Origin of the sequence: Rhodococcus sp. NPDC060084, from assembly GCF_042730335.1 — a bacterium.
In the GTDB taxonomy this organism is placed as follows: Bacteria; Actinomycetota; Actinomycetes; order Mycobacteriales; family Mycobacteriaceae; genus Rhodococcus.
Window position 1 is genome coordinate 56,608 of the sequence record NZ_JBHWWX010000001.1, and the last position, 57,671, is coordinate 114,278.

Below are 57,671 nucleotides of genomic sequence, written 5' to 3' on the forward strand. Positions count from 1 at the left end.
GAGGTCCTGCGGCCGGGACGCACGATCGAACTGGTCGAGGCCGCACTGAGCCACGGAGGCCGCACCGTCGTGCGGGCACGCGCATGGCTCATGCAGCCGCGGCCCACCGCCGAACTCGCAGGTTCGACGCTGTCGCGCATCGCACCGCCCGAGGACACCGAACCGTGGGATCCCACCACCGTGTGGCCGGGCGGTTTCATCGAGTCGGTCGAGGTTCGCCGGACGAGCGCCGGGCCCGGGCGTGCGTCCTTCTGGGTTCGCACACCGATCACGCTCGTCGACGACGACAAGGTGAGCACCCTCGCCGCTGCCGCAGGACTGTTCGACATCGCGAACGGCATGGCGGTGCGGGCGGATCCGCAGAAGGTCGCGTTCCCCAACCTCGACCTCACCGTCCACCTGTTCGCCGAACCCCGCGGCGACTGGGTCGGTTTCGATACCTCGGTCTCGTTCGGAGCCGACGGGATCGGTCTGACGAGCACCGTGCTGCACGACACGTCCGGCCCGATCGGCACGATGTCGCAGATCCTCACCGTGCGCCCCGGCACACCGGAAGGCCCGTAACGCAGTCGTTACCCGGGGTAATCGAACGGTTGATCCGAGAGCACTACCGTCTGCGCCCGGAGCACGTATACAAGGGTGGATACACCCGAGCAGACACGGGGAGACCGGATGGCAGACGGACGCGAGCGGTTGCTCGACTCGCTCGATGTTGCGCTGGGCGCCGTCGATGCCCGGTACGCGGCGGCCTACCCGGGACTCGGACCCGCTCGGCAACCCGTCCACACCGTGTACGTGCCCGTCGACCGGTACGACGCCGGCACGGTGCTCTCCTGGGGCGCGCAGGCGCGGGACACGTTCTCCCGGTACATCTCCGGAGCAGACGATCTCGCGGAACTGATCGGCGTCGAACCCGCTCTCGCCCGCGCCGTCCTGCCCCTGGTCGAAGCGAAACTCGCCACGGAACCGATCGAAGACCTGCGAATCGATTTCGAGGACGGTTTCCCCCAATCCGGCATCGCACCCGGCGCACGCGACGCCGACGAAGACGCCCATCTCGTGCGCGCCGCCGAAGCGCTCCGGAGCACGCCGGACCCGACACCCTTCTCCGGCATCCGCGTGAAATGCCTCGAACCTGCCGTCCGGGCACGCGCGGTACGCACCCTGGACATGTTCATCGGAGAACTTGCCGACGACGGTTGTCTCCCTGACGGATTCGTCGTCACGTTGCCGAAGGTGTCGGCACCGGAACAGGTCGCGGCGATGGTCACTGTGTGCGAATTTCTCGAGACCACGCACGGGCTCACCTCGCCGCTGCGCTTCGAGATCCAGATCGAGACGCCACAGGCTGTCTGCGGACCCGACGGCACCGCGCAGGTGGCGGCGATGATCCACGCCGCGCAGGGGCGATGCTCCGGGCTGCACTACGGCACCTACGACTATTCGGCGGCCTGCGGCATCGCCGCCGAATACCAGGCGATGGATCACCCGGTTGCGGACCACGCCAAGGCGACCATGCAGGTCGCCGCGGCCGGCACCGGCGTGCACCTGTCGGACGGCTCGACCAACCGCCTCCCCGTCGGCACCGCCGACGAGGTGCGCGCCGCGTGGGCGCTGCACGCCCGGCTCGTCGATCGGTCGCTGCGCCGCGGCTTCTACCAGGGCTGGGACCTCCATCCCGCACAATTGCCCACCCGCTATGCCGCGACCTTCGCGTTCTACCGCCGCTCGTTCCCGTCCGCAGCGGAACGGATCGCGGCCTACTCGGCCCGCACCGACAGCGGTTTCCTCGACGAACCCGCCACCGCGAGGGCACTCGCGTCGTTCCTGCATCGTGGCCTCGGCTGCGGCGCCCTCACCGACGCCGAAGTGCACGAGCACGCCGGAATCACGCCGGATCGGCTACGAGCACTGGCCGGCTTCGGCGCTCAGGAAGGACGATTCGAATGAGCACCGTCATCCGGGCCCGCCGCGCCGTGGTCGGCGATCGTGAGCGTGCGTGCGCCGTGGTCATCCGGGACGGGCGGATCGCCGCCGTCGAGGACTATGCGGCACCGGTGCCCGGGGCACGCGAGGTGATCCTCGCCGACGACGAAGCGCTGCTTCCCGGCCTCGTCGACACCCACGTGCACGTCAACGACCCGGGCCGCGCCGAGTGGGAAGGATTCGCGAGCGCAACCCGCGCCGCCGCCGCCGGTGGGGTCACCACGTTGATCGACATGCCGCTCAATTCCATTCCGTCGACCGTGGACGTGGCTGCGCTCGCCGTCAAGCAGAAAGTCGCCGCCGGCCAGGTGACCGTGGATGTCGGGTTCTGGGGCGGCGCGATCCCCGGCAATCTCGCGGATCTCGAACCCCTCTGGGACGCCGGTGTATACGGATTCAAATGCTTCCTCGCGTATTCCGGACTCGACGAATATCCCCCGCTGGACCGGGACCAGATGATCGCAGCGATGCGCGTCATCGCCGGATTCGACGGCCTGCTCATCGTCCACGCGGAGGACGGCCCCACGCTCGACGCCCAGCCTGCCCCGTCGGGTCGCCGCTACACCGATTTCTTGCACTCGCGTCCGCCCGTCGCCGAGGCGCGGGCGATCGCGCAGGTGATCGACGGTGCCGCCGAAACAGGGTGTCGCGTCCACATTCTGCACCTCTCGGACGCCGGGAGCCTGCCGCTCGTCGCCGCAGCGAAGGACGCGGGAGTTCGCATCACCGTGGAGACGTGCCCGCACTACCTGGCGTTGTTCAGTGAGGAAATCCTCGACGGCTCGACACATTTCAAATGCTGTCCGCCGATCCGGGAGGCCACCAACCGCGAAGGCCTGTGGCGAGGCTTGGCGGACGGCACGATCGACTGCGTCGTGTCCGATCATTCACCGTGCACCCCCGAACTGAAGAAACTGGGGATCGGCGACTTCGGGGAAGCGTGGGGCGGAATCTCCTCGTTGCAACTGGGACTGCCGATCGTGTGGTCGGAAGGACGGCGGCGCGGACACTCCCTCGTGGACGTGACGCGGTGGATGGCCCGCAACACCGCCGCCCTGGCCGGACTACCCGACCGCGGCGACATCGCCGTCGGCAACACGGCCGACCTGTGCGTCCTCGCCCCCGACGACGCATTCGTGGTCTTCCCCGACAAACTCCACCACCGCAACGCCGTCACCCCCTATGCCGAAATGGCGCTGGCGGGTGTCGTGCGGCAGACATGGCTGGCCGGCGAACCCCTCACGGTCACCGGTGATCGCCGCCACGACCCTGCTCCTCGCGCTCGACTGCTGTCCCGGAAGGACATTCGATGACATCGCCCGATTTCCGGCAACTTCCCGACCTCGCCTCCCGCGAACTGACCGGCTCGGTGATGTACGCCAACGACGAGTTGTTCGCCCAGCGTGAGAATCTCATCGCGCCGGGCCCGGCGCTGCACGATCTGTCCGCCTTCGGGCACAAGGGAAAGGTGTACGACGGCTGGGAAACCCGCAGGCGGCGCGAACCCGGACACGATGTCGCCATCGTGCGTCTCGGTGTCCCGGGCGTGATCCGAGGCGTGGTGATCGACACGGCGTGGTTCACCGGCAACTTTCCACCGTTCGCGTCGGTCGACGCCGTATGCCTCGAGGGATATCCCGGTGTCGCCGACCTCCTCGATGCGCCCTGGGAACCCGTCGTCGACAAGGTGGCCCTGCTCGGTGACACCGCGAATGCCTTTGCCGTGGACAGCGAGCGACGCTGGACCCACGTGCGTCTCAACATCTTTCCCGACGGTGGCGTCGCCCGCTTCCGGGTCCACGGGGAAGTTCGCCCGGACCCGATGTTCCTCACCGGCACGATCGATCTCGCAGCACTCGAGAACGGCGGCGACATCGCGGACTGCTCGAACCGCTTCTACTCGTCGCCGCGCAACATCATCGCTCCCGGCAGGGCTGTGAACATGGGCGGTGGCTGGGAGAACGCACGACGGCGCGACGACGGGAACGACTACGTCGTGGTGCGCCTGGCCGGCACCGCACTGATCGACCACGTGGAGATCGACACGTCGTACTACGTCGGGAACGCGCCCGGGTGGGCACGACTGTCGGGCCTCCCGGACGGCTCGGACCCTGCCGACGCATCGGCGTTCGTCGAATTGCTCCCGAAGACTGCGCTGCTGCCCGATTGCCGGCACCGGTTCCGTGTGGATTCGAGCATGCCGCTCTCGTTCGTACGCTTGGACGTATATCCGGACGGAGGGATCTCACGGCTACGCGTGCACGGTCGCCTCGTGGACCAGGGCCTCACCCCGTGACTCCGAGTCACCGTCGCGGCACGCCCAGGTGTCCTAGGCTCAGCCCATGGCAGGTGCGGTGACGGAGGTACGGTCCCCCGAGGACCTGGTGACGGCGCTCGAATCGACCGGTTACCTCGCCGACGACGGCCTCGCGACCACGGCATTTCTGGCGATGCGGATGGGCCGGCCACTCTTCTGCGAGGGCGAACCCGGCACCGGGAAGACCTCCCTCGCGACGGCGCTGGCCGAGGCGCTCGACCTGCCGCTCGTCCGGTTGCAGTGCCACGAAGGCATCGACGCGTCGCAGGCACTCTACGACTGGGACTTTCCCCGGCAGTTGCTGCACCTGCGCACTCTCGAGGCCGCGAGCGGGGGCGCTCTGGACGCCGACACCGCAGAACGGTCCCTCTACACCGAGCGTTACCTGCTGACCCGGCCACTGCTGGCAGCCCTCACCGGCGCACCCTGTGTGCTGCTCGTCGACGAAATCGACCGTGCAGACGACGAATTCGAGGCGCTGCTGCTACAGGTGCTCGACGAGAACGCCGTGACGATTCCCGAACTCGGAGAGATCCGCGCGGCCGTGCCGCCGCTGACGGTGCTCACCTCCAACCGCACCCGGGAAGTGCACGACGCACTCAAACGCCGGTGCCTGTACCACTGGGTCGAACACCCGGACCTCGACCGCGAGATCGCCATCCTGCGTCGTCGCCTGCCTGATATCGACGCTTCCCTCGCCGCGCAGGTCGCGCACGCGGTCCACGCGCTGCGCGACTACGACCTGCTCAAACCGCCCGGGGTGGCGGAATCCCTCGACTGGGCCCGCGCGCTGCGTGAACTCGACCGCGAGGTGCTCGACGCCGCGACGGCAGCCGCGACACTCGGCGCCGTCCTGAAATACCGGGAAGACGTCGAGCGCGTCACGCGGGCCGGTCTCGAGCGGGTTCTCGCCGGATGACGACCGCGGCGCACGGCACGCTGGTGGGCTTCGCCGGGTTCACCCGCGCGCTCGCCGAGTCCGGCATGCCCGTGACTCCGGACGCCACCGACACGTATGTCCGGGCGCTCGGTGAACTCGACATCGGCGATCCGGCGCAGGTCTACTGGGCGGGACGGGCGACGTTGTGCCGCGACCCCGACGATCTACCCCGCTACGACGCGGCCTTCCGCAGCTGGTTCGGAGGCGCAGTGCCGAGCGTGTCGCGGACCCGGGGGCAGCGCACCCGTACCGCGCGGATCGCCGCGCTGACCCGGACGCAGGGAACAGTGGACGGCACGGGCGAAGATGCTCCCCAGTTGCAGGTCGCGGCCACCGACACCGAAGTGCTGCGGAATCGCGACATCGCGGACCTCACACCCGCCGAACGCGCTCACCTGACGGAGATGCTGACACTATTGCGGCCCCGTCCTCCTGTGCGGGCCGCCGCGCGGAGGCGTCCCTCCCGGGCCGGGCAGATGGACGCGCGACGCACCCTGCGGGCCATGCTCGCCGCGGGTGGCGAGGCGGTACGGCCCATGCGACACCGCAGGGCGACGCGGCCGCGCCGGGTGGTGCTGCTGATCGACGTGTCGGGCTCCATGGCTCCGTACGCCGACGCGCTGCTGCGGTTCGCGCACGTCGTCACCCGTTCCCACCCCGGCGGAACCGAGGTGTTCTCGCTCGGCACACGCATGACCCGGCTGTCGCGGGCACTGCGCGCCCGCGACCCCCAGCATGCCCTCGCCGCTGCCGCGCGCACCGTGCCCGACTGGGCCGGAGGCACTCGGCTCGGCGACACACTGCGCGCGTTCCTCGACCGCTGGGGACGCCGTGGGCTGGCGCGCGGCGCGGTCGTGGTCATCTTCTCGGACGGCTGGGAGCGCGGCGACCCTGTACTGCTCGGAGAGCAGATGGCACAACTGCGCAGGCTCGCGCACGCGGTCCTGTGGGTCAATCCGCACGCCGGCCACGCCGGGTACGAACCGATCCAATCGGGTATCTCGGTGGCATTGCCACATATCGATCGTCTGCTCGCGGGACACAGCCTCGCGACATTGGAAACATTGCTCGAGGAGGTCCATCGTGCGTGAGGTTCTCGACGAACTCGACCGCCGCTACCGGGCGGGCGAGGCCGTCGCGGTAGGCACCGTCGTGTCGACGTTCCGGTCCGCGCCGCGCCCGCCGGGAGCGTCGATGCTGGTCGCAGGAGACGGCACGGTGGCGGGCAGCGTGTCGGGCGGGTGCGTCGAGGGCGCGGTGTACGAACTGGCTCAGGACGTGATCGGTGACGGAACGCCGGTGCTCGAGCGGTACGGGGTATCCGACGACGACGCGTTCAGCGTGGGGTTGACGTGCGGTGGAATAATCGACGTCTTCGTCGAACGGATCGACAGCGCCGGATTTCCCTCCTTCGCCGACGTCGTCGCGTCGGTACGCGGCGGCGAACCGGTGGCGATCGCAACGGTCACCGAACATCCCGATCCGGCGGTCCTCGGGCGACGCCTGGTGGTGTGGCCGGACCGGGACGCCGGGACGCTGCCGTCCTCCCGGATGCACGATGCCGTCACCGACGACGCACGTGGCCTGCTCGACGTCGGACGATCCGGGACACTGCACTACGGCACCGACGGTGAGCGTCGCGGCGAGGGAATGTCGGTGTTCGTCAACGTCTTCCAGCCGCCACCCCGGTTGATCGTGTTCGGCGCAATCGATTTCGCCGCAGCGATGGCAGATCTGGGAACTTTCCTCGGGTACCGGGTCACGGTGTGCGACGCGCGCGGCGTCTTCGCAACCGAAGCGCGGTTCCCCGGTGCGGACGAAGTGATCGTGGACTGGCCGCACCGTTATCTCGCCGCCGAGGCCGACGCCGGACGGATCGACAAGCGCACCGTGATCACAGTTCTCACCCACGACCCCAAGTTCGATGTGCCTCTCCTGGAGGTCGCGCTCCGGCTCGACGTGGCGTACGTCGGCGCGATGGGGTCGCGCCGGACGCACGACGACCGGATGACCCGGTTGCGTGAAGCGGGGATGACGGACGACGACCTCGCGCGCCTGTCCTCACCGATCGGGCTGGATCTCGGGGCCCGGACCCCGCAGGAAACGGCGGTGTCGATCGCTGCCGAGATCATCGCCCTGCGGTGGGGTGGCGGCGGGCAGCGACTCGGGGAGACCGACGGACCGATCCACACCCACGACGAACCGGTCCGATCCGTAGATGGCGCCGCTCAGGGGCTCTGAACTTCCCCGGTGGTCTGCACGGGCAAGGGATGCTGCGCGGGCTTGCCGCTGCCTGCGAGGAGCGATCGGAAATCGTGTCCTATTGTTCGCTCACAAGAGCCGCCGAAGATATTTCCGGGGTACGGATATAGCGGATTGCCGCTGCGAAAGTGGCCAGTGCCAGCAACGTCAGGATGAGATAGAACGCCGTGAGGCCGATCATGTCCACCATCGACAGCACAAGCCCGACCGCGATACCGAGAACGCTCGACGCAAGACCGAACACGCCACCTATCGATCCGTACACCTGAGTGGGCGAGTACACGACGACGGCAAGGACGTAGTGCGAGAGTCCGACTCCGGTCGCGATTCCGAAAATCGCCACCCCGATCACGAATGCATACAGGTTGTCGATGTTCAGGATCGCTATTCCGGCAAGACCCAGCGTGCCGTACACCAGCACGATCCTGGCTTCCGGAAAGTCCGCCATTCGGCTGACGTATTGATTCCCCACATAGACCGTGACGTTGGAGACAGCCAAGATCAGCAGGGGCGCGGCAGCGTACGACTCGAACCGGAGCACGATGAGGGCGCCGATGAGCGTCGTGGGCAGCGCCGAAGCCAGGCACCTGAGAAGCAGCAACCGCCGCAACCGTCGAGCCCCGGATAGCCGTCACGCCCGCCGCCAGAGCCGCCATGGCAGTCCCGTCGGCGCGCGACACGGTACGTGGCCGTCCCCGGTCGATCCACAGGAGAGCCACAACAGGGGCAAAGGACGTGACGACGTAGAAGACGAGGAACAGGGTCACACCGTTCACCGAAATGATGCCGAACGCCGCTAACGGGCCGATTACACCCGTCATGTAGAAGAGCGTGTTCAGGGTGCCTCGGGCACGACGGCGGAAGTCCGGGAAGAGTTCGTTCAGGCCCACTTTCCATGCCGAGAGATAGCTGATGCTCGCGGTTGCGTTCACGACCAGGAGGATTCCCAGCAGAGCGAGCGGAAGCCGGCCGACGGCCAGCGAGGCGACAACAGCGAGAATCGAGGCGGACTGAGCAGCCAGGCCGATATAGAAGAACATGCGCCAACCGCGCATGTCGATCGCCGCACCGACGAAGGGCGCCAGGAGACCCGACACCGCGGTTGCCACCACCGAGAGCGCAACTGCGGCCGGGCCGTAGACCTGGACCAGCAGGAGCGGAGCGACTCCGACGAAAGCGGTCTCACCGATATTGTTGATCACGTTTCCTGCCGCAAACCGGCGGAATCGGGCGTCGGAGAGTGGGGGGACTTCGGCTGCGGTGGGTCGAGTCTCGTTATCGGACTGCATTGCGCCGTTCAGGTATTCGGTACGAGGAACCAACCACCACGGCCGGCGGCGCTGTCGGCCAGATCATAGACTTGGCACCGCGTTTTCGCCCACGGCCATGTGGCGCATCACCACCACCGGGATAATGTGCGCCGAAATCCACCGTGCCCGCGCATCACGAATCGGTCTACTTCGTCTCGTCGTCATCGGCACCTCGGTAGGATCCACACGATGCCGCCCGACGACCGAAATCGAGGGCCCCGGATGAATATTCGGCCGCGTGTCCGTCATCTTGCCGTGATCGTCACCGTGGGATTCGTCGGATTGGTCGTCGCCCCCGCGCCCGCGGTGGGCGACGGCATCCCTGGTGCGGCCGAGGGGCCGGCGCGTCCGGTCGGTGCCGGCAGCGCCCGCACCTACGTCACCCTCGACGCGGAGGGCACGCCTGCCACGGTCGGGGTGCGACTCGACGCGGCCGCACTCGACGGACTGCCGGACGGTGTATTGCCCGTCACCGAGGCGTACGTGCTCGACCTGCCCGCGGAGGCGAACGCGACGCCGTTCGACCACGTCACGGTCGACTGGAATTCTCGCGGTCACAACCCCGAACACGGTTTCGACGTACCGCATTTCGACGTGCATTTCTATCTGCTGGACAGGACCACGGTGGAGTCGATCCACCCGCTTGCCCCCGGCTATTTCCAGGCCGCCCCCCGTCTGCCGGACCCCCGGTATCTGCCCCCGGGGTACGCACCGGACGGGAATCCGCTGACAGCGACTGTCCCCGGCATGGGACTGCACTGGCTGGACACCACCGAGACGGAGCACCACTTCACCGAGTCGGTGCTCTACGGTTCGTGGGACGGCAAGCAGGCGTTCATCGAACCGATGATGACCCGGGAGTGGCTCGCGTCTCGGCCCACGATCGAGGAACCACTGCCTCAGCCCGCCGCGTACCAGCGTGCGGGCCTCTACCCGACCACCTATGCCGTGCGGTGGGACGAAGCGACGCAGACGTACACGGTCGAACTCGGCGGGCTCACGATGCGCGAGGCGTCGTAGGGCCCGGCCACCCGGTCGCACGAGCACTTGTGATGTTCGAGCCTGGTGCCGGTCAGAAGTACTGAGCACCGCCGTCCACGCCGAGATGCTGTCCGGTGACGAACGTCGATTCGGCGGAGGCGAGGAACGCCACCATATCCGCGACCTCCTCGGGTTCCGCCATGTATTTCTCGAGGAACGGGGTGGTCATCGACGCGAGCTTGGGGTTGGTCGCCGCGGTTTCGGCGATCCGTTCGCGCATGCTGCCGGAGCCCATCGGCGTGTTCACCGCACCCGGATGAACACTGTTGACACGGATGTTGTGCCGGCCCAGCTCGGCTGCGAAGGCGCGGGCCATCCCGGTCACCGCGTGCTTGCTGGTCGTGTAATGCACCATGAACGGCTGCATCTTCACGCCGGCCAGTGAACTGATGAGAATGATCGAGCCACCGCCACGCTCGATGAGGTGCGGTGCAGTCGCCGTGACGGTGTTCCACGTACCGGTGACGTTGATGTCGAGGGTATCGCGGAAACTGTTGGGGCTGATCTCGTCCCACGTCTCCGGAATGCAGATTCCGGCATTGGCGACGACGACATCGAGGCCACCGAATCGTGCCACGCCCTCCTGCGCGACCTCCTTCAGCACCTCGAGATCACGAGTGTCGCCCTGCACCAAGTGCGCCTTCCCGCCTTCGGCCTCGACGAGACGGCGCGTTTCGTCGAGATCGTCGAGTGTTGCGGACTCGTAGGGCACCCCGGGCAGCGGGCCCGCAATATCGACGCCGACGATTCGCGCGCCCTCACGCGCAAGCCGGACGGCATGTGCCCGTCCCTGACCTCGGGCCACACCGGTGATGAAAGCGATCTTGCCGTCGAATCGGCTCACAGACTGTTCTCCTCAGGTCGAATGTCGAGGGTCGTGTGACCCACGATCGGTCGGTTGCACGAGCACCTTGATGTCCGACCCGGTGCCGCCGGACAGTTCGCGCAGCTTCTCGTCGGCATCGTCGAGACCGACCACGGACGTCACCAGCGTGTCGACCCTGATGCGCCCGGCGGCAAGATGCGCCAGCGCCTCGCCGAAGTCGCGCTCGCTGTACGCGGTCGAGCCGACGATCGCGGTCTCGAAGATCGCCAACCGCATCAGCAGGAGTTCGGACGGCAACCCGGAAATCCCCACGATCACCAGACGACCCTGATATCCGAGGATGTCGACGGCATCCTGTGCGCAACTCGGATTTCCGCTGCACTCCAGTACCGCCCGGGGACCGTCGGCGAACAACGCGGCCGCGTCCTCGAGCACCCGGTCGGGCGTCGTCGTCCGCACGCCCGATCCGCTTGCGAGCGCACGGCGCGCATCGTGGGGCTCGACCACCAGCACATCGGTGATGCCCCTGGCACGGAGAACCTCGACGGCGAGCAGGCCGATCGGACCGGCACCGAACACCACGACCCCGTCGCCCGGTGCGACCTCGGCCCGCCCGACCGCGCGGACCGCCACCGCAAGCGGCTCGGTGAGCGCCGCGTCGCGCAAGGACACGGTGTCGGGGATCCGGTGCAGCATTCGGGACGGGACCGTGACCGATTCCGCGAGTCCGCCCGGCCGGCCCAGGCCCGGCCCTCGAACCACGCCGGTGAGACACACCCCGTCGTCGCTCCGGCACGCTGTGCAGTCGCCGCACTCGTCGATCGGCCGGACCGCCACCCGGTCACCGACCGCCCATCCGCGCACGTCGGCGGCGATTTCGCTCACCACCCCGGCGAACTCGTGCCCCAGCACGTGCCCGGTGAGCGGGTCCGGTGGGTCGAAGAACAGATGCAGATCCGACCCGCACACTCCGCAGTACGCCACGTCGATGCGGACCTCGCCCGGCGCAAGGGGCGAGTGGTCGACCTCGGTCACCGACAGCGTCCGTTCGGGGCCGATTACCGCTGCGATTCCCATCTGCGAGTTCCTCGTCTTCCTGGTCCACCCGAACTGCGGCGACCGATTTCGTCGATTCGGGTCATCGTGCCCCTCCGGTGACGCAAAGTGGCAGTGATCTCTATCACCGGAGTCGCTCGCGTCATGCACTGGAGGTTCGATGCGCATCACTGTCACCGTCGACGGAACGCCCTATACCGACGACGTGGAACCCCGCCTTCTGCTCGTGCACTATCTCAGAGACCGGCTGGGAAAAGTCGGGACGGTGGTCGGCTGCGACACGAGCAACTGCGGCGCGTGCACCGTCCTGCTCGACGGGCAGAGCGTCAAGTCGTGCTCGGTGCTCGCGGTACAGGCGGACGGGCAGGAGGTCACGACCGTCGAAGGACTGTCCGTCGACGGCTCCCTGCATCCCGTCCAGGAGGCATTCCGGGAGAAACATGCTCTGCAATGCGGGTTCTGCACGCCGGGAATGATCATGGCGACGATCGACCTGCTCGCGGACAACCCCGATCCCGACGACGAACAGGTGCGGCACAGCCTCGAGGGAAACCTCTGCCGCTGCACCGGATATCAGAACATCGTCGCCGCCGCACAGGACGCCGCGCAGCGCCTGCGCGAGGCACCGGCGGCAACGCAGGGAGGCACACGATGACGAGCACCGCCGAACCACGTACCGAATCCGAACTCGGCAGGGCACGCCGCCGCAAGGAAGACGAGCACCTCGTCACGGGCCGCACCCACTGGACCGACAACATCGTGCTCCCCGGCATGCTGCATGCGGCGATATTGCGTAGCCCGTTCGCACACGCACGCATCACCCACCTCGATGTGGACGAAGCGAAGAAGCAACCGGGTGTCGTCGCCGTCTACACCGGCGCGGATCTCGCGGAGGAACAGGGCAGCCTGCCGTGCGCCTGGCAGATCACCGAGGACATGCTGACGCCGCCCGCACCCGCGCTCGCCGTCGGCACCGTGAGGTTCGCGGGGGAGGCCGTGGCGGTCGTGGTCGCCCGCACCTACTACGAAGCGCACGACGCACTCGACGCGATCGATGTGGATTACGACGACCTGCCGGTCGTGCTCGACCTCGCGGCGGCCGCCGACGACACCGTTGTGCTCCACCCCGACCTCGGCACCAACCGCAGCGCGAAGTGGGTGTTCGATTCGGCGGAAGCCGGGAGCGGGAGCAACGTCGACGACACCCTCCGCGATGCGGAGGTCGTCGTGGAGCGGACCTTCCGCCAGCAGCGACTCATCCCGGCGTTCATGGAACCGCGCTCGGTGGTCGTCGACCCCACTGCCTCGCAGACCACGATGTGGTCGTCCACGCAGGTCCCGCACATCCTGAAACTGATGCTCGCGATGACACTCGGTATCCCCGAGCACACCCTGCGGGTGATCGCCCCGGACGTGGGTGGCGGATTCGGCGGCAAACTCCAGGTGACACCGGAAGAGGTGCTCACCCTGCTGATTGCGCGCCGGTTGCGCAAGCCCCTCAAGTACACCGAGACGCGCAGCGAATCGATGATGGCCGGGCATCACGGCCGCGACCAGATCCAGAAACTCACCATCGCGGCGAGACGCGACGGCACGGTCACGGGGCTGAAGGTGGACCTGCTGGCGGACATGGGCGCGTACCTGCGACTCGTCACGCCCGGCGTCCCGATCCTCGGGGCGTTCATGTTCAACGGCATCTACAAGTTCGACGCCTACCGATTCACCTGCACCAACGTGTTCACCAACAAGGTGCCCACCGATGCCTACCGCGGTGCGGGCCGCCCCGAGGCCACCTTCGCGATCGAACGCATCATGGACGAACTCGCCGTCGAACTGTCGATGGACCCGATCGAACTCCGGAAGAAGAACTGGATCGCGCACGAGGAGTTCCCGTTCGACACCGTCGCGGGCCTGACCTACGACTCCGGCAACTACGAGGCGGCCACCGCGAAAGCGCTCGAACTGCTGGACTACGACGGTCTGCGACGCGAACAGGCCGAGCGCCGGGAGCGCAAGGACCCGGTGCAACTGGGCATCGGGGTATCGACGTTCACCGAGATGTGCGGACTCGCCCCGTCGCGCGTCCTCGGTTCGCTGTCGTACGGGGCCGGAGGATGGGAGCACGCGGCGATCCGCATGCTGCCCACCGGCAAGGTCGAGGTGGTCACCGGCGCGTCCGCGCACGGCCAGGGACACGAGACGGCGTGGAGCCAGATCGTCGCCGATCGACTCGGAATCCCGTTCGAGGACATCGAGGTCCTGCACGGCGACACCCAGACGTCCCCACGGGGTCTCGACACCTACGGTTCACGGTCCCTCGCCGTCGGCGGAATCGCAGTGGTGAAGGCGGCCGAGAAGGTGGTGGCCAAGGCGCGGCCGATCGCCGCACACCTGATGGAGTGCGCGGAGGACGATCTCGACTTCACCGACGGACAGTTCCGGGTCAAGGGAACCGAGAAGTCGGTGGGGCTCACGGACATTGCGCTCGCCGTGTTCGCCGCGCACGACCTGCCCGACGGGATCGAACCGAACCTCGATTCGGAGGCGACCTACGACCCCGACAACTTCTCGTTCCCGCACGGCACCCACCTGTGCGCGATCGAGGTCGACACCGAGACGGGTCACGCCCGCATCCGGAAATACGTCTGCGTCGACGACATCGGGCACGTCGTCAATCCCCTCATCGTGGAGGGCCAGGTGCACGGAGGTCTGGCGCAGGGCATCGCCCAGGCACTGTACGAGGAAGCGGTGCACGACGAGTCGGGCACGTTGCTCAGCGGCTCGTTCGCCGAGTACCTGCTTCCCACGGCCGTGGATCTGCCGTCGTTCACCACCGACCGCACCGACACACCGGCTCCGGGGAATCCGTTGGGCGTCAAGGGAGTCGGCGAGGCCGGCACCATCGCGTCGACGCCGGCCGTGGTGAACGCGGTGCTCGACGCCGTACGGCAGTTCGGGGTCCGCGACATCACGATGCCGTGCACTCCGATGCGGGTGTGGCATGCCATTCGTTCTGCCCGCAGCGACGGGACGAGTACACAGGGAGGCACGCAATGATTCCGGCCGCGTTCGAATATTTCCGGCCCACCAGCCTCGAGGAGGCGGTCACGGCACTGCGCGATGCAGGCGAGGACTCGAAGATCATCGCAGGCGGCCAAAGCCTGATGCCGGTCCTGCGGTTGCGTCTGGCGGCACCGTCGGCGCTCGTCGACCTCGGCCGCGTCGCCGAACTGCGCGGCATCCGTGAGGAGGGCGACGAGATCGTGATCGGCGCGACCACCACGCACCACGAAGTTCTGCACGACCCGCTCGTCGCGCGGCACGCACGATTGCTCGCGGAGGCCACGGCCACCGTCGCGGACCCCCAGATCCGGCATCGGGGAACGCTCGGCGGGTCGTTGGCGCACGCCGATCCCGCCGGTGACCTCGCCGCTCCGGCCGTGGCTCTCGACGCGACGCTCCGGGTGGTCGGCCCCGCGGGCATTCGCACCCTGACGGCGGAAGAGTTCTTCCAGGACTACTTCACGACTGCGCTGGACGCCGGGGAAATCCTCGCGGAGATCCGCATTCCGAACCACACCGAGTGGGCCGCCCGGTACGAAAAGTTCCATCGCGCAGCACAACAATGGTCGATCGTCGGCGTCGCCGCGACCGTGTCGGTCGCGGGCGGCACCATCGAACGCGCCAAGGTGGCTCTGACCAACATGGCGGCGGTGCCGATCCGGGCGCGTGGTGTCGAAGAATCGCTCGTCGGGCAGCCCGCCACGGCGGACACGATCAGGGCGGCTGCGGAGCGCGCGACAGACGGCACCGACCCCATGACCGACGGAAACGCCGACGCCGAGTACCGCAGCCATCTGGCGCAGGTGCTCACTCGCCGGGCGGTGACGACAGCAACCGGAATCTGACGTTTCCGACACCTTCACTATCCGAGAGGACGCAATGCAACTCGATCACACCCTGTCAGTTCCAGCACCCGTCGAAGAGGTGTGGACCGCCTTGCTCAACCCCGAGAAAGTCGCACCGTGCATGCCGGGGGCGAAGCTCACCGGGACCGAGGGGGACACGTTCACGGGAACGGTGAAGGTCAAGCTCGGGCCCGTGTCGCTCACCTTCAAAGGCACCGGACGATACGTCGAAAAGGACGAGCAGGCCCGCAAGGCGGTCATCGAGGCGAACGCGAAGGACACACGCGGCAACGGCACGGTCAGCGCGACCATCACGATCGTTCTCACCGGCGACGGTGACCGTACGGACGGCACGGTCCACACCGATATGACGGTCACGGGCAAGCCTGCCCAGTTCGGCCGGGGGATGATCTCCGATGTCGGCGGGAAGATCCTCGAACAGTTCGCGTCCTGTCTGTCGAAGAAACTGGGACCGGAGGCCGCCGACTCGACGCCGAGCGAATCGACTCCCAACGAATCGACTCCCAACGAATCGACTCCCAACGAATCGGTACCGTCCAGCGCGCCGGCGGTGGCTCCGACACCTCCCGACACGACACCGGCCGGTGCGGGGTTCGTCGCACCCGTGGCGGGTGACGCCGCGCAGACCGCCACACCGGCACCCGCGGCCACGCCCGGTGCCGTCGCTCCGGCGCCGCCCGCGGATGCCGCCACCGGAACGGCGAATTCGGGCGCGGCGCACGCGACCGCCGATCCGCAACCCGAAGCCGAGGCTCTCGATCTCATGGAGTTCGCGCGAGGCTCTGTGATCCAGCGACTCGTGCCGGTGGGGGTGGTGGCCGCCGTGGCGCTCGTGGTCGGGGTGGTCCTGAACCGGACGTCCCGCCGTCGGCGCCGGAACCGTTCAGCGTGCAGTGGGTGCCGCAAGAAGTGACCAGATCCGGTCCCGGGACAGCGGTAGTTCGTGTGGCCGCACTCCGATCGCGCGCCGGACCGCGTTGGCGAGCGCGGGGGCGACGGGATTGAACGGCGCCTCGCTCATGGACTTGGCGCCCATCGGCCCCATGGTGTCGTAGGTGTCCGCGAAGTACACCTCGGTGCGGGGCACATCTGCGTACTGCGGAATGTGGTAGTTCCGCAGCGTCGCGGTGACGACGGTGCCGCTGGCATCGGTGACGAGTTCTTCGTACATCGCGACGCCGATGGCTTGGGCGACACCACCTTCCACCTGGCCCCGGCACTGCTCGGGGTTGACGACGACACCCGCGTCGGCTGCCTGGACGGACTGCAGGATGCGCACTTCACCGGTGCCGATGTCGACCGCGACGCGAAACCCCTGCACGTTGAACGACAACGAGCGGGGGAGCCCGCCGTGGCTGCCTTCGGCGCGCAGGGTCCCGCCCGCCGCCTCCAGGAGGTCCGCATACGGCACCTCTGTGCCGCCCACCTGGGCTCCGCCGGCCGTGAACTCCACGTCGTCGGGTGATTCGCCGGTCAGTTCCGCCGCCCATTTCGCCATATCGCCGCGCAGCGCGTGGGCCGCGGCGTGCAGGGCCTTCGCCGCGACGACCGTTCCCGACGATCCGTACGCGCCCGTATCGTGCGTCGTGACGTCGGTATCCGACTGTTCGACGCGGATCCGGTCCGGCTCGATCCCGAGCACCGACGCGGCAATCTGTGTGTGCACGGTCGTCGTACCGTTCCCGAATTCCGCGGTACCGACCCGGGCGACGAACGTACCGTCCGGCAGGAGTTCGATCGACGTGTCGGCGATGTGCCCGCCGGGCGGGTTCGACGCGATCATCGCCAACGCCATTCCCTCGCCGACTCGCCACCGTGGACCCTCCGGCGCGGGTGGCCCGTCCGCACGCGACATCGCAGTGCGCACGAGGTCGAGGCACTGGTCGAGGCCGTAGCTTCCGAACCCGAGGTCGGCGCCCTCGGGATGGGCGGCGACCAGTTCGTCGCCGGGAACCACCACGTTGCGGCGCCGCAACTCGTACGGGTCGAGGTCCAGTTCCAGGGCGAGTTCGTCCATTGCGGACTCGACCGCGAACAACACCTGTCCGAGACCGTATCCGCGGAACGCGCCAGACGGCCGGTTGTTCGTGTACACCGACCGGCCGTCGACACGCTTGTTCGGGCAGCGGTACACCTCGACCGATTCGCCGCACCCGTGGAACATCACGCTCGCCGAATGGTTGCCGTACGCGCCGCCGTCGTTGAGGACGTCGATGGCGAGGGCCGTGAGGATTCCGTCGGCGTCCGCGGCCACGGTGACGTCGACCCGCATGGGATGACGACACGGCGCGACCGTCAACTGGTCCGCCCGGGTGAACTCCCACCGCGCCGGGCGTCCGGTGCGCAGGACGGCCGCCGCGACGACGTCCTCGGCGAGCATTTCCTGTTTGCCGCCGAATCCCCCGCCCACGCGGGCGGTGAACACCCGGACGCGGTGACGCTCGAGCCCGAAGATCCGGCACAGTTCGTCCCGGACGAGGAACGGAACCTGGGTGGAACTGCGGATCACCAGCCGTCCGTCGTCGTCGAGCCAGCCGACGGCGCCGTGTGTTTCGAGATGGGTGTGCTGGACGCGCTGCGTCTGCCAGCGCCCGCGCACCACGGCCGCAGCCGCGGCGATGCCGGCTTCGACGTCACCACACCCGCCGTGCACCTCTCCGATGAGGTTGCGGGAGGCATCGGCGATCCGCGCTTCCGGCCCCTTGTCACCGTGCAGCAGCGGGGCACCGGGTGCCGCGGCCTCGTCCGGGTCGAGCACGAAGGGCAGGACCTCGTATTCCACGCGGAGAAGCCGGCAGGCCTCCTGCGCCTGGGCTTCCGTCTCGGCGACGACCGCCGCAACCCGTTGCCCGACGTATCGAAGCGTCCGGTCGAAGAGGTAGGTGTCGTCCGGATCTTCTTCCCGGTTCTCGTGTCTCGCTGTCGAATATGCGAACTGGGGGGCGTCGCGCCAGCACAGGACCGCGTGCACGCCCGGCAGTTGCTCCGCGGCGACGGTGTCGATGGACACGATCCGGGCGTGCGGGTGCGGGCTACCCAGCGTCGCGATATGCAGCACGCCGTCGACGACGGTGTCGAACGTGTACGGCTCCGTACCGGTGACGACCCGCGGGCCCGCAGGTGCGGGATGGGATGCGCCGAAAGCTTTTCCGCATGTCTTCCCGACGTTGCCGACGCCGCGCAGCGCATCGTCGACGGAACGATATCCGGTGCAGCGGCACAAGTTTCCTTTGAGCCGGCGCGGAAGGTCGTCGAGGTCGGATTCGGTGAACGTCGACGCCGTGACGATCATGCCGGCGGTGCAGAATCCGCATTGGAACCCGGCGGCGTCGACGAACCGCTGTTGCAGGGGATGCATGTCGTCGGGCGTACCTAGACCGGTCACCGTGGTCACCGCGCGCCCCTCGGCCCGGACGGCGGGATAGACGCACGAATGCACCGCCTCACCGTCGACGAGCACCGAGCACGCGCCACAGTCACCCGTGTCGCAGCCCTTCTTGACCTCGAAGTGTTCGTGGTCTCGCAGCATCGTGCGCAGGCACTGCCCGGGGCGGGGAGCGGCGTCGACCTCGTCACCGTTGACCGTCAGTCTCATGACAACTCCTCCCGGACTTCCTGTGCCAGAACGGCTGTGACCGCCCTGCGCCACTGGGGGGTCCCGTGGACATCGGCGTGATAGGCGTCCGCGGCGACGGTAGAGGTCAGTGCTGCCTCGAGGTCCGCCGCAGCGGGCAGATCGGGGAACCTCAGCACGTGGGGACGGGTGGTGGCAGCGGTCACCGACAGGGCGAACGCGCCGTCGGCGTCGCGTCGACCGATGACCACGGCACCGGACCGGCCCAGCGGAGACAAGGCGATCTTCCGGAATGCGGTGCGTGAGGACAGCTTCGGTGCCTCGATACGGATACTGCGCAGGATGTCTCCGTCGTGCAGGAGGTTGCCGCCGACGCCGGTGACGAACTCCGCCACCGGCAGTCGTCGCTCACCGCCCCCTCGGGACCAGATCACCGCGTCGGCGTCGAGCGCGACCGCGAGGGAAATCATGGCACCGGCGGGCAGCGACAGGCAGATGTTGCCGCCGACGGTGGCACGCTTCCAGATCTTCCACGAGGCGAGCAGGGCGTCGGCGCACTGCCCGAACAATGGTGCGGCTTGCCACGTCGTGGTCTCGGAGAGTCTCGAGAGTTCCTCGACCGTGCAGGTCGCGGCCACTTCGAGGCCGGCGTCGTCGATCACCGTCGCGGGCCAGCCCAGCCCCGACAGGTCGACGAGGCGACGCGCGTGTGGTTGCGGTTCCGAGAACAGCCAGGTGCCGCCTCCGACGAACGCCGTGCCCGGTCCCCAGGTGAGATCCTCACGTGTCCGCGCCACGGTGTAGTCCGTCACGGTGTGCAGATCCATGGCGTTACCCCGCTTTGGAGACGAGGCGGGTGTGCGCGTCCGCCACGCCGCGAGCGACGACGTCGGTGTCGACGGTGAGCACCCGATCGTTGCGTACCACCTCGCGTCCGTTGACGAGAAGCAGATCCAGGGGAGGCTGCGACCCCAGTACGAGCGCCGCGACCGGGTCCGCGATCCCGGAATGAGCGAGTGTGTCGAGCCGCCACAGAGCGAGATCGGCGAGCTTGCCCACCTCGAGAGAGCCGATCTCGTTCTCACGACCCAGGACGCGCGCACCGCCGATGGTCGCGAGCGCGAGACTCTGCCGAACGGTCATTGCCCGCGGTCCGCTCCGGGCGCGTGCGAACAGCGCGGCGTGGTGGGCCTCTTCGAGCATGCAGCACGATTCGTTGCTCGCCGCGCCGTCGACCCCGAGTCCGAGCGGAACTCCTGCCGCGTAGAGGTCGGCGGCGCGCGCGATACCCGCACCGAGACGCGCGTTGGATGTCGGACAGTGCGCCGCACCCGTGCCCGAGGCCGCGAGCACCCCGATGTCGCGGTCGTCGAGATGTACTGCGTGCGCGTACCACACATCCGGCCCAGTCCAGCCGAGAGATTCCATGTACTCGACGGGGTTGCACCCGAACCTCTCGAGGCAGAAGTCCTGCTCGTCGAGGGTTTCCGCAAGGTGCGTGTGCAAGCGGACGCCGAGATCGCGGGCGAGCACCGCGGACTGTTTCAGCAGTTCCCCGGTCACGGAGAACGGGGAGCACGGGGCCAGCGCGACGCGGAGCATCGAATCGAACGACGGATCGTGCCACCGCTGGACGGCGTCCTGACTGCCGGCGAGGATCGCGTCGAGGTCCTCGACGATGTGATCCGGCGGGAGTCCCCCCGCGCTCGCGCCCAGGTCCATCGAACCGCGGCAGGGGTGGAACCGGATACCGACCTCTGCCGCCGCGGCGATCTCGGCCCCGAAGACGTCACCCCCGTCGCGGGGGACGACGTAGTGATGATCGGTGCTGGTGGTGCATCCGGTCTTCAGCAGGTGCGCGAGGGCACCCTTCGCCGCGACATGCACCATATCGGCGTCGATGCCGCCCCAGATGGGATACAGAGTGGTCAGCCACTCGAACAGCGTGTGATCGACGGCCAGACCGCGGGTGATCCACTGGTAGAGGTGGTGGTGGGTATTGACGAGCCCGGGAGTCAGAATGCATCCGGCGCCGTCCACGATCTGCGCGTCGTCGTACCCGAGCGGTTCGCCGTCGCCGACCGCGACGATCCTGTTTCCGTCGACCACGACGTGACCGCTGCGGTATTCGGCGCGACCGGCATCCATCGTGACCACGTGCGCACCACGGATCACGATCGGTCGGGTGGTAGGGCGAGTGTGCACGGTTGCTCCTCACGTCGGCGGGCACCTACCAGTGAACTCCTGCTCGAGACGCAACACCCCGGGCACCGTGTACGAAACCGCAACGAAATGCCCGCTTCGTATTGTGCGATCGTCCAAAGGCCCGCGCACGGAGGTGGTGCAGTGCTTCTTCACGATGTACTCGACGATGCCGAACTCGGAATCCGGGTTCTCCACGGCGACCCCGCGATGCTCGAACGGCCGGTACTGCGAACCTGTACCACCGATATGCCCGACCCCACCCGGTACGTCAGCGCGGGGTCGCTGGTGTTCTCGGGGCTGGTGTGGCGGGCGTCTGCCGAAGACTCGGATCTGTTCGTCAAACACCTCGCGCGCGTGGGCGTGACTGCGCTCGCCGCGGGGGAGGCCCTGCTCGGTGAGGTGCCCGAGGACGTGGTCGCCGCGTGCGCCCGGCATCGGCTGCCGTTGCTCTCGGTCCCCGCGGACGTGCCGTTCAGCCGGATCATCGAGCGGATGACCGCACGCATGTCCGGCGCGCGCATGGACCGTCTGCAGAACGGACTCGCGCGGCAGCGGCGGTTGCTCGAAGCGGTCGCCGACGGTCGCAGCATCGGCGACCTGCTCGACCGCACCGCCCAGGAATTCGGGGCGCAGGCGTGGCTGCTCACCGCCACCGGAGTGCCTCTCGCCGGCGCGGCACCCCTCGACGACGACATCGTGGACCGGCTCGTCGCGGCGGCCTTGTCCGCCGAGCGGCTTCCCCACGCGACCGCCGACTACACGGTGCTCTCCGTGGGCGGTGGCCTTCGCGACCGCACATCCTGCTGGCTGCTGGTGGTACGGCACACGGGCGACGCGCGCGCGGACTGCCTCGAGGCGTTCCGGGAACTCGCCACGGTGGCGGCACTCGACCGGGTTCGCCGAGACGAACGCCGGCGCACCGCCTGGGACGCCGGAGACAGTTCCGGGCTGGTGTCCACTGCGGCAGCAACATTCGATTCGGGACGTCCACTTGTCGCGGTGGTCGCGCGCCGGGTGTCCCACGACGACCGGGCCGCTGCGGCCACCGCCGAACGGCTACGGGCGCTTCGCGACACGCTCTGCGACGCACTGCCGGGGTGCGTGAGCGCGCTGGACGGGGACCGGGTCGTCCTGACCGTCGCCGGCGACGCCGACGAGGTTCACGCAGTGCTTCGTCGGCGGCTCGCCCGAGTCGTCCCGGCGCTCGAGCGCACGCGATTGCGGGTGGGCACGAGCGCCACGTGCACGCTCGGATCGCTGGCGGGTGCCGTCGCCACCGCCACCGCGCTCGCCACGGACGACGGTGACATTCGCGAACCGGTGTCCGTGCGCACGGCAGCAATGGACTCGGCGGCGGAGTTGTTCTCCGCGGTACCGGACAGGTTGCGTCACGATTTCGCTCAACGGATTCTTGGGCCGGTGCTCGATCACGACCTGTCCACCGATAGCGGGCTTCTCTCCACCCTCGAGGTGTTCCTCGCATGCAGTGGCTCGTGGCGACGCACCGCAGAACGAATCCACGTGCACCTCAACACGGTCCGGTACCGAATCGGCAAGGTGGAGAAGCTCACCGGGCGCGATCTGTCCCAGATCGATGACAGGCTCGACGTATACCTGGCGCTCCGGATGCTGCAGGTGCAGGAGGCTTAGGCGAGGCGCGGCAGATCCCCGCTCAGGCGGTCGGGGGCAGCGGGCGGTAGATCTGCGGCGGCCGCAACCGGCCACCGAAGGGGGTCGGCGCCGAGTTGCCGGAGTTGCTGCACCTGCTCGTAGCACCACGGCGACACGTCGCGGGTTCCGTCCACCACCGCGTCCGCGAAGGCGGTCCACTCCACCCAGTCGACGCCGCACACCTCGGCCGGGTCGGGAGCCGGCTGCGATCCCCGGTACAGGGCCCGGTAGACGGGGCAGATTTCGTTCTCGACGATCCCGTTGTCCATCACCGCCCGGTATCGGAAGGACGGGAGCACAACGCCGACGTCGTCGAGTTCGATACCGAGTTCTTGGCCCAGCCGCCTGCGGACGGCCAGTTCGAGCGGCTCCTGCGGCGCCGGGTGACCGCAACCACTGTTCGTCCATACCCCGGGCCACGTCCGCTTCTCCAGGGCGCGCCGGGTAATGAGCAGACGGCCGTTCTCATCGAAGACGTACGCGGAGAAAGCGAGATGCAACGGCGTCGTCGCGGTGTGGACGGTTGCCTTCGGTTCGGTGCCGACGGCGCGCCCCGCCTCGTCGAGCAGCACTACTTGCTCCATGGTGTTCCTGTTCTGTCCGTTCCTCGTCGTGAGTGGGTCCGCTCTCCGCTCGACAGCTGACCCACGCTCTTCGCTGTCTTCGCGCGCGTACGGAAGGTGGTCCATCCGGCCTCCGCCAATCGTGGCGCGGCGACGGCGAGGCGCCTCCGCCGGGAGACGCGTGCCCGCTGATGAAGTACACGATATCCGCCGTCCTCGACCTCCCGGAGAATGTCGCGGTACAGCACGAACGCTGTGCGCATCCCCGGGCGTACCGATCGATCGAGCATGTCGATCCCCGGGTCTGCCTCGCGGTACACCGACCGGGTGTGCGCGATCAGGTGCGCGAGTGCCCGCTCGAGCCTGGCATCGTTCCGGCCGGTCGTCCGGCAGTATCGGAGAAGATCCTCGTCGACACCGAAAGCTTTCAACTCGTCGGTCGGCAGGTAGATCCGGTCGCGGTCGAGGTCTTCGCCCATATCCCGGATGAAGTTCGTGAGCTGGAAGGCTTCGCCGAGTGCGGCGGCCGGCCGCGCAGCCTTGTCCCGATCCGTCTCCGTACCCAGGATCGGAAGCATCTGCAGACCGATGACGGCCGCGGATCCGTACATGTATTCCGACAACTCGTCCATCGTGCGGTAGCGCGGGCGGAACATCACGGTCCCCGGTATGTCCATGCGCATCGAATGCAGGAAGGCATAGAAGTAGCTGTGCGGAATGTCGTACCGCGCGGCGGTATCCACCAGCGCTCCGAGCACGAGATCGGGCCGGCTCCGCCCCAGGGGTGCGCCACCGAAAGCGGCCCGGATCCGATCCTCGAAGGCATCGACCTTCGCGGCGGCCGCCCGATCGGAGTCGACCTCGACATCGACGACGTCGTCGACCATCCGCGCAAACCCGTAGAGAGCATGTACGCCCGCACGCTTGGATGCCGGAAGGAGCCTTGTCGCAAGGAAATAGGTCTTCCCGTGGCGCTCGTTCAGTTCGCGGCACACCCGGTACGCCTCGTGCAGTCCGGGATCGATTCCGGCGAGTTCACCCATGCTCGACTACCTCCTCGGAGCGCACCGACTGTGTGACGGCGGTCCGACGCGGCCGCTCGCTCGTCGCCGATCCGACGATCCGCTCGGCGGCAAGGCGCCCCGACACGAGCACGGTGGGTACTCCGACGCCGGGGGTGGTACCCGAGCCCGCCAGCACCACATTGTCCACGCCGCCGACCATGTTCTTGCGCCGGAAAGGTCCGGTCTGGCGGAAAACATGGGCGGAGGAGAACGGACTGCCTTCGAGCATGCCTTTGTCGCGCCACGTCTGCGGGGTATCGAGGTGGTCGACCACCATCGCAGCGGTCAGGCCGCAGTAACCCCGCTGCTCGAGGACGATCTGGATCTCTCGCAGGTAGGGCACGGCGCGGCGGTTCCAGTCGATGGGCGCGGACGCGAGGTTCGGGCACGGCGCCAAGATCGACACCGGTTCGCTGAGGACACCGTTACGCACCATCCGCAAGGCGGGGTCGGTGACCGCCGGGCGGGTGATCAGCAACGACGGGTCCTCCATCAACTGTCCACGGCCAGGACCGGCGGTGATACGTGCGAAGGTCTCCGCCCACTGCTCGCCGAAATCGATGGTGTGGTGCGCGCTCGACGGCCACGACTGCGTGACCTCGGTGGGAACGGTGCCGTGGAAGACGACTGCGGACGGCGACACGACGGAATAACCCCGCTTCCTGCCGCTGCTCGTCACACCGGCCCGATCGAGCAAGCGGTCGACGATCGGGAGGTCCGGGGTGAGGACGAGTGCGTCGCACTCGACACGGCGACCGTCGGACGTCAGGACGGCCGTCACGCGATCGTTGCGGATCTCCAGTTCCGACACTTCGGCCGAGGTGTGGAGCGCTCCGCCGTGACGGGTGAGCGCATCGGCCATGGACTCTGCGACAGCCGACATTCCGCCCGCGGGGAAGTAGACCCCGAGCGAGGTGTCCATATGGGCGATAGCGCCGTACACACCGAGCGCTTTCGACGGGGCGACCCCGGCGTAGAGCGACTGGAAGGTGAAGATCCGGCGTAGCCGATCGTCCCGGACGAACGAGGCGATCCGGGAGCCCAGGCGGCCGAAACCGCCGATCAATGCCAGCCTGGCGGTGTCGCGCAGCGCTGCGCGCGAGCCGACGAGGTCGAGAGGCGAATCGAAGTTCGACGCGATGTACCGGTCGAACTCCGTATCGAAGATGCTGGCGAGCCAGCCTCGCAATCGGCGATACCCGTCGACTTCACCTGGACCGCAGACTTTTTCGACTTCGGCGGACATCTCCGTGGGATCGGCGTACACGTCGAGAGCACTGCCGTCGGCGTAACGAGCGTGGTAGCTGGGAGACAGTGCGCTCAGTTCGACTGTGGGAGTCGTGGAATCGAACGACTCGCCGACCGCGGCGAGCGCATCGGAGATCAGGTCCGGCATCGTGAGCACGCTGGCGCCGTTGTCGATGGTGTAGAGGGGGTTGCCGGAGTCGTCGTACACCGGATAGGTCCCGACCCGGCCACCCACAGTGTCGTCGCGCTCGAGCACGGTGACGCGTTTACCCGCGCCCGTAAGGTACAGCGCCGCAGCGAGACCGGAGAGTCCTGCCCCCACCACGACCACGGAATCGACGGGCCCGGGGATCGTCTTCATGATCGGCCACCCGTCGGCACGACGGTATCGACTCGGCTGGGTATCGCGCTGGTCATTCCTCGGCTCTTCTCTCCCGGAGCGGGCATAGTCGTTGCGATCATGTCTTCACCGTGGCCTTTCCGGCTCGTCGAATGCGCATGGCCACCACGGGGACACCCACGACCCCCATGACACAGAACCCGTAGAGCGCGGAATAGCGCAGTTCGTCGCCCTCGAGCAGGAACGCGTGCGCGAATGCCGATCCGAGCCAGGTCCAGAGGAACAGCACCAGCGGTGCCGCATCCGAGATTCGCCGGCCACTCGTCCTGGGCGACTCGGCGCGTCCTCCCACCCTGTCGACGACGATCGCCATGATCAGAGCGGTAGCGAACCAGCCGAGGTAGTTGGTGTACGGGATGAACGGAATGCCGGGTAACCCGGCGTTGCCCGAGGTCCAGGTCCACTGACCGTCGGTCACCATCTGGGTGTCGAGGTACAGATCCCACCCCACCATCCCCACGGCAACCATGAGGACCCGCCCGAACGCTCGCCTGTCCGGCGGCACCGGGGAATGCCGGAGGACGTAGGACGCGGCACACCAGATCGGATAGAAGCCGGCGGTCCACGCCAAGGGGACCACCGCCGGAACGCCCACGATCTCGGGCCCGAGCCGTCCGGTCGCATAGAAGTAGCTTCCGAAAGGGAACCCGGTCGCAGTGCCGACGATCTCGGACACGAGACCGAGTCCCGCGGTCGAGGCGACCAGCACCACGGCCCACACGGGACCCCGTGTGACGGCGGCATGCACCACCGACGCGGCGGCGAGCAGGAGCACCACCGCCACGGTGACGGCATCCCTCGACGTGCCGGAGACGAGGGGATAGACGATCTGGGCGAGCAGCGCGCCCGCGACGATCCCCCACACGACGCGGTTCATCGACGCACGCCGGTCGACTCGTCCTCACGCACGTCCGTGCGGTTCACCCCGACGGCGATCCTCGTACCGCGGGGCCGATGCGGCGGGACCACACTCATTGCTGCCGCCGCTCGTCCGGGGCGTTCGTGTCCTTACCCGAGTCCTCGACGGAGTCGGCCGACACGGCGGGATCCACCCGTTGGGCGTCCATGAACATTTGCAGAAACCCGATACCCGAGGTGTACGGGCCGTGATGCCGGGGGGAACCGGAGGCAGAAGGGGACATGAGAGGCCTCATCTCACGCCGGCACGACGGTGAGCGACCACGTGTCGAACTCGACCAGCGGGGTGAACTGCCGGAAAACCGGCTTCTACCAGTGCGCGCATGTGGGCCACCTCGTCTCGCTGCCACCGTGCCGACGCGTTTCGGAACGGAGACGGTCCGGTACCGTCTGGCAGCGATTCGGAGCCGGGGTACGAACGGATGGGTACGCGTCCGAAAAAGTCTCCCGGCCACCCGGTGACAACGAAAAGTGGCGGTGCGTGCCGCGACTACCGGCACCCACCGCCACTCCGTGACGCCCTCACGTCGTCACATCCAGTCGACGAACCGCTCCCACGCGCTTCCGGCCTCGGGTGCGTCCTCCCGCTGAACCGTCGCCTGGATCAGGCCGTAGGGCCGGTCGTCGGCGTGGAATACCTCGTTCGAGTTCGTGACTCCGAATCTTTCGAGGTCGTAGACGAAATGATGCTTGTTGGGCGCCGACATGCGAATCTCCGCGATCACCGGATACTTCTCCAGCACTGCCCGGCCCATCTCGAAGAGAGTTTGTTGCAGTGCCTTCGATTGAAGGTTCGCAAAACGCTCGAGCATCGTGGCCTTGATACCTGCGTAGGTGACATCCCAGTCGACGTCGTCGGTCGTGAATCGCCACTGTGCGACCAGACTGGTTGCCATCACACGGTCGGCAGTCGGTTCCAGGACCGTGTACGGGTCGGTGAGAAAACCCGAGAATTCGGATCCGGTCGACTTGAGTACGACGAGATCCTTGACTCCGCCGATCACCCACTCCCGTCGCTCCCGCCCGGTTCCCTCGACCGTCACCGAAACCGTGCGGACCTCCGGTCCGGTGCGGGTCCACGTGTGATCGTGTTCGACACCGTCGATCGTCACCCGTTGCCACGCGTAGTCGTCGATCTCGACGCGGGCGGCGCGGACTGGTTCGACGTCGTCGACGAAGTGCCGCGCGAGTTCGAGCGCGTAGGTTTCGACGAACTCGACGCCCTTGCTCTTCGCGTACGCGTACACCGTCTGCTTCTGTGTGTCGGTCGGGAGCACCGCACCTTGGTCGCCTTCGAGGTGTGCCGCGTCGAAGTCTCCGCGGAGGCAGGTCGACACGTTGAGGTCGCGGATCTCGTGGCGGGCAGTGTCCCGATAGATCCGTACCACGCGGTTCTCCGCCTTGCCGTAGCGGTTGGCGCCCAGCACGATCTTTCCGGTCAGTTCACTCACGGGTCAGCTCCCTCGATAGGTGGAGTAGGAAAAAGGCGACAGCAGCAGTGGCACATGGACTTTGCCGGCACCGCCGACCCGGAAGGTGACGGTAACCTCCGGGTAGAAGGTCTCGGTGTGCCGCCGCGCAAAGTACTCGCCGGTGGCGAAGGTCAGCGTGTACGTACCGGGTTCCAGTGCGGGAACCTGGAATTCGGAAATTCGCCCGTCGTCGTCGGTGCGAGCACTCGCGAGTTCCGCTCCGGCGGACGAGAGCGTGACCTCGACTCCGGAGGCCGGCGCTCCACGGGTGGCGTCGAGAACGTGGGTGCTGACGGTGCTCACCTCACACCTTCCTTTCCTGATTCGACGGAATCGTCGGTGACGAGCAACTCGAGTCTCGATCGGTTGATCTCGGCAAGCGTCGCTCGCGTCTCGCGCCACTCGGTCTCGGAATCGTGAGTGAGGCGCCGCTGCAGAATCGACAGGAGTTCGTCCGCGGATCGTCCTGCGGCACGCACGAGGTACACGTGCCCGAAACGCTCCTCGTACTTGCGGTTACCTGCCACCAGTGCATCGCGGATATGTGCGTCCGCGCTCGCGACCGATGCCTGCTCGCGCTTCGACGATGCGTGGTCCGACCGTTCACCGATCCGTGGGTGCCCCGCGAGCGCTTCGGCGAGATCGTCCCGAGTCAGCGCCGCTGTCACCGCATCGGACGCGCGCAGCAGCGCGGCGCGACTCAGGTAGGGGCGGCCTTGCACGAGTCGCTCGGTCCACGTCCTGCTGGAACAGCACTCGGACAGGGCTGCGGCTGCGTCACGGGCACAGAGCGCATCGAAGTCGGCACAGGTGTACGGCACGGCACTCCTCTCTCTCGTCACCACGATCGCGGATGAAGGGAGCCGGCGGTGCCGTACGCGCTACAAACTTCCCGAGACGTGGTCTCCGGTCGTTTGGACGATCCGACAAACGCGGATCGGCGGAGAGAATTCGTGGCCGAGGCGCCTCGGTCAGGCCGGTTGCCCGGCGGGAACGCGTAGTCGCTGCGACGCATCGATTTGGGCACGGAGCCACACGTGGGCGGGATCCGATTCGGATTCCTCGTGCCAGACTGCATATTCGCTGAGCGGAGGCAATTCGAAGGCGGGCTCGAGGATCCGCAGGGACGCCACTCCCGCGATTCGTTCAGCCATTCTCTCGGGCAGGAGCGTGACGAACACGGTGTGTTCGAGCGCGAAGGGGAGCACCGCGATACTCGTCGTGGACGCCCCCGTCCGTGTCACGATCCCGGCGCGCAACAACGCTCGCGCCAGAGCCGTGTCGTCGTCGTACTGCAGATACGACAGGAACGGATAGTGGGAGAGCACGTCGCGATTCAGTTCCGTCCCGATGTACGGATGCCCGGACCAGACGGCGCCCACGTATCTGTCGGTCAGGACCTCGGTGCGCCGGCACCGCTCGAACTCGGGTGCGTCGAGAAGGTGTTCCGGCAGCACCGCGAGGTCGGTTTCGTGCCGGTGGAACGCTGCGAGGGACGCCTTGGTGAGGGGACGCAGATCGAATCGCACGTTGGCCGGGTGCCCCCGCCGCATGAGCATGCGGAGCAACGTGACCTCGGCGTAATCGCCTGTCATGAGCGTGAACACGCGTGAATCCACGGTCGGATCGAAGGTCGGTTCGGAGAGTATCGACCGTTCCAGCGTGTGCAATACGCTCCGCAGGGGCCCGATCAGGGCCTGTGCCCGCGGAGTGAGGCGCAACGTGCGGCCGTTCTTCACCAGCAGTGGGTCGTCGAACTGCTTCCGGAGACGAGCGAGCGCCGTGCTGGTCGCCGGCTGCGACATGTTCAGTCGTTCGGCCGCGCGGGTCACGTTGCACTCGGAAAGAAGCACGTCGAGGACGACAAGCAGGTTGAGATCCACCCGCCTCAAGTCCACTCCGCACCCCCCTTTCCGAAACCCGGCGTAACGGCAATATCCGGCGGGATAGTAACCCACCACCGTTGCCTATATCTAAAGATGTATAGCAGCTATCCGAGTTGCTTTTCGATCTTGTGAGCCGGTCGTACGACACTTACGCTGACCCACGTCCTGACGGCGGCGGACCCGTGTTTCGCCCTGGCCCATGTGATTTGTCATCCGCTTCGGCCGGCCGACCGGTGTACGTACAAGAGAGGTTCGGGCCGAACACGATGAGTCTCAAACCGCAGTTCCAGCAATATTCCCCCGAGAATTGGCGCCTATGGCGCAAGGTCACCGCCGTCGTGGCGGTCCCCATCATCGCCGCCGCGCTTTTCGGATCGCTCCGCGTCATCAGCCTGTTCGAGGATTCCCGCCACTTCAGCACTGCTGCCGAGCAGGTGTCGATTCTGCCGATGTTCGCCGAATACAGCACCGGCGTCGCGGGTGCCGCAGCCGCGACGATCATCGGGTTGCCCACCGACAACGGTGCGACGATCGCGCGGGAAGCAGAGACGGTCCTCACGGACCAGATCGCGAACATCAGCCTCGAGCCCGAGGTCAAAGCAGCACTGAACAAGGTGCTCGCCGAGGGAAACAGCCTGCTCGACAGTGCTGTCGCCGGATCGATGGCACCCGTGGTCGCCAGCGAGCGCGCACAGGCGTTCATCAGCCGCGTGAGTTCGGTGTTCCGTGCCGCGTCCTCCACCGCGCCCGAACCCGATGTCCTCCAGGAAAGCGCCACCCTCCTCGACATGTGGACGACCCAGTGGGCGCTGCTGGACCAGGTCGTCGCGTACTCCGCACTGGGTGCCGGCACCGAAGGTGCTCTCCTGATGTGGACGAACGCACTCGGCGTCGACGCAGCGCAGATGTCGATCCTGCGGGAAACCGTCGAGTCCAACCCCAACATTGCCGACACGAGTTCGCTCGACGCGCTCGTCGCGGAACTGGACAATCGCCGCAACTTGACGGCGAATCTGGACAGCACCAGCGGCGACACCGGAGCGCTGCGCAACTCGATCTTCACCAGCCTCATGGTCTACATCGAGGAAGTCCGCGACTCCGCCACCCGCATCGTCGGCCTCCTCGACAACCATGCCAGCGAAGCTCGCACCGAAGCACTCAAGAACGCCATCGGAATTGCGATCGTGCTGGCCGTCGCGCTGGGCCTGGCCGTGATGGTCGCCTTCTCGATCGTGCGCCCGCTTCGCCGCCTCCGAAACGACACACTTCTTGCCGCAGAGCAAAGCCTGCCCGAGGCCATCGCCGCCATCAAGGACGGCGCAGAAATCGGTACGGTGTCACTCCCTCCGGTCAGCGTTCACTCGAAGGAAGAAATCGGCGAGGTCGCCCGCGCCGTCGACACCATGAACGAGGGTGCGCTGCGGCTCGCCGGTGAGCAGGCGCAGTTGCGCCGGCAGGTCAACGAGATGCTCGAAACGTTGGCGCGTCGCAACAAGACCCTCGTCGAGCAGCAGCTGTCGCTCATCGACTCGCTCGAGCACGAGGAGCGCGACCCCACGCGTCTGCAGAACCTGTTTGCGCTCGACCACCTCGCGGCCCGTATGCGTCGCACCGGCGACTCGTTGCTCGTCCTCGCCGGCACCCGGCAGCGAATGGGACGGATCCCGGACACCCCGCTCGGTGACGTGCTCCGTGCCGCAGTCTCACAGGTCGAGAACTACCAGCGCGTGAACGTCGGAAACGCACCGGAGGGTTCGCTCCTCGGTACCGCCGTAACCGACGTCGTCCACATGGTGGCCGAACTCCTCGACAACGCACTGCGAGCCTCCCCGCCGGAGAGCACCGTGGCGTTCGCGTTCTCGCGCGCCGTCGACGGCGGCTTGTTGCTCGAGATCGCCGACCGCGGAATCGGTATCCCCTCCGACGAACTCGCCGAGATCAACGAACGGCTGGCGACGGACAGCGAAGCCGGCTCCGGCGCAGCGCGTCGCATGGGTCTGTTCGTGGTCGCGCGACTGGCCCACCGTCACGGGATCACCGTGCGGCTGCGTCCGACGTTCGACTCGTCGACCAACTCCGGCGTCACCGCGAGCCTCTATCTGCCGCTCCGTCTGCTCAAGGGCGTCGGTACCCAGTCCGACCCGTTCCAGATCGACCGCCCGCGCCGACTTCCTCTTCCGCCCGGAGAGACGAACACCGAGTACACGGATCAGTACGACCAGCGCGCGTCGCACAACCACAACGGCGAGTCGTTCGCCGGTGCGACTCCGAACGGCAACGAAGCGTATGCGTCGGCGGGCCGGAACGGCAGCGAGGCGTACTCGGGTGCCGGCCAGAACGGCAACGAGGTGTCCCGGGCGGGCAACAACTCGTACGCCGGATACGAGGCGCCCGGCAACGACAACTACTCCGGGTACGAGCAGAACAACGACGACAATTACACCGGGTACGAGCAAGGCAATAACGACACGTACTCCGGATACGAGCAGAACAACAACGACACGTACTCCGGATACGAGCAGAACAACAACGACACGTACTCCGGATACGAGCAGAACAACAACGACAACTACACCGGATACGAGCAGAACAACAACGACACGTACTCCGGCGCACCGGTGGAGAATCCGTGGGAGCGCCCGCTACCGCCGAGCGGCAACTCCGGTTCCGCGCCCGGTACGAGTCCCGGAATCCGGCGCGGGCAACTGCACGAACGATGGGTCTCGCGAAACAACGGTGAGTGATCCCGCGCGATGGCTTCCATCGTGAGAGACGAACACTCCACCTGAACGGCAGAGACGGTACGGCGAGACGCCGGGCGACCATTCGGTCGCCCGGCGTTGTCTGTTCGGCAGCCACGCGGGTCCGATCGGTGACAAATCAGGCAGTGCTGCAGGAGAGCGCGTTAGAGTCGACACGCCGACCGCCGAGGAGACCCACGTGAAAGCTTTCGTTCGCACCGCCATAGTTGTCGCCACCGCTGCCCTGGCGGTGACCGGATGTTCCGGGAACAACGCCGACGATCCGCTCGCGTCCGAGTCCGGCGAGGGTGGCACCATCGTCGTCGGTTCGGCGAACTTCCCCGAAAATGTGCTGCTCGCGGAGATCTACGCGCAGGCGCTCGAGGGGAGTGGCGCCGAGGTGACGCGCCAGTTCAACATCGGCAGCCGGGAGATCTACTACGACCAGGTCGCCTCCGGAGCCATCACCGTGCTGCCCGAGTACAACGGGGCACTGCTCGCCCGCGTCGATCCCGAGAGCACTGCGGCTACCACGGAGGATGTCAATGCCGCTCTGGCGGAGTCGCTTCCGGAAGGTCTCTCCATTCTCGCGTCGGCGCCGGGGGAGAACAAGGACGCACTCGTCGTCACGGAGGAGACCGCGGATCGCTACAACCTGACGACCATCGCCGATCTCGCCCCGGTTGCAGGCGAACTCGCCCTCGGCGGACCGCCCGAGTTCGAGACACGGCGGCAGGGCGTCGTCGGTCTCCGAGACGTCTACGGCGTCGAGTTCCAGAAGTTCGTGCCCACCGACACGGGCGGGCCGATCACCATCCGGGCGCTCGGGGACAACACCATCCAGGTTGCGAACATCTTCACCACCGATCCGTCTCTCAGTACCGAACCGTTTGTGGCTCTGGAGGATCCGGAATCCGTATTCGGGGCACAGAACGTCACGCCGCTCGTCCACCGGGAAGATCTCACCGACGAGAACGTCGCGACGCTCGACGCTGTGTCCGAGAACCTCACCACCGACGTTCTCATCGAGTTGGTCGGCCAGGTCGTCACCGAGGGCCGCGACATCGATGTCGTCGCCGAAGAGTGGTTGCAGGACAACGGCATCAACTGAGGGCCGGGTGCTCCGTGATCACTTTCGACAATGTGCAAAAGCAGTATCCCGACGGGACCGTGGCAGTCGACGGACTGTCCCTCGAAGTGCCCACCGGCACTCTCACTGTGCTGGTGGGCCCCTCCGGATGCGGTAAGACCACCTCGCTGCGCATGATCAACCGGATGGTGGATCCGACCGCCGGACGCGTCCTGGTCAACGGCGAGGACGTGCGATCCCAGGATCCGCAGACCCTGCGGCGCGGGATCGGGTACGTCATCCAGCACGCCGGATTGTTTCCGCATCGGACCGTCGTCGACAACGTCGCGACGGTGCCGCGCCTGATGGGGGCGTCACGGAAGCAGGCCCGGGCGACCGCCATGGAGGTCCTGCACCGCGTCGGACTCGGAGACGAGTTGGCGCGCCGTTACCCGGCCCAACTGTCCGGGGGCCAGCAGCAACGGGTCGGCGTGGCCCGCGCACTTGCCGCCGATCCGCCGATTCTCCTGATGGACGAGCCGTTTTCGGCGGTGGACCCGGTCGTCCGCAAGGAGTTGCAGCAAGAGTTACTGCGCCTGCAATCGGTACTTGCCAAGACCATCGTCCTTGTCACCCACGACATCGACGAAGCCATCACCCTCGGCGACCGGGTCGCCGTGTTGCGACCGGGTGGGGTGCTCGCCCAATACGCGACTCCCGAAGAACTTCTCGGCGACCCGGCGGACGACTTCGTTGCCGGGTTCCTGGGCGTCGACCGCGGGGTTCGGTTGCTGTCGTTCTTTTCCACGGCCGGTCTGCCGCTGCACACAGACAGGATCACGTCCACCGGAGACATGCCGATTCGGGATGGCGACGGCCGGTGGATGCTCGTCGTCGACGACGGGAAACGACCGGTCGGCTGGCGCGATCCGCATGCCTCCGATTCCTCCGGCACCCTCGTGCCGGCGGGACGGGGATTCGTGCCGGGGAAGGACACTCTGCGCGCCGCGCTGGACGCTGCGGTGTTGTCGCCCTGCGGTTTCGCAGTTGCGGTCGACGAGGACGGGCGGGCGCTGGGCGTCGTGAGCAGTGAAGAGGTGGCCGCTGTCGTGCGCCGGGAACACCGGGAGCGCACCGACTCGCCGGTGCGGAAGCAGCTGTGAGTCTCCGGATCCCGGGTTACCTCGGCACGTTCTGGGAACTGCTGTCGGATCACCTGGTGATGGCCCTCGGTGCATCCTTCCTGGGCCTGGTGGTCGCGCTGCCCCTCGGTCTGGTGTGCGTGCGCTGGCCGCGGTCGTACCCACCGGTTCTGGCGATTTCGAGTGTGCTGTACTCGATTCCGTCGCTCGCGTTCTTCGTCCTGCTCATCGCGTTCACCGGCATCAGCCGCACGACCGTGATCCTGCCGCTCGCCGTGTACGCCCTCGCGGGACTCATTCCGAATGTGGTCGACGGTCTACGCGGGATCCCCGACAGTGTGCGGCAATCCGCGATCGCGATGGGATTCTCGGGCCCCCGCAGGCTGCTCACTGTCGACCTGCCGATTGCGCTGCCGGCGGTCATCGCGGGCTTACGGGTCGCGGTCGTCGCCAACATCAGCATGGTGAGTGTCGGGGCACTGATCGGAATGGGAGCATTCGGGTCGCTCTTCACAGCCTCCGTGCAACTCGACCGGCTCGATCTCGCGCTGGTCGGGATCGCGGTGATCGTCGTGATGGCACTCGTCGCCGACGCGGTGCTGGTTCTCGTGCAATGGCTCGTCACCCCGTGGCTGCACCGCTCGGCAGGGGCGGCCCGGTGACGACGCTGTGGTACTACCTCGTCGACTATTTCGGTGACGGCGCGAACTGGTCGGGGCCGTCCGGGATTCCGGCCCGTCTCCTCGAACACTTCGGTTACACGTTCCTGGCGTTCGTCCTGACCGTCCTGCTCGCGCTGCCGCTGGGGTTGTGGACCGGCCACACCGGTCGCGGCGGAATCCTCATGACCCTCCTCGCCAATGCCGCCCGGGCACTTCCGACGTACGGGCTGCTCGTGCTGCTGGTCGTGCTCTACGGCATCGGGCTCGTCCCGATTCTGGTTCCGCTCGTCGCGCTCGCGGTGCCGCCCGTGCTGCTCAACTCCTATGAGGGGATTCGTGGCGTCGACCCCGCGCTCACGGATGCGGCGCGGGGAATGGGCATGACCCGGATGCAGGTGCTCCTCCGTGCGCAGTTACCGGTGGCGCTGCCGCTGATCCTCGTGGGCATGCGCACCGCAGCGGTCCAGATCGTCGCTACCGCGACCATCGCGGCATCGGTGAGTTTCGGTGGCGTCGGCAGGCCGATCGTGGACGGTCTTGCCCGGAGCGACTATGCACTCGTCGTGGGAGGCGCCGCCCTCGCGGCCGTGTGTTCTCTCGTCGTCCTCGGGGTTTTCGCGGTGTTGTACCGCGTGGTGGTCTCGGAGGGCGTGCGGGCTTCGACGGGGTGATTCGCGGGCCTTCGTCGCCGCTGCGGGGGCCGCCGGACGTGTCGGACGTCGGGTGCACACTTTCCGGACAGACACGAAAGACAGGAACGGGACATTCGCCCCGGCGCGTCGTCGAGGAGGCGCAGTTGCGATGTATACGAGCGGTGAAGCGCATTTCAGCTGGACGTCGCGGCGCGTGATGCTGCCGGAGGACGACAGGTACGGCCGTTCCGGTGTGGCGCCGGATACGTCGGGCGTGACACTGGACCGGGTGCTCATGGGGTCCCGCCTGATGGCCTGCCGCGATGTCGAACAGGAGAGGGAATATGTCGCGCTCGCCGTCGGTGCGGTGGACGGCGGCGACGACGTACCGGTCCGGGTTGTAGAAGAAGAGCGGCTACTGCTGCACGGACCCCGAAGCGGCTTCGGCCCGGAGATTCTGGTGGGCGCGGAGGACGACGACCTCGACGACCGAGAGGTGACGCGTCAACTGCTCGACGGTGGCCCTCTGCGCAGTTTGCTTGCCCGTACAGGTGCCCATTCGGTGGCTCTGACGTGTGCGAGCGCCCACTGCTGACCGGACCGGCACGGGCCGCGCCGGCGAGATCTCGTACCGCGCGGACCGATGTATCAGCTTTTCGCGTGACCTTTTCGTGATCTTCCATTACGGTTTATACAGCCCGCAGAGCGGGGACACTCACATCGTGGTACGACGTGTCGTGTTGCTAGCTGCGGCGCCGGACTGAGGTACGCCCGTCGGGGGCAGTCCGGCGCCGCACTTTGCTACCGAACAGCCACCGTGACGATTCGGGCCGGCGCTAGGCGCGCCCTGCGATTCCACTTCCGTGATCTCCCTCGTCACCCCACGCGCGCAGCGCGGACACGGTGACGCGAAGCGAATCCTCGGAGGGTGCCGGGTTCACGGGCTCGGCCCCGCCCGAATCGGGCTTGACACGGCCCGCTACGGGAAACAGCGAAGAAAACAGCATGATCGACCTTCCGTCCGTGCCGTGGGTCCTCAAAGGGTGTACCACCGGCCCCCACAGTTTTGAACGCGACGTAGGTCACACTTCGCTGTTTTCCGCGTCCGACGCTCACGAACGCGGGGCAAAGACTCCTTCGGCGAGCCGAGCGGGCGCTTCGACCGCGAGGAGATGCCCGGCACCGGGAACCACCTGGAGGTCGACCGCCATATCGTCGGCGAGCTTTCGCAGGGACGACAGCTGGATCAGCGGATCCTGCTCGCCGACCACGATCTCGACCGCGCGGCCACGCCAGCGCTGAAGTACCGACCGTCCTATCCGAGGCAGACCGGTCAGTGAGGTGCAGTACGCACCGACACGGCACGACCAGCGCAAAGTCGGATCGTCGGGCTGGTAGCCGCTCCCGGCCAGGGCCTGCAGGTAACGCTGGGTGTTCTCGAGATTCGGCTCGTTCCGCCACTGCAAGCCGGGAATGAGCGCGCGATGCCACCTGGCGCGCGGCACCAGCCCGAGCGGCGCAGCAAGGACCAGCTTCTCCACTCGGTCCACGTCGGCTGCGGCTGCCGCAACAGATGCCGACCAGCCCAGGCCGATAACCGACGCGCTCGCTATTTCGAGTGCGTCGAAGACCTCCATCAGCCAGCGGCCGTACGCCGCGTGAATCTCGGCCGCGGGCCGGGTACGGGCACTCCCGCCGGGCAGGCCGGGAAGATCGACGAGGATCGCCCGGCGCGAGTCGTCCAGCTGCTCCGCGAGGACACGCAGGCCGGCAGCCGGAAGGTCCCCGCCGGCCAGAACGACGATCGGCGGCGCGGTGGGGGCGCCGACACTCAGGACGAACGTCTCGCCCAGCGACGTGCGCGCGATATGTTCGTCGACCGGCCGCGACCAGTGCGACAGCATGCCTGCGCACGCGGAGTGGATGACGCTGTCGTCACCGGGGCAGCGGTACGGGGATCGGGTGAGCATCCGGGTCACCCGCCCAATCCGGCCGAGCCGGGCACGACGACATGTTCACAGGTGAACAGCATTGGCTGAATCTTCTCTCGTAGGCACGACATCTCTTCGCCGACCTTGCGGCACACCGGACGACACCGTAGCTCACTCCTCAGCGTCCACGCCACCATCGCCACCGACATTCTCTTCGGCGCGATCTCAGACGTCCCTCGAGTACCTCTGGTTCACTCCGAAGAGCCTGCGGATTCGTCGCGCAGCTCGTCGAGCGTGGTGAACACCCGAGGACGGTAGCCGTCGCCGGCGTCCGGATCGGACAACACTTCCTCGGGATCGACCAGCGCAACGTCGATTCCGTCGAGGTGCAGTCGCCGGATCACCTCGAGCAGCATCCTGCGGCCTACCGGGAGAACGGCGCGCACCAGCGTGAGATCGAACACGGCGCGCTGCGTCTCGACGGGTTCCTCGACAAGTGCCCGCACGACGCCTTCCGCGTTCGTGAAATGGATGTCGCCGTGGAGTTCGAGAAAGGTGAAAGCCTCACTGCCCTCACCTATGACGGCGCGGCGCCGCAGAACCGAGCGCGAGACGATCGGCGCCTCCATGAGGTGCAGATTCATATCGTGCGACAAACGTTCGAAGGCTTCGACGCCGCGAACGCTGGTGCCGTGCTCGTCCAGTCGCGGCGAGTACACCGCAATGCCCAACTGGCCCGGCAGGATTCCGATGATCCCGCCGGAGATCCCGCTTTTCGCGGGGATACCGACGGTCGAAAGCCAGTCGCCGGCCGCGTCGTACATTCCGCAGGTCGCCATCACGGACAGCACCTGCCGGACGACGGACCGGGAAAAGATCCGCTCACCCGTCCGCGGCTGGACGCCTCCGCCCGCGAGCGTGGCGGCCATCATCGCGAGATCGGCTGTGGTGACCTTCACGGAGCATTGCCCGACGTATCCGGCGACGATGTCGTCCGGATCGTCCGGGAAGATCTCGTAGTTGCGCAAAAGGTTCGCGATTGCGACATTTCGGAAGGATGCCCCCAGTTCGGACGCCGAGATGCCCTCGTCGACCTCGAGCTCGCGCCCCGCAAGGGACGACAGCAGATCGCGGATCGCACGAATGCGGTATTCGGGTGTCTTGTTCTCGCCCACCAGTGCGTGAGCGGTGAGCGCCCCCGCGTTGATCATGGGGTTGAGCGGACGTCCGGTATCTCGTTGAAGCGAGATTTCGTTGAACGCCTCACCCGACGGTTCGACACCGATCGCGTCCAGTACCCGCTCGAAGCCACGCTCTTCGAGCGCGAGGCCGTACACGAAGGGCTTGGAGATCGACTGGATGCTGAACTCGGTGTCGTCGTCGCCTACCGAATACGTCACGCCCTCCGCGGTGACCAGAGAAATCGCGAAGCGGTCGGGGTCCGCGTTTTTCAGCTCGGGGATGTGATCGGACGTCGCGCCCTTTCCCTCGGAACATACGGAGAGAACTTCGGTCAGGTAGTCCGGCAGAGGTGAACGCATCCGTCCATCGTCGCGCATGCTCGCCGATTCGATCGTCCGCCCCCGCTCCCGTGTCACGAAGGTTGCCCGCGTGGCGACGGCCGCCCACGAACGCAGCCGGCCCGAAAAAAATCCACCGTGTTGTCGATCGATGACCAGCCTGTTCGACGTATAGGTTGAGAGATCGACACGCGGTCTCCGAGTCGAAGGAGAATCCCATGAAATACATGCTCGTGATGCGCGCCACCGACGCCGCCCTCGAAGCCTCGAAGAACATCGATTTCGAGGAGATCCTCAACGCCATGGGCCGGTACAACGAGTCTCTGATCAAGGCGGGCGTCCTCCTCGCAGGTGACGGACTGTCGGACCCGGAGGAAGGCTTCGTCGTCGATTTCGACTCCGATCCGCCCCTGGTCACCGACGGCCCCTACGGGGAGACCAAGGAACTGTTCAACGGGTTCTGGATCATCCAGACGTCGAGCAAGGAAGAGGCCGCCGAGTGGGCGAAACGGTGCCCGCTCGGACCCGGTTCCAAGCTCGAGGTTCGCCGGGTGACCGAATCCGACGAATTCGACCAGAACAACGAGTACGTCCAAAAGGAAGCCGGTTGGCGCGAGCAGTTGGGCACCGACGAGCCGGTGGTCGGCTGATCGCGATGACCGACACGGTGTCGCACGGACCCGACAACGCACGTCGCGTTGTCGAGGCCGTGTGGCGCATGGACTCGGCCAAGATCGTTGCGGCGCTGACACGCACCGTCCGTGACCTCGACCTCGCGGAGGACCTCGCCGGGCAGGCACTGGTCGAGGCGCTCGAGCAGTGGCCGGACACCGGGGTACCCCGCAATCCGGCGGCATGGCTGACGGCCGTGGCCACCAGGCGCGCTATCGACGGGTGGCGGCGCCGCGACCGGCTCGACGAGCGTTATGCCACTCTGGCACGCGAGTTGAGGGACGACGCGGCGGGGTTCGACACCGACGCCTGGGACCCCGACCGCATCGACGACGACGTGCTGCGGTTGATGTTCGTCGCATGCCATCCGGTCCTGAACCGGAATGCGCAAGTAGCGCTGACCCTGCGGGTGGTCGGCGGACTCACGTCCGACGAGATCGCGAAAGCGTTCCTCACTCGCACCACCGCTGTGCAGCAACGGATAGTCCGGGCCAAGAAGACCCTCACCGCCGCGCGGGTGCCGTTCGAAGTTCCGGCGCGAGAGGAGTTTCCGGAACGACTCGGTGCAGTTCTCGGAGTCGTCTACCTGATCTTCAACGAAGGCTACGCTGCCAGTTCGGGTGAGGAATGGATCCGGAAGGATCTGGGCGACGAGGCCTTGCGGCTGGGCCGCGTCCTCGCCGAGCTTCTTCCCGGCGAACCCGAGGTGCACGGACTCGTCGCACTGATGGAACTCACCGCGTCGAGGTTTGCCGCCCGCACGACACCATCCGGTGAACCGGTGTTGCTCGCCGACCAGGACCGCACCCGCTGGGATCGCGCCCAGATCAACCGCGGTCTCGCCGCACTCGCGAGAGCCGATGCGATAGGGCGCGGCCGGGGACCGTACGGCCTTCAAGCGGCGATAGCCGAATGCCATGCCCGCGCAGCTACCTTCGAGGACACGGACTGGGATCGCATCGTCCTGCTCTACGACATTCTCGCTCGGGTGGCTCCCTCACCGGTCGTCGATCTCAACCGCGCGGCGGCGTTGTCCATGGCGCGCGGTCCGGCCGCCGCTCTCGAAGATATCGACCGGCTCGTCGCATCCGGCACGCTGGCCGGGTACCACCTGCTGCCCAGCGTGCGGGGTGAACTGCTACGCCGCCTCGGCCGCGCGGTGGAGGCTCGCGGCGAATTGCTCGAGGCAGCACGTCTCACAGGCAACGAACGGGAACGCTCCGTGCTCCTCGCCAAGGCGGAAGAAGTCCGCGAGTCGTTCGGCCTGTGAGAGTTCAGCCCTGCAGATCGAGCGCCGCGAGCGTTTCGAGTTGCTCGACGTAGTGCTCGGCCGAGGTCGCGGCGATCGTCACCCCTGCCACGGTGGCACCCGCCTCGCCGATCCGTCTCAGCCGGTCCCTGGTGCGGGACGGGTCGCCCAGCGGGTCGACGGGCCGGCCGGTCCCCAGCACGACGTCGAACTCGGCCGGAAGTTCTGCGCGCGACAGCATTTCGGAGAGGGTGTCGAGGTCGAGTCCGAAGGGAACCCAGCCGTCGCCGAGTTCGACCGCGCGTCGCAACGACCGGGGTGTGCGGCCTCCGACCCATACGGGCACCTCGGTACGGAGACCGTGCGGATCCACCACCATGCCGGAGAACTCGAAGTGCGGTCCGGCGTAGGAAGGCCGCTCGCGTCCCCAGGCTGCGCGCACGGCGCGGAGCGCGTCGTCGGCGATCTCCCCGCGACCCGCGAACTGCGCACCGAGGAGAGCGAATTCCTCTGCGAGGCTGCCGACTCCCACACCCAGGACCAGGCGTCCGCCGCTGACCCGGTCGAGGGTCCCGTAGCGCTTCGCGATCTCGAGGGGGTGGTGGTACCCGAGCACGAGTACCTGTGTGACCAGCCGGATGCTCCGCGTCCGCGCCGCGAGGAATCCCAAGGTGGCCAGCGGGTCCCAGTACGTGGCACCGCGTTGCGCAGCAACATCTACCGGTACGGCGACGTGTTCGCTGCACGTCAGGTGGTCGAATCCGAGGCGATCGGCGGCTTCGGCGATCGCGACGAGGTCCTCGACGCCCGCGTCGGCCTCCCAGTCCCCGGCGACTCCGGGCACCCGGGTCACGATCGGGCTCGTGATACCGAGACGCAGAGTCATCGGAGGCGTCCGGCGGCCGCCATCCGCGGTCCGCGTCCTTCGATGCGGTCAGGTGTCATACCGGCCACGCTAACCGAACGCCACGTCCCGGCAACAGCGTGTCCCGGTCAACGGTTGCACCGCCCCGAACTCGCACAGCGGGGCAGGTCAAGGCTCGAACCGGTAGCCCCGACCGGACTCGGTGATCAGATGCCGCGGACGAGTGGGGTCCCTTTCGAGCTTGCGCCGCAGCTGCGTCAGATAGACACGCAGATAATGGTTTTGGCCGACATAAGAGGGCCCCCACAGTTCGGTGAGAAGCTCACGCTGCCCCACGAGCTTTCCGCGATTGCGCACCAGCATTTCGAGCATGCCCCATTCGGTGGGGGTCAGATGGATGTCGGCACCGTCTCGGACGACCTTCTTCGCCGCGAGATCGACGGTGAACGCATCGGTCACGACCACCGGTTCGGGCAGGTCGGGCAGCGTCGCGGCGCGCCGGACAGCGGCGCGGATGCGGGCGAGGAACTCCTCCATTCCGAACGGCTTGGTGACATAGTCGTCGGCACCGGTATCGAGAGCGGCCACCTTGTCGGCGGCATCTGTCCGCGCCGAAAGCACGATGACGGGTGCGGTATTCCAGCCGCGAAGGCCCGCCAGCACTTCGATGCCGTCCAGATCCGGCAATCCCAGATCGAGGACGATCACGTCCGGATGATGCCGGGACGCCGCGAGCAGGGCGGTGCGTCCGTCGGTGGCGGTGATCACGTCGTATCCCCGTGCCGTCAGATTGATGCGCAAGGCACGCAGCAGTTGGGGCTCGTCGTCGACCACGAGGATGCGGGTCACCGCTGGTCCTCGTGTGGCGCGGCGAGTTCGACCATCATCGTGGTGCCGCCTCCCGGAGTGTCGGCCGCGGTGACGGTCCCACCCATCGCCTCGACGAGACCGCGGGCGACCGTCAGCCCCAGTCCCGCGCCGCCGGCGGCCCGCTGGTCGCCGGACCGCGGAAACGTGGAGAAGACGTCGTCGTGTTCGCTGTCGGCGAGCCCCGGCCCGCTGTCGGCGATCGTCACCGTCACCCGGTCGTTCCCGCAGGTGGCGCCGACGCGGATGGGGCCGGTCGGTGCGTAGCGCAACGCGTTGTCGAGGAGGTTCGCCAGGGCCCGTTCGAGCAGCGCGGAGTCTGCCTGCACCTGCGCGTCGTCCACGTCCACTTCGACGCGCTCACGTATCGAGCGGGCGGTGTCGGGGCCACTGCTCGTGAGGGTGACCAGTGCTCGATGGACCACCTCGTCCAGGTACACCGGCTCGGACGCGGGCACCACCACCCCGGCGGCGAGCCGGGAGGAGTCCAGCAGGTTCGTGACCAGGCGCGTGAGCTGGTCGGCCGACTCCTCGATGGTCGCGAGCAGTTCCGCGGTGTCGTCGGGTGAGAATGCAACATCGGTGCTGCGCAGACTCGACACCGCTGCCTTGACCGCCGCGAGCGGAGTGCGCAGGTCGTGGCTGACCGCGGACAGCAGCAGTCGGCGCAAGCGGTCGGTTTCGGTGAGTGTCGCCGCCTGCGCAGCTTCCGCGGCGAGTTCTTCCTGCCGCACCAGGCCGGCGGCTTGCGCCGTCACAGCGGTGAGGATCCTGCGGTCGCGTGCGCGTAGCCGTGGGCCGGACAGCAGCAGTGCGTACGGCTTGTCGTCGATGCGGCAGACGGTGTCGGCCTCGTCGATCGACAGCGGGGGCGCTGCTCCCGCGGATCCGAGCACGTCCCAGTCGTCCTCGTCGCCGCGTACGAAGCCGACCCCGTGCTGCGCGTAGGTTTCCCGGACCTTCTCGAGCAGCGTCGGCACACCGGCGCCACGCAGGACGGCACCGGCGAAGGATGCGAGGAGTTCTGCCTCCTGGGACGCGAGGCGTGCTTCCCGGGTGCGCGCGGCGGCCGCATCCACGAGTGCCGCCACCGCGACGGCGACAACGAGCAACACGCCGGTGGTGACGAAGTTCCCCGGATCCGCGAGAAGAAGACTGTGACGCGGGTCGGTGAAGAAGAAATTCAGCAGGAGACCGGACAGCAGCGCCGCGACGATCGCCGGGCCGATGCCGCCGAACAGCGCGACTGCCAGGACCACGACGAAGAACAGGATGTTCTGGTCGGTGAATCCGGTGACCCGGTCGACGACCACCATCAGGCCTGCGGCGGCGAGGGGGATGGACAGCGCCGCCACCCACGAGAGGAGCCGACGGTCGTGCCGGCCGGCCAGTGCCAGTCCCGGTGCCGACGAAATGTGCTCGTGGGTGACCATGTGCACGTCGATCTTTCCGGAATCCCGGACCACTGCGGCGCCGATGCCTTCGTCGAGAATGCGCGCCCACCTCGGCCGGCGGGAGGTCCCGAGTACCAGCTGGGTCGCGTTCACCTCGCGGGCGAAGTCGAGCAGGGCGCTCGGGACGTCGTCGCCGACGATGCTGTGCAGGCTCGCGTCGAGGCTCGCGGCGAGTTCACGAACCTGTCCCATCCGCGGTGCGGACACACCGGTCAGGCCGTCGCCCCGCACGACGTGCACGACCATCAGTGCGGCACTGGATTTCGCTGCGATGCGGCTGGCGCGGCGCACGAGGGTTTCGGATTCCGGACCACCGGTGACGGCCACGACGACCCGCTCGCGCGCCTCCCACGTGGCGGTGATCGCGTGTTCACCCCGGTACTTCGCCAGGGCGAGGTCGACCTGGTCGGCGAGCCACAACAGTGCCAGCTCCCGCAACGCGGTGAGGTTGCCTTCGCGGAAGTAGTTGTGCAGCGCGGCATCGACTTTCTCCGGCGCGTAGACATTTCCGTGTGCGAGCCGGCGCTGCAGTGCCTGTGGCGTGATGTCGACGAGTTCGATCTGGTCGGCTCGGCGGACGATGTCGTCCGGGACGGTCTCGCGCTGCACCACGCCGGTGATCTGCTCGACGACGTCGTTGAGGGACTCGAGATGCTGGATGTTGACGGTGGAGAGCACGTCGATTCCCGCGTCGAGCAGTTCCTCGACGTCCTTCCAGCGCTTGGTGTGCCGGCTACCGGGCACGTTGGTGTGGGCGAGTTCGTCGACGAGCGCGACGGCGGGCCGGCGCGCGAGCACGGCGTCGAGATCGAGTTCTTCGAACTCGGTGTCGCGGTAGGTGATCTGCCGAGGTGGAACGATCTCGAGGCCCGCCAGTTTCTCGGCGGTGCACGCACGTCCGTGCGTGTCGACGATCGCTACCACCACGTCGCCACCGCGCGCGAGACGCCGTTGCGCTTCACCGAGCATCGCGTAGGTCTTGCCGGCACCGGGAGCCGCGCCGAGGTAGATCCGCAGCATTCCCCGGCGCGATACGGCGGGGAATGCTGCGTGGTCCGAACCTGTCATCTCGCCATCATCCACCCGAGGTGTCACCGGCACAGTCCGGGGCGGTGGAGCCCAGCGCGACGTTGAGACCGGGAACATCGACGCGCTCGGCGCCGAGGAACCCGAGTTGACGCCCCTCCGTGTGCTCGGCGACAAGGCGCCGGACGTCACCGTCGGGAACGCCGAGCGCGGCGGCGACCCGCGGTACCTGGATCGCGGCGTACGCGGGTGAGATGTGCGGGTCGAGGCCCGAACCCGAACCCGTGACCGCGTCGACCGGGACGTCCTCGGGAGCAACACCCTCGCGGAGGGCGATCGCGGCGCGTCGTTCCTCCACGAACCGCGCCAGCACCTCGCTGCTGGGTCCCTGGTTCGACGGCAGGGCCGCGGCCGGATCACCGGGAGCGTACGGATCGTCGTCCGCGACCGACCCGACGACGCGCAGGTGGAAGTAGGGATCGGGTTCCCCGGCAGCCACCTGCGGATCGACTCCGACGAGTTCGCTGCCGACAACGCACCCGGCCGAATCCGCCAGTGGTGAACCTTCCGCGGCGTGGGTGTCGATCCGGCTCACCGCCCACACCGCTGCCGGGTATGCGAAGCCGACGACGGCGGTGAGTGCGACCAGCACGATGGCACCCGCCTTCAGTTGCCGCACGAAGCCGAGCACGAAATTTCCTTGACTCATGACATTCACCCGATTCCCGGAACGAGACGCACGACGAGGTCGATCAGCCAGATGCCCACGAAGGGTGTCACCACGCCACCGACGCCGTAGACCAGCAAGTTTCGCCCCAAGAGCGACGATGCGGCGGCGGGGCGGTACCGCACACCTTTGAGTGCGAGCGGGATGAGCGCGACGATGACGAGCGCGTTGAAGATCACCGCCGAGAGGATCGCGGACTGCGGCGTCGCGAGTCCCATGATGTTCAGCGCAGCCAACTGCGGATAGATGCCGCTGAACAGCGCCGGCAGGATGGCGAAGTACTTCGCGAGGTCGTTGGCCAGCGAGAAAGTCGTCAGAGCGCCACGCGTGATGAGCAGTTGCTTGCCGATCTCGACGATGTCGATCAGTTTGGTGGGATCGGAGTCGAGGTCGACCATGTTCCCCGCTTCCTTGGCGGCGGAGGTGCCGGTGTTCATCGCCACCCCCACGTCGGCCTGGGCAAGCGCGGGAGCATCGTTGGTGCCGTCACCCGTCATCGCGACGAGGCGGCCCCCCTCCTGTTCGGAGCGAATCAGCGCGAGCTTGTCCTCCGGCGTCGCTTCGGCGAGGAAGTCGTCGACGCCCGCTTCTGCCGCAATGGATTTCGCCGTCAGCGGATTGTCGCCGGTGACCATCACGGTGCGGATACCCATCGCGCGGAGCTGTGCGAACCGTTGCGCCATACCGGGTTTGACCACGTCGGAGAGTTCGACGACACCCAGCACCGACGCGCTGGTGCCCGACACGCGTGCAACGACGAGGGGAGTTCCGCCCCTGCGGGCGATGTCCGTCACGAGATCGGTGACTGCGACAGGCACTGTCGTCCCGAACTGTGCGGTCCAGCGGCCGACCGCGTCGGCGGCGCCCTTGCGGATACGCACCGCCGTGCCGTCCGCCTCGGTGAGGTCGAGTCCGCTCATCCTGGTGTGCGCGCTGAACGGCACGAATTCCGCGTCGGCGCCGGCCCCGGTGGGTCCGGGATCGAGACGGTACTGCTCGGCGCACAGTTCGACGATGCTGCGTCCCTCCGGTGTTGTATCGGCAAGACTCGACAGTCGCGCGGCGCCGGCCACCTCGGCCTCCGTCACTCCGGGTGCGGGGTGCAGTGCGGTCGCGCGGCGGTTGCCGAAGGTGATCGTCCCGGTCTTGTCCAGGAGCAGGGTGTCGATGTCTCCCGCGGCCTCGACGGCGCGCCCGGACATCGCCAGCACGTTGCGCTGCACGAGACGGTCCATTCCAGCGATACCGATAGCCGACAGCAGCGCACCGATGGTGGTGGGGATCAGGCAGACCAGCAATGCGATCAATTCGACCGGGCCCTGCTCGGCACCGGCGTAGGCACTCATGGGACCGATGGCCACGACGGCGAACAGGAACACGATCGTCAGTGCTGCGAGCAGGATGTTGAGCGCGATCTCGTTCGGGGTCTTCCGCCGAGATGCACCTTCCACGAGCGCGATCATGCGGTCCACGAACGTGTGGCCCGCGGGAGCGGTGATCCCCACGACGATACGGTCGGACAACACGGTAGTGCCTCCGGTGACCGCGCAGCGATCCCCACCCGACTCGCGGATGACCGGCGCGGACTCGCCGGTGATCGCGGACTCGTCGACTGTCGCGATTCCTTCGATGACGTCGCCGTCGCCGGGGATCGTTTCACCGGCCTCCACGACGACGAGATCTCCGACCTTCAATTCGGTGGCCGGTACGGTCTCTTCCGAGCCAGACGGCAGCAGGCGACGAGAGACGGTGTTCTGCTTCGCCTTCCGGAGGCTCGCCGCTTGGGCTTTGCCCCGCCCCTCGGCAACCGATTCGGCCAGGTTCGCGAACAACACCGTGAACCACAACCACAGTGCGATCAGCCAGGAGAAGACGGTGGGCTCCACGATCGCCGCACCGGTCGCGATCGCCGAACCGACCAGGACGACGAACATCACCGGGTTGCGTGCCATGTGCCGGGGATCGAGTTTGCGCACTGCACCCGGCAGGGATTCGATCAGTTGCCGGGGCGAGAACAGACCGCCGGCGATGCGGGGGGCGGGCGCGGTTACGTCGTCCTCCCGAGGGCGTCGAAGTTCGATGGTCACCGAGACATCTCCAGGGTGTAAGTCGTGATGGAGCAGAATGAACGGAACGTCGAAGTCATTGCAGGGCCTCGGCAATCGGCCCCAGCGCCAGCGCGGGGAAGAACGTGAGTGCCGCGACGAGGACCACCGTGCCGGTGAGCAGACCCACGAATGCGACGCCGGTGGTGGGAAGCGTTCCGGCGCCCGCGGGGATCCGGCGTTGCGCCGCGAACGACCCGGCCAGAGCGAGCACGAACAGGATGGGGAGGAATCGCCCGAAGAGCATGCACATCCCGAGCGAGGCCTGGAACCAGTCACTGGTCACGGTGAGACCGCCGAAGGCGCTGCCGTTGTTGTTCGCTGCCGATGCGTAGGCGTACAACACTTCTCCGAATCCATGAATAGCCCCGGGTGTACCGGGTTCGCCGGAGTTACCCAGGAATCCGGTGGTGGACGACAGGATCACGGCGACGGCCGTGCCGGTCAGCACCAGTGCGGGCATCACCAGCACCGTCAGAGCGGCGAGGGTGATTTCGCGCCTGCGAAGTTTCTTGCCCAGGAACTCCGGCGTGCGGCCCACGAGCAGACCACCTACGAACACGGCGATCACGGCAAGCACCAGAATCCCGTAGAGGCCACTGCCCACCCCGCCGGGAGCGATCTCACCGAACAGCATGTTCAGCAGCACGGTGCCGCCGCCGAGAGGCGACATGCTGTCGTGTGCCGAATTCACTGCGCCGGTGCTGGTACCGGTCGTCGACACGGCGAACAGCACGGATCCGGGGATACCGAACCGGACCTCTTTGCCTTCCATCATTGCGCCGGCCGCCGTGGCAGCAGCCCCGCGAGTACCGGACTCGGCAGCGGAAGCCAACGCGAGCATCGCCGTGAACAGCAGCGCCATCACCCCGAGGACCGTCAATCCCTGACGCCTGTTCCCGACCAGGGTGCCGAACGTGCGGGTGAGCGCCACCGGAATCAGCAGGATCGCGATGATCTGGACGATATTGCTGACCGGAGTGGGGTTTTCGAACGGATGGGCCGAGTTTGCCGCCAGCACGCCGCCGCCGTTGGTGCCCAGGAGTTTGATCGCTTCCTGCGATGCGACGGGCGCGAGGGCAGTGGTGAATCCGTTGCCGTCCACACCGACCGCGTCGAACCCGGAGCGATAGGACTGGATGACGCCCTGGGTGAGCAGGATCAAAGCGACGACGAACGCGAGCGGCATCAGAATGCGGAGTGTGCCCCGGGTGAGATCGACCCAGAAGTTTCCGATTTCGCCACCCCGTGCGGCTCGCACGATGCCACGGATGAGAGCGATCGCGACGGCCATGCCTACCGCGGCCGACACCAAGTTCTGCACGGCGAGCCCGACCGACTGGGTCACGTGGCTCATCGTGGTTTCCGGAACGTAGGACTGCCAGTTGGTGTTGGTGACGAACGAGATCGCAGTGTTGAACGCGACCGCGGGGCTGACGCCGGACAGTCCGTGATCGAGCGGCAGAAGACCCTGGACGCGCTGCAGCAGGTACAAGCCCAGAACGCTCGCCAGCGAGAACCCGAGCACGCTGCCCGCGTACCCGTACCAGGTCTGCTCGGCGCGCGGATCGATCCGGCCCAGCCGGTAGATCAGCGACTCCACCCTTCCGTCTCCCGAACGGAGATCGGGATCGGTGGTGTAGACCCGCGCCATGTAGTCACCGAGCGGAACGAATGCCAGTGCAAGAACAGCCACGACGAGGGCGAGTTGCAGCGCCGCGGCAATAGCAGGATTCATCGGACGGTCAGAACCTCTCGGGGTCGAGCAGCGCGGTGAGCAGATAGATCACCAGTGCCGCGACGATCAGGACGAGCACGACGCTCGTCGCTCCGGCCCAGGTCATCGGTTCTCACCGTCCGACCGCAGAGCGCGCAGCACCAGCGCGCACGTAACGAATCCCGCGAGGATCAGCACCACATACGCGGTGTCTGCCATGTCGTCTTCCCTTGTCGTCGGCGCAGTGAGCGCCGGTCGGCGCCCGAAATGCCACGCTGGCACTCCTCCGGGCCGGCGACGTGGATCCATGCGGAATCCTGACGCCCAGAGGTACCGTCCCTAACGTTTTCCTTACGGCGCACAGCCCCGACGGTCGACTAGTGGCTGGTGGGCACGCCGGCCACCCACGGAAGGGGACGAGCGTGTCCGAGGCAGAGGGAGGGCCACCGAAGAACTGGTTCGATCGGGGCGGCGAGGCGTACGCACGGTTCCGTCCCGAGTACCCCGCCGGCCTGGCGAGGTTCTTGGCGTCCCTTGCTCCGTCGTATGGGCTCGCGGTCGATGCCGGTTGCGGAAACGGCCAGCTGACAACACAACTCGTCCCGTACTTCGATACCGTAATCGGGTCGGACCCCAGCGTCGATCAACTTCGCAATGCTCGTGCGGCCGAAGGGGTTCGGTATGTCGTCGCTGCCGCCGAGAACATGCCGATCCTCGACCGGAGCACCGCGTTGATCTCGGCAGCGCAGGCGGCACACTGGTTCGATCGGCGTGCGTTCTATTCCGAGGTGCGCCGGATCGCGGCCGATCAGGCGGTGCTCGCGCTCGTCAGTTACGGCGTGATGCAGTTCGGGCCGGACCTCGACGCGCGATTCCAGGACTTCTACCGGTTCGAGATCGGACCGTACCGGCCTCCGGAACGGCGACTCGTCGACAACGGATACGCCGATATCGAATTTCCGTTCACGGAGGTCCCGGCACCGCCGATGGAGATCCACCAAGAGTGGACCGTGGACGACACACTCGGCTATATCTCGACGTGGTCTGCCGTACGTGCCGTCGAAGCCGCCCAGCAGACGCCGATGCTCCACTCCTTCGCGGCGGACCTGCGCAGCCTCTGGGGTGAGCCGACCCGGAGACGGCGGATCACCTGGCCGGTGACCGTGCGACTCGGGGTGCTGTGATCACTGCGAAAGAGGTGCTTCACCCACCGGATCCGGCTTCGGCGCGACGATCTGGATGAGATTGCCGCAGGTGTCGTCGAAGACCGCGACGACTACCGTGCCGATATCGGTCGGCGGCTGCGTGAAGACCACGCCTTGTGCGGTCAGCCTCGCAAACTCGGCGTCGACATCGTCGACAGTGAACTGCGCCAAGGGAATTCCGTCCTCCACCAGTGCATCCCGGTAGGGCTTCACGGCGGGGTGATGCGACGGCTCGAGCAGCAGTTCGGGACCGTCCGGAGCATCGGGAGAGACGACGGTGAGCCACCAGTCGTCACCGAGAGGAATCTCGTGGCGTTTCGTGAATCCCAGCACTTCGGTATAGAACTCGAGGGCTGCCTGCTGGTCGTCGACGTACACGCTCGTCATGTCGAGTCTCATGGTTCTCTTCCTTCGCCGATGGGCCATCGCCTGGTGATCTCGGTGAGTGGCTCCGAATTGAAGTAGTGGAACTTGGACCTGCCCCGTCGCTCGGTGACGACCAGCCCGGCCGACTCCAGAACGCCGAGGTGCTGCGAAATCGCCTGGCGTGTAAGGCCGAGCCCGTGCTCCATCGTGAGACGGGAACAGATTTCGAACAGTGTCTTGCCGTCGCTCGCCGCCAATTCGTCGAGAATGATGCGCCTCGTCTCGTCGTCGAGCGCACGATAGACGGTGACCACCTCCCCACTATAGGCAAGTCAGCGCTTGCCTATCAATACTTTCCGGCGCAGAATCCACGGTGGGACGACGACGCCCCCGAGCGAAAGGTCCGACATGCCTCGCACAGCCACTGCCGACAAGGTCGAGCGCGACGAACTTCTCGAGTTTCTCCGTCCACGCCACCGAGGGGTCCTCACGACGTTCCGTGCGGACGGGAGTCCCCAGATGTCGCCCGTCACCTGCGGCCTCGATGCCGAGGGGAACATCGTCGTCTCCACCTATCCGCAACGAGCCAAGTCCCACAATGTCCGGCGGGACCCCCGCGTGTCGGTGTGTGTGCTGTCGGACGACTGGGACGGACCGTATGTGCAGGTCGATGGACATGCCGAAGTCCTGGACATGCCCGACGCACTGGACGGACTGGTCGAGTACTACCGGGGCATCGCGGGGGAACACCCGGACTGGAACGAATACCGCGAGGCCATGGCCCGCCAGAACAAGTCGCTGATCCGCATCCGCATCGAGCGCTGGGGACCGGTAGCCACCGGAGGGTTTCCGCCGTCGTGACCTCTTCGAACCGTCCCGGACGCGGTCAGGGGGCTTCGGCAGCGTCCGGCTCACGCGTCGTCGACGCGGGGGCGAGCCACTGTGATCGCGTCCGGGGCACACCGCTCGCTCCGTCGTCTGCGGGACGCACGGCGAGCACCTGGTGGATGGTGAGCCTGCCGGGTTCCTCGAATCCGAGAGCGCTGGCCACGAGATACAGCAGCCATGTGCGCGCTCGTTCGGCACCGACGGAGGCGACAGCATCGTCCCACGATTCCTGCAGGTGGCGCACCCATTCCCGGAGCGTGAGCGCATAGTGCTCGCGCAATGCCTCGCTGTCGCGCACCTCGAGACCGACCTGTTCGAACGCATCCAAGGTGCGGCTCAGCGGCAGGATCTCCCCATCGGGAAAGATGTAGTTCTGGATCAGGCCGGGCTTGTCGTTACCTTCGGGATCTCGTGTGCGGACCGCGGCGATGGCGTGGTTCAGCAACCGGCCCTCTGGCCGCAACAGACCGTGCAGGGTGGCGGCGTAGGTGGGCAGTGCGGCATCACCGACGTGCTCCGACATCCCGATGCTCGAGATCGCGTCGAACGGTCCGTCGTCGACATCGCGGTAATCCTGGACACGGAACTCGAGCCGATCCGACAGGCCCGCCTCCGCTGCGGCTTTCCGTGCCCACGCCGCCTGTTCGCGGCTCAGCGTCACTCCGACGACGTCGACGCCGTAGTGCCGCGCGGCGTGGATCGCCATCGACCCCCACCCGCAGCCGACGTCGAGCAGTCGCATCCCCGGCCGTAAACCGAGTTTGCGGCACACCAGATCGAGTTTGGCGTGCTGCGCGTCGTCGAGACCGTCGGCCGTCTCGTCCCAGTACGCACACGAATACACCATGCTCGGACCGAGGAAGATTCTGTAGAACTCGTTGCCGACGTCGTAGTGATGCGACACCGACGACGCGTCGCGGGCGCGACTGTGCTTGATGCCGCGCCGGCGAGGTACCTCGACCGCGGGCGGTCGCGGCCGCAACCCGACGCCGCCGAGACGGGCCAACTCCCAGACACCGCCGAGTGCCCGGCGGGCGTCTCGGACATCGAACGCCCCGACCCGGTTCACGAGACCGGGCAGTGACAACAGCGCGTACACGTCGCCGTCGATCTCGAGGTCACCGGCGATATACGCGCGCACCAGTCCCAGTTCGCCCGGCGACCACAACACTCTGCGGATCGCGCGGCGGTTGCGGAACACCACCGTCGCGGGCGAGTCCGGCCCACTGACGGAACCGTCCCAGCATCGAACCCGCACGGGCACTGGGATACCCAGGATCTTTTCGAATGCGTCTCGGACCCGGACGGCTGCGGACCGCTTGGTGTCGGCGTTCATCGCTCGACGGTAAACGACACGAGGTCGGGCGTCTCCCGATCCGGAAAGTCGGCCCGAACGTGCTTACGATTAGAGTGCCGCAGTTCCGAGTTGTCCTAGCCTGCTCACGATCCGTGCGATATCGACGGGAAGCCGAGCACCGCCGACGAGGCTGTCCACCGACGTGTCCGCGAGGAAAATCGGAGTCACGTCTCGGTCATAGAGCACGTCGACGACGTTGGCGAAACGCTGGGCAGGTTCCCTCCCGACGGTGCGAAGATCCGGCACACCGTCGATCACCCAATCGGAGTGGTTCGCCGCGAGCGCGAGATAGTCGACCGGGGCGGTGGTGGTTCCACAGAGTTCGCCGAAATCGAACCAGAGAGAATGTCCCGTGGCCCGGCGGACATGCACAGGGTGGCCCGCCGGGGTGAGGATTCTCCGCTCGTCGGGGTGTGGTGAGCGGAGCCCGAGACGAGCACGTTGTTCGGCCGTTCCCGGCGAGACCCACCATCCGGCGGCGAACCCTGCCTCGTGCCGGGATGTGGTGCGGTAGTCGAGAGCACCGTCGATCTCGACGACCGCCAGGGAACTCTCGATCAATTCGATCGTGGGGAGGAAGTCGTCGTGGAACAGCGGGTTGGGAAGCAAGGACCTGGGCGGGTAATTCGAGGTCAGAACTACCCGGACGCGCCGGTCGAGAAGCGCGGGCATCAACCGGGCGATGAACTTTCCGTCAGCCGGGTCGTGAACGTGGAATTCGTCGAAGCACAGTAGGTCCACGTCGTGCAGCAGTTCGTCCAAGGCGGCCGAAAGGTTGCTGCGGTGTCGCCGGATGGCGAGGTGCAGATCGCGGAAGAACTCGTGGAAGTGGATGCGCTTCTTCCGGTCGGTCGGTACTGCGGCGAAATAGGTGGCCATCAGCCAACTCTTGCCCCTGCCCACGGGACCCCAGAGATACACGTTCCGGTCGGAGTCCGCGAGGACCTCGGCCGCACGCTGTTGTGCGGCGTCGAGAGCGAAGCCCAATTCTTGTGCAGTCGTGTCGAACACCGACATGGTCACCCCGAGCGCACGACGAGGCGGCGGTGTTCCGAATCTCCTGCGCACGGTCGAACCCTAACGCCCGCGGGCGACGGCGAGACCGAGATTTCACTCACGCTCGCCCTGGGTGGCCCACGGGAACGAGTCGGGTTATCGTCCGTCCGCGGCCGTGAGCAACCGGGCGGTGAGTTCGTCGACGCGCGCGGCGATGTCGTCGCGGACCAGACGCATGCGCTCGATCCCGTCGATACCGCGCTCCGACGGTTCGTCGGTGTTCCAGTTCTCCACGACGACGGTGGCGGGCGCGTCGACGCGGGCTTCACTGCCCAGGGTGACGACCAGGTCCACCTCGCTCAGGAGATGCGGATCGATCGGCTTGGGATACTCGCCGTCGGTCGGTGCGCCGACCTCGTCGAGTACCTGCACCGACAAGGCGTTGAGGGACGATCCGGGCGCTGTGCCGGCCGAATGGACGGCCACGCGGTCGCCGGCGGACTTGCGCATGAGCGCTGCGGCCATCTGGGACTTTCCGCCGTTCTTGACACACACGAACAGCACCGAAGCAGTGGACAAGATGGAAGGTCCTTTCCGGCGAGGCCCATTTGACGCGTTGTATCGATGAACGTCAATATAGACGTATGTCGAATCAGTTGTCGAGCGTGGTCGCGCCTTGCTGCCCACCGATCGGGCGTGAGCCGTTGTCCTCCGAGCGAGCCGCCGACCTGGGCCGGGTGTTCAGAGCGCTCGGGGATCCGGTGCGCTTGCGAATGCTCAGCATGGTCGCGAGCCACGAGGGTGGCGAGGCATGCGTGTGCGACATCAGTCCCGCATTCGATCTGGCGCAGCCCACTATCTCCCACCACCTCAAGGTGCTGCGCGAAGCCGGGTTGCTGGACTGTGAGCGTCGCGGCACCTGGGTGTACTACCGAGTGGTACCCGCCGCTCTCGAAGAACTGTCTGCGGTGCTGGCAATCGAATCCGGAGTGCTGCCCGCCTCGTCCTGCTCGCCGAGCGACCCACTCCAGGAGACTCTCTCGTGACCGCCACCACCGGACGTCCGCCGGTCGTCGGCAAGATGTCCACACTCGACCGGTTCCTGCCCGTATGGATCGGCGTCGCCATGGTCGCCGGTCTCCTGCTGGGCCGCATGATCCCCGGACTCGGGGACGCATTGAGCGTCATCGAGATCGATGGCATCTCCTTGCCGATCGCACTGGGTCTGCTGATCATGATGTATCCGGTGCTGGCGAAGGTCCGCTACGACCGCCTCGACACGGTCACCGGCGACCGCACCTTGCTGATCTCGTCGCTGGTGCTCAACTGGGTGCTCGGCCCCGCCCTGATGTTCGCGCTTGCGTGGTTGCTGCTCCCGGACCTGCCGGAGTACCGCACGGGCTTGATCATCGTCGGACTGGCGCGGTGCATCGCGATGGTGATCATCTGGAACGACCTCGCGTGTGGTGATCGCGAGGCTGCTGCCGTGCTGGTCGCGATCAATTCCGTCTTCCAGGTCGTCATGTTCGCCGTGCTCGGCTGGTTCTACCTCTCGGTGCTGCCCGGCTGGCTCGGGCTCGAGCAGACCACGCTCGATGTGTCGCCGTGGCAGATTGCCGGATCGGTATTGATCTTCCTCGGCATCCCCCTGGTCGCCGGTTTCCTGACGCGGCACTTCGGCGAGAAGGCCAAGGGCCGGGAATGGTACGAGACCCGGTTCATTCCGAAGATCGGCCCGTGGGCGCTGTACGGTCTGCTGTTCACGATCGTCATTCTGTTTGCGCTCCAAGGCGACCGGATCACGTCGCAGCC

Annotated in this window: 54 protein-coding genes (2 of these 54 only partly in view); 25 read left to right on the forward strand and 29 right to left on the reverse strand. The window is 67.1% G+C overall.

From position 1 onward, the window contains the following. The 7 genes from ACFWBU_RS00275 to ACFWBU_RS00305 all read left to right on the forward strand — a co-directional run. Positions 1-564: the 3' portion of a thioesterase family protein gene (locus ACFWBU_RS00275; RefSeq protein WP_296550353.1), read on the forward strand. It extends 222 nt beyond the left edge of the window; 564 of the gene's 786 nt are visible here — the last part of the coding sequence; its start codon lies off the left edge, out of view; the stop codon is at positions 562-564. 108 nt (positions 565-672) lie between these two features. Further along, the gene (locus ACFWBU_RS00280; protein WP_378527120.1) at positions 673-1,950 is read left to right on the forward strand and encodes a DUF6986 family protein; all 1,278 of its coding nucleotides are present in this window, start codon (positions 673-675) and stop codon (positions 1,948-1,950) included. After that, positions 1,947-3,299, forward strand: coding sequence for an allantoinase AllB (allB, locus tag ACFWBU_RS00285; protein WP_296550351.1), 1,353 nt, complete (start codon positions 1,947-1,949; stop codon positions 3,297-3,299). Before ACFWBU_RS00280 ends, allB begins: the two co-directional genes overlap by 4 nt. Continuing rightward, a complete protein-coding gene (gene alc, locus ACFWBU_RS00290) occupies positions 3,296-4,282 on the forward strand; it encodes an allantoicase (protein ID WP_296550350.1) in 987 nt (328 codons plus the stop codon). The genes allB and alc overlap by 4 nt, the downstream gene beginning before the upstream one ends. 46 nt (positions 4,283-4,328) lie before the next feature. Then, a complete protein-coding gene (locus ACFWBU_RS00295) occupies positions 4,329-5,222 on the forward strand; it encodes an AAA family ATPase (RefSeq protein WP_378527121.1) in 894 nt (297 codons plus the stop codon). Next, entirely contained in the window at positions 5,219-6,334 is a 1,116-nt protein-coding gene (locus tag ACFWBU_RS00300; RefSeq protein WP_378527122.1) for a VWA domain-containing protein, read from the forward strand. The genes ACFWBU_RS00295 and ACFWBU_RS00300 overlap by 4 nt, the downstream gene beginning before the upstream one ends. Beyond that, on the forward strand, positions 6,327-7,484 hold the full coding sequence (locus tag ACFWBU_RS00305) for an XdhC/CoxI family protein (protein WP_169621022.1): 1,158 nt from the start codon (positions 6,327-6,329) through the stop codon (positions 7,482-7,484). The genes ACFWBU_RS00300 and ACFWBU_RS00305 overlap by 8 nt, the downstream gene beginning before the upstream one ends. A gap of 79 nt (positions 7,485-7,563) precedes the next feature. Here the strand turns inward: ACFWBU_RS00305 and ACFWBU_RS00310 are convergent, their stop codons facing one another. Further along, on the reverse strand, positions 7,564-8,106 hold the full coding sequence (locus tag ACFWBU_RS00310) for a hypothetical protein (protein ID WP_378527123.1): 543 nt from the start codon (positions 8,104-8,106) through the stop codon (positions 7,564-7,566). Positions 8,107-9,037: 931 nt separating this feature from the next. Between ACFWBU_RS00310 and ACFWBU_RS00315 the strand changes: the two genes are divergently transcribed. Beyond that, positions 9,038-9,835, forward strand: coding sequence for a DUF5602 domain-containing protein (locus ACFWBU_RS00315; protein WP_378527124.1), 798 nt, complete (start codon positions 9,038-9,040; stop codon positions 9,833-9,835). Between the two features lie 52 nt (positions 9,836-9,887). Here the strand turns inward: ACFWBU_RS00315 and ACFWBU_RS00320 are convergent, their stop codons facing one another. Both ACFWBU_RS00320 and ACFWBU_RS00325 read right to left on the reverse strand, forming a co-directional pair. Next, on the reverse strand, positions 9,888-10,700 hold the full coding sequence (locus tag ACFWBU_RS00320; protein WP_169621019.1) for a mycofactocin-coupled SDR family oxidoreductase: 813 nt from the start codon (positions 10,698-10,700) through the stop codon (positions 9,888-9,890). A 12-nt stretch (positions 10,701-10,712) separates the two neighbouring features. After that, the gene (locus ACFWBU_RS00325; protein ID WP_378527125.1) at positions 10,713-11,759 is read right to left on the reverse strand and encodes an alcohol dehydrogenase catalytic domain-containing protein; all 1,047 of its coding nucleotides are present in this window, start codon (positions 11,757-11,759) and stop codon (positions 10,713-10,715) included. A gap of 139 nt (positions 11,760-11,898) precedes the next feature. Between ACFWBU_RS00325 and ACFWBU_RS00330 the strand changes: the two genes are divergently transcribed. Genes ACFWBU_RS00330 through ACFWBU_RS00345 form a run of 4 tightly spaced genes read left to right on the forward strand, consistent with a single transcriptional unit; the run spans position 11,899 to position 16,580 of the window. Further along, the gene (locus ACFWBU_RS00330; RefSeq protein WP_169621017.1) at positions 11,899-12,393 is read left to right on the forward strand and encodes a (2Fe-2S)-binding protein; all 495 of its coding nucleotides are present in this window, start codon (positions 11,899-11,901) and stop codon (positions 12,391-12,393) included. Continuing rightward, on the forward strand, positions 12,390-14,795 hold the full coding sequence (locus tag ACFWBU_RS00335; protein WP_378527126.1) for a xanthine dehydrogenase family protein molybdopterin-binding subunit: 2,406 nt from the start codon (positions 12,390-12,392) through the stop codon (positions 14,793-14,795). The genes ACFWBU_RS00330 and ACFWBU_RS00335 overlap by 4 nt, the downstream gene beginning before the upstream one ends. Next, entirely contained in the window at positions 14,792-15,646 is an 855-nt protein-coding gene (locus ACFWBU_RS00340) for an FAD binding domain-containing protein (protein ID WP_378527127.1), read from the forward strand. Before ACFWBU_RS00335 ends, ACFWBU_RS00340 begins: the two co-directional genes overlap by 4 nt. A gap of 34 nt (positions 15,647-15,680) precedes the next feature. Next, the gene (locus tag ACFWBU_RS00345) at positions 15,681-16,580 is read left to right on the forward strand and encodes an SRPBCC family protein (protein ID WP_378527129.1); all 900 of its coding nucleotides are present in this window, start codon (positions 15,681-15,683) and stop codon (positions 16,578-16,580) included. Here ACFWBU_RS00345 and ACFWBU_RS00350 read toward each other — a convergent pair. From ACFWBU_RS00350 to ACFWBU_RS00360, 3 genes are read right to left on the reverse strand one after another with little or no spacing between them, the layout of a single operon-like run. Further along, positions 16,551-19,262 (reverse strand): molybdopterin-dependent oxidoreductase, encoded by a 2,712-nt coding sequence (locus tag ACFWBU_RS00350; protein WP_378527130.1) that lies wholly within the window; start codon positions 19,260-19,262, stop codon positions 16,551-16,553. The genes ACFWBU_RS00345 and ACFWBU_RS00350 overlap by 30 nt on opposite strands. Beyond that, positions 19,259-20,068: a xanthine dehydrogenase family protein subunit M gene (locus tag ACFWBU_RS00355; RefSeq protein ID WP_296550342.1), complete on the reverse strand. Its 810-nt coding sequence runs from the start codon at positions 20,066-20,068 to the stop codon at positions 19,259-19,261. Before ACFWBU_RS00355 ends, ACFWBU_RS00350 begins: the two co-directional genes overlap by 4 nt. Positions 20,069-20,072: 4 nt before the next feature. Continuing rightward, positions 20,073-21,389 (reverse strand): 8-oxoguanine deaminase, encoded by a 1,317-nt coding sequence (locus ACFWBU_RS00360; protein ID WP_206036952.1) that lies wholly within the window; start codon positions 21,387-21,389, stop codon positions 20,073-20,075. A 198-nt stretch (positions 21,390-21,587) separates the two neighbouring features. Here ACFWBU_RS00360 and ACFWBU_RS00365 point away from each other — a divergent pair, with 198 nt between their 5' ends. Beyond that, positions 21,588-23,096, forward strand: a complete 1,509-nt coding sequence (locus ACFWBU_RS00365; protein WP_296550341.1) for a PucR family transcriptional regulator — start codon at positions 21,588-21,590, stop codon at positions 23,094-23,096. Here the strand turns inward: ACFWBU_RS00365 and idi are convergent. From idi to ACFWBU_RS00410, 9 genes are all read right to left on the reverse strand, one after another. After that, a complete protein-coding gene (gene idi / locus ACFWBU_RS00370; RefSeq protein WP_169621009.1) occupies positions 23,093-23,701 on the reverse strand; it encodes an isopentenyl-diphosphate Delta-isomerase in 609 nt (202 codons plus the stop codon). The genes ACFWBU_RS00365 and idi overlap by 4 nt on opposite strands. Continuing rightward, entirely contained in the window at positions 23,689-24,723 is a 1,035-nt protein-coding gene (locus tag ACFWBU_RS00375; protein ID WP_378527132.1) for a phytoene/squalene synthase family protein, read from the reverse strand. The genes idi and ACFWBU_RS00375 overlap by 13 nt, the downstream gene beginning before the upstream one ends. Further along, the gene (gene crtI / locus ACFWBU_RS00380; protein ID WP_296550339.1) at positions 24,716-26,353 is read right to left on the reverse strand and encodes a phytoene desaturase family protein; all 1,638 of its coding nucleotides are present in this window, start codon (positions 26,351-26,353) and stop codon (positions 24,716-24,718) included. The genes ACFWBU_RS00375 and crtI overlap by 8 nt, the downstream gene beginning before the upstream one ends. Positions 26,354-26,450: 97 nt before the next feature. Beyond that, positions 26,451-27,269, reverse strand: coding sequence for a carotenoid biosynthesis protein (locus ACFWBU_RS00385; protein WP_296550338.1), 819 nt, complete (start codon positions 27,267-27,269; stop codon positions 26,451-26,453). Positions 27,270-27,363: 94 nt separating this feature from the next. After that, entirely contained in the window at positions 27,364-27,534 is a 171-nt protein-coding gene (locus tag ACFWBU_RS00390; protein ID WP_169621005.1) for a hypothetical protein, read from the reverse strand. Positions 27,535-27,840: 306 nt separating this feature from the next. Then, on the reverse strand, positions 27,841-28,761 hold the full coding sequence (gene pucL, locus ACFWBU_RS00395; protein WP_169621004.1) for a factor-independent urate hydroxylase: 921 nt from the start codon (positions 28,759-28,761) through the stop codon (positions 27,841-27,843). A 3-nt stretch (positions 28,762-28,764) separates the two neighbouring features. Further along, positions 28,765-29,085 (reverse strand): hydroxyisourate hydrolase, encoded by a 321-nt coding sequence (gene uraH, locus ACFWBU_RS00400; RefSeq protein WP_169621003.1) that lies wholly within the window; start codon positions 29,083-29,085, stop codon positions 28,765-28,767. Continuing rightward, complete coding sequence (gene uraD / locus ACFWBU_RS00405; RefSeq protein ID WP_169621002.1) at positions 29,082-29,603, reverse strand: 2-oxo-4-hydroxy-4-carboxy-5-ureidoimidazoline decarboxylase; 522 nt, start codon at positions 29,601-29,603, stop codon at positions 29,082-29,084. Before uraD ends, uraH begins: the two co-directional genes overlap by 4 nt. Positions 29,604-29,753: 150 nt before the next feature. Then, positions 29,754-30,680 (reverse strand): LysR family transcriptional regulator, encoded by a 927-nt coding sequence (locus ACFWBU_RS00410; protein WP_169621001.1) that lies wholly within the window; start codon positions 30,678-30,680, stop codon positions 29,754-29,756. 254 nt (positions 30,681-30,934) lie between these two features. On the opposite strand from ACFWBU_RS00410, the gene ACFWBU_RS00415 reads away from it, so the two are divergent. The 6 genes from ACFWBU_RS00415 (at position 30,935) to ACFWBU_RS00440 (ending at position 37,509) form a co-directional block, all read left to right on the forward strand. After that, on the forward strand, positions 30,935-33,412 hold the full coding sequence (locus ACFWBU_RS00415; RefSeq protein ID WP_378527135.1) for an ATP-binding protein: 2,478 nt from the start codon (positions 30,935-30,937) through the stop codon (positions 33,410-33,412). 196 nt (positions 33,413-33,608) lie between these two features. Continuing rightward, positions 33,609-34,520, forward strand: coding sequence for a glycine betaine ABC transporter substrate-binding protein (locus ACFWBU_RS00420; protein ID WP_378527137.1), 912 nt, complete (start codon positions 33,609-33,611; stop codon positions 34,518-34,520). Between the two features lie 14 nt (positions 34,521-34,534). Continuing rightward, a complete protein-coding gene (locus ACFWBU_RS00425; protein ID WP_169620999.1) occupies positions 34,535-35,641 on the forward strand; it encodes an ABC transporter ATP-binding protein in 1,107 nt (368 codons plus the stop codon). After that, a complete protein-coding gene (locus ACFWBU_RS00430; RefSeq protein ID WP_169620998.1) occupies positions 35,638-36,282 on the forward strand; it encodes an ABC transporter permease in 645 nt (214 codons plus the stop codon). The genes ACFWBU_RS00425 and ACFWBU_RS00430 overlap by 4 nt, the downstream gene beginning before the upstream one ends. Further along, a complete protein-coding gene (locus ACFWBU_RS00435) occupies positions 36,279-36,953 on the forward strand; it encodes an ABC transporter permease (RefSeq protein ID WP_296550336.1) in 675 nt (224 codons plus the stop codon). Before ACFWBU_RS00430 ends, ACFWBU_RS00435 begins: the two co-directional genes overlap by 4 nt. Positions 36,954-37,083: 130 nt before the next feature. Beyond that, positions 37,084-37,509: a hypothetical protein gene (locus ACFWBU_RS00440; RefSeq protein WP_169620996.1), complete on the forward strand. Its 426-nt coding sequence runs from the start codon at positions 37,084-37,086 to the stop codon at positions 37,507-37,509. A 517-nt stretch (positions 37,510-38,026) separates the two neighbouring features. On the opposite strand, the gene ACFWBU_RS00445 is transcribed toward ACFWBU_RS00440, so the two are convergent. After that, on the reverse strand, positions 38,027-38,884 hold the full coding sequence (locus tag ACFWBU_RS00445) for an alpha/beta fold hydrolase (RefSeq protein ID WP_378527138.1): 858 nt from the start codon (positions 38,882-38,884) through the stop codon (positions 38,027-38,029). Between the two features lie 212 nt (positions 38,885-39,096). Further along, complete coding sequence (locus ACFWBU_RS00450; protein WP_169620994.1) at positions 39,097-40,386, reverse strand: glutaminase; 1,290 nt, start codon at positions 40,384-40,386, stop codon at positions 39,097-39,099. A gap of 197 nt (positions 40,387-40,583) precedes the next feature. On the opposite strand from ACFWBU_RS00450, the gene ACFWBU_RS00455 reads away from it, so the two are divergent. After that, entirely contained in the window at positions 40,584-41,015 is a 432-nt protein-coding gene (locus tag ACFWBU_RS00455; RefSeq protein WP_378527140.1) for a YciI family protein, read from the forward strand. 5 nt (positions 41,016-41,020) lie between these two features. Beyond that, positions 41,021-42,307 carry an RNA polymerase sigma factor gene (locus tag ACFWBU_RS00460; protein WP_378527141.1) on the forward strand — a complete coding sequence of 429 codons (1,287 nt, stop codon included), beginning with the start codon at positions 41,021-41,023 and terminating at the stop codon, positions 42,305-42,307. 4 nt (positions 42,308-42,311) lie between these two features. Here ACFWBU_RS00460 and ACFWBU_RS00465 read toward each other — a convergent pair whose 3' ends face one another. The 7 genes from ACFWBU_RS00465 to kdpF form a co-directional block, all read right to left on the reverse strand. After that, positions 42,312-43,166, reverse strand: a complete 855-nt coding sequence (locus tag ACFWBU_RS00465; RefSeq protein WP_169621086.1) for an LLM class F420-dependent oxidoreductase — start codon at positions 43,164-43,166, stop codon at positions 42,312-42,314. Between the two features lie 153 nt (positions 43,167-43,319). Continuing rightward, positions 43,320-44,000 (reverse strand): response regulator, encoded by a 681-nt coding sequence (locus tag ACFWBU_RS00470; RefSeq protein ID WP_169620992.1) that lies wholly within the window; start codon positions 43,998-44,000, stop codon positions 43,320-43,322. After that, a complete protein-coding gene (locus ACFWBU_RS00475; protein WP_169652807.1) occupies positions 43,997-46,540 on the reverse strand; it encodes a sensor histidine kinase KdpD in 2,544 nt (847 codons plus the stop codon). The genes ACFWBU_RS00470 and ACFWBU_RS00475 overlap by 4 nt, the downstream gene beginning before the upstream one ends. Before the next feature lie 7 nt (positions 46,541-46,547). Next, on the reverse strand, positions 46,548-47,207 hold the full coding sequence (locus ACFWBU_RS00480; RefSeq protein ID WP_378527144.1) for a potassium-transporting ATPase subunit C: 660 nt from the start codon (positions 47,205-47,207) through the stop codon (positions 46,548-46,550). Positions 47,208-47,212: 5 nt separating this feature from the next. Beyond that, the gene (kdpB, locus tag ACFWBU_RS00485) at positions 47,213-49,306 is read right to left on the reverse strand and encodes a potassium-transporting ATPase subunit KdpB (protein WP_378527244.1); all 2,094 of its coding nucleotides are present in this window, start codon (positions 49,304-49,306) and stop codon (positions 47,213-47,215) included. Positions 49,307-49,367: 61 nt separating this feature from the next. Next, a complete protein-coding gene (kdpA, locus tag ACFWBU_RS00490) occupies positions 49,368-51,068 on the reverse strand; it encodes a potassium-transporting ATPase subunit KdpA (protein ID WP_378527146.1) in 1,701 nt (566 codons plus the stop codon). A 7-nt stretch (positions 51,069-51,075) separates the two neighbouring features. Then, on the reverse strand, positions 51,076-51,174 hold the full coding sequence (kdpF, locus tag ACFWBU_RS00495) for a K(+)-transporting ATPase subunit F (protein ID WP_378527147.1): 99 nt from the start codon (positions 51,172-51,174) through the stop codon (positions 51,076-51,078). Between the two features lie 295 nt (positions 51,175-51,469). On the opposite strand from kdpF, the gene ACFWBU_RS00500 reads away from it, so the two are divergent. Next, entirely contained in the window at positions 51,470-52,231 is a 762-nt protein-coding gene (locus tag ACFWBU_RS00500; protein WP_378527148.1) for a class I SAM-dependent methyltransferase, read from the forward strand. Here the strand turns inward: ACFWBU_RS00500 and ACFWBU_RS00505 are convergent, their stop codons facing one another. Both ACFWBU_RS00505 and ACFWBU_RS00510 read right to left on the reverse strand, forming a co-directional pair. After that, on the reverse strand, positions 52,232-52,651 hold the full coding sequence (locus tag ACFWBU_RS00505) for a VOC family protein (RefSeq protein WP_296550330.1): 420 nt from the start codon (positions 52,649-52,651) through the stop codon (positions 52,232-52,234). Continuing rightward, complete coding sequence (locus ACFWBU_RS00510; RefSeq protein WP_169620984.1) at positions 52,648-52,932, reverse strand: helix-turn-helix transcriptional regulator; 285 nt, start codon at positions 52,930-52,932, stop codon at positions 52,648-52,650. The genes ACFWBU_RS00505 and ACFWBU_RS00510 overlap by 4 nt, the downstream gene beginning before the upstream one ends. A gap of 94 nt (positions 52,933-53,026) precedes the next feature. Here ACFWBU_RS00510 and ACFWBU_RS00515 point away from each other — a divergent pair, with 94 nt between their 5' ends. Next, positions 53,027-53,479 (forward strand): PPOX class F420-dependent oxidoreductase, encoded by a 453-nt coding sequence (locus ACFWBU_RS00515; RefSeq protein WP_169620983.1) that lies wholly within the window; start codon positions 53,027-53,029, stop codon positions 53,477-53,479. A gap of 25 nt (positions 53,480-53,504) precedes the next feature. On the opposite strand, the gene ACFWBU_RS00520 is transcribed toward ACFWBU_RS00515, so the two are convergent. The 3 genes from ACFWBU_RS00520 to ACFWBU_RS00530 form a co-directional block, all read right to left on the reverse strand. Beyond that, on the reverse strand, positions 53,505-54,842 hold the full coding sequence (locus tag ACFWBU_RS00520) for a class I SAM-dependent methyltransferase (protein WP_378527149.1): 1,338 nt from the start codon (positions 54,840-54,842) through the stop codon (positions 53,505-53,507). Positions 54,843-54,911: 69 nt separating this feature from the next. Then, on the reverse strand, positions 54,912-55,931 hold the full coding sequence (zapE, locus tag ACFWBU_RS00525; protein WP_378527151.1) for a cell division protein ZapE: 1,020 nt from the start codon (positions 55,929-55,931) through the stop codon (positions 54,912-54,914). An 84-nt stretch (positions 55,932-56,015) separates the two neighbouring features. Further along, the gene (locus ACFWBU_RS00530; RefSeq protein ID WP_378527152.1) at positions 56,016-56,438 is read right to left on the reverse strand and encodes a low molecular weight phosphatase family protein; all 423 of its coding nucleotides are present in this window, start codon (positions 56,436-56,438) and stop codon (positions 56,016-56,018) included. Positions 56,439-56,503: 65 nt separating this feature from the next. Here ACFWBU_RS00530 and ACFWBU_RS00535 point away from each other — a divergent pair, with 65 nt between their 5' ends. Then, on the forward strand, positions 56,504-56,905 hold the full coding sequence (locus ACFWBU_RS00535) for an ArsR/SmtB family transcription factor (RefSeq protein WP_378527153.1): 402 nt from the start codon (positions 56,504-56,506) through the stop codon (positions 56,903-56,905). Positions 56,906-56,940: 35 nt separating this feature from the next. Beyond that, positions 56,941-57,671 carry the 5' portion of an ACR3 family arsenite efflux transporter gene (gene arsB / locus ACFWBU_RS00540; protein ID WP_378527245.1) on the forward strand. The gene runs 310 nt beyond the window's last position, so 731 of the gene's 1,041 nt are visible here — the first part of the coding sequence; it begins with the start codon at positions 56,941-56,943; its stop codon lies off the right edge, out of view.

Excerpts from the sequence above, each read along its gene's own strand:
- ACFWBU_RS00440 (WP_169620996.1), top strand. The coding sequence starts at position 37,084 with ATGTATACGAGCGGTGAAGCGCATTTCAGCTGGACGTCGCGGCGCGTG.
- allB (WP_296550351.1), top strand. The coding sequence starts at position 1,947 with ATGAGCACCGTCATCCGGGCCCGCCGCGCCGTGGTCGGCGATCGTGAG.
- ACFWBU_RS00340 (WP_378527127.1), top strand. The coding sequence starts at position 14,792 with ATGATTCCGGCCGCGTTCGAATATTTCCGGCCCACCAGCCTCGAGGAG.
- ACFWBU_RS00415 (WP_378527135.1), top strand. The coding sequence starts at position 30,935 with ATGAGTCTCAAACCGCAGTTCCAGCAATATTCCCCCGAGAATTGGCGC.
- ACFWBU_RS00300 (WP_378527122.1), top strand. The coding sequence starts at position 5,219 with ATGACGACCGCGGCGCACGGCACGCTGGTGGGCTTCGCCGGGTTCACC.
- ACFWBU_RS00350 (WP_378527130.1), bottom strand. The coding sequence starts at position 19,262 with ATGAGACTGACGGTCAACGGTGACGAGGTCGACGCCGCTCCCCGCCCC.
- ACFWBU_RS00475 (WP_169652807.1), bottom strand. The coding sequence starts at position 46,540 with ATGACAGGTTCGGACCACGCAGCATTCCCCGCCGTATCGCGCCGGGGA.
- ACFWBU_RS00450 (WP_169620994.1), bottom strand. The coding sequence starts at position 40,386 with ATGCGTTCACCTCTGCCGGACTACCTGACCGAAGTTCTCTCCGTATGT.
- ACFWBU_RS00455 (WP_378527140.1), top strand. The coding sequence starts at position 40,584 with ATGAAATACATGCTCGTGATGCGCGCCACCGACGCCGCCCTCGAAGCC.
- alc (WP_296550350.1), top strand. The coding sequence starts at position 3,296 with ATGACATCGCCCGATTTCCGGCAACTTCCCGACCTCGCCTCCCGCGAA.
- ACFWBU_RS00360 (WP_206036952.1), bottom strand. The coding sequence starts at position 21,389 with ATGGATGCCGGTCGCGCCGAATACCGCAGCGGTCACGTCGTGGTCGAC.
- ACFWBU_RS00515 (WP_169620983.1), top strand. The coding sequence starts at position 53,027 with ATGCCTCGCACAGCCACTGCCGACAAGGTCGAGCGCGACGAACTTCTC.
- ACFWBU_RS00295 (WP_378527121.1), top strand. The coding sequence starts at position 4,329 with ATGGCAGGTGCGGTGACGGAGGTACGGTCCCCCGAGGACCTGGTGACG.
- idi (WP_169621009.1), bottom strand. The coding sequence starts at position 23,701 with ATGGAGCAAGTAGTGCTGCTCGACGAGGCGGGGCGCGCCGTCGGCACC.
- kdpA (WP_378527146.1), bottom strand. The coding sequence starts at position 51,068 with ATGAATCCTGCTATTGCCGCGGCGCTGCAACTCGCCCTCGTCGTGGCT.
- ACFWBU_RS00460 (WP_378527141.1), top strand. The coding sequence starts at position 41,021 with ATGACCGACACGGTGTCGCACGGACCCGACAACGCACGTCGCGTTGTC.
- ACFWBU_RS00355 (WP_296550342.1), bottom strand. The coding sequence starts at position 20,068 with ATGGATCTGCACACCGTGACGGACTACACCGTGGCGCGGACACGTGAG.
- ACFWBU_RS00315 (WP_378527124.1), top strand. The coding sequence starts at position 9,038 with ATGAATATTCGGCCGCGTGTCCGTCATCTTGCCGTGATCGTCACCGTG.
- ACFWBU_RS00505 (WP_296550330.1), bottom strand. The coding sequence starts at position 52,651 with ATGAGACTCGACATGACGAGCGTGTACGTCGACGACCAGCAGGCAGCC.
- ACFWBU_RS00335 (WP_378527126.1), top strand. The coding sequence starts at position 12,390 with ATGACGAGCACCGCCGAACCACGTACCGAATCCGAACTCGGCAGGGCA.
- ACFWBU_RS00445 (WP_378527138.1), bottom strand. The coding sequence starts at position 38,884 with ATGCTCACCCGATCCCCGTACCGCTGCCCCGGTGACGACAGCGTCATC.
- crtI (WP_296550339.1), bottom strand. The coding sequence starts at position 26,353 with ATGAAGACGATCCCCGGGCCCGTCGATTCCGTGGTCGTGGTGGGGGCA.
- ACFWBU_RS00535 (WP_378527153.1), top strand. The coding sequence starts at position 56,504 with ATGTCGAATCAGTTGTCGAGCGTGGTCGCGCCTTGCTGCCCACCGATC.
- ACFWBU_RS00480 (WP_378527144.1), bottom strand. The coding sequence starts at position 47,207 with ATGAGTCAAGGAAATTTCGTGCTCGGCTTCGTGCGGCAACTGAAGGCG.
- ACFWBU_RS00520 (WP_378527149.1), bottom strand. The coding sequence starts at position 54,842 with ATGAACGCCGACACCAAGCGGTCCGCAGCCGTCCGGGTCCGAGACGCA.
- ACFWBU_RS00330 (WP_169621017.1), top strand. The coding sequence starts at position 11,899 with ATGCGCATCACTGTCACCGTCGACGGAACGCCCTATACCGACGACGTG.
- ACFWBU_RS00280 (WP_378527120.1), top strand. The coding sequence starts at position 673 with ATGGCAGACGGACGCGAGCGGTTGCTCGACTCGCTCGATGTTGCGCTG.
- ACFWBU_RS00325 (WP_378527125.1), bottom strand. The coding sequence starts at position 11,759 with ATGGGAATCGCAGCGGTAATCGGCCCCGAACGGACGCTGTCGGTGACC.
- ACFWBU_RS00375 (WP_378527132.1), bottom strand. The coding sequence starts at position 24,723 with ATGGGTGAACTCGCCGGAATCGATCCCGGACTGCACGAGGCGTACCGG.
- kdpF (WP_378527147.1), bottom strand. The coding sequence starts at position 51,174 with ATGACCTGGGCCGGAGCGACGAGCGTCGTGCTCGTCCTGATCGTCGCG.
- ACFWBU_RS00385 (WP_296550338.1), bottom strand. The coding sequence starts at position 27,269 with ATGAACCGCGTCGTGTGGGGGATCGTCGCGGGCGCGCTGCTCGCCCAG.
- ACFWBU_RS00345 (WP_378527129.1), top strand. The coding sequence starts at position 15,681 with ATGCAACTCGATCACACCCTGTCAGTTCCAGCACCCGTCGAAGAGGTG.
- ACFWBU_RS00390 (WP_169621005.1), bottom strand. The coding sequence starts at position 27,534 with ATGTCCCCTTCTGCCTCCGGTTCCCCCCGGCATCACGGCCCGTACACC.